Source organism: Fusobacterium perfoetens ATCC 29250 (assembly GCF_000622245.1).
GTDB lineage: Bacteria > Fusobacteriota > Fusobacteriia > Fusobacteriales > Fusobacteriaceae > Fusobacterium_B > Fusobacterium_B perfoetens.
Genome location: NZ_JHXW01000010.1, coordinates 1 through 57,671, shown reverse-complemented (window position 1 = coordinate 57,671; position 57,671 = coordinate 1). Strand labels below are relative to the sequence as shown.

Sequence of the window (57,671 nt, the reverse complement as noted above, 5' to 3'; positions counted from 1 at the left end):
GAAATTAATATTGAAGAATAAATTATTAAAATCCAAGTCATACCAATTCTTTCAACATCAAATCTAGCAAAAATAGCCAAAGCTGTATAAGAAATAATTAGACCAGAAATTTGTTTTCCACCTTCCCAGAAGCCAAACATTTTTCCAATATCTTCACCAGTAGCTAGTAAACGAACAGCTTTTATAGCAACAGACCAATAAGTTAAACAAACAACAGCTCCATAAGCTATATGTATTAATAAAACTATATTATAATTAGGAAAAGTAGAATAAATTAAACCTAAGAGACCTTGTGCTATAAAAGAAAAACAAAGTAGATTTTTAGCTTTGAATTTATCTGCTACCCAACCTCCAGGAAAATAACAAACCATTGAGGCTATACCAAAAGAACTTGTTAAGACACCTAATTGAATATCATCTATTTGTAATGCTTCAATTAAAGCATCATAATAAGAGTATTTTAAATAAGGAATTTTAAATACTAAACCACCAGCTAATGCTAGAATAAGTAATGTTATCCAGTTTTTAGAAAGTTTTTTACTCATTATTTATCACCTCTATTAAAATAATTTATAACAGTTTCTACAGTAACTAATGATAGTGGAAATAAAATACTATCATCAAAATCAAATTGTGGATTATGGTTACTTATTGTATATTTTTTATCTTCATTGTAATAACCAATATAGAAATAAGCTCCTTCTATATTTTTTTGTTTTAAATGTCCAAAATCTTCTGAGCCCATAGAAGCATTTTGGAGAAAAATTACAGAATTTTCCCCTAAAATATTTTTTGCTGAAATTTCTATAATTTTATTTAAACTACTATCATTTTCAACAGCTGGAATATTGGCTAGTATATTTACAGTAGCTTCTCCATCATAGATTTCAGCTATATTTTTAGAAAGTTTCTCTAACATCTCTACAGCTTTTTTTCCAACAGAATTTTTTAAACTTCTTATTGTACCAGAAAGTCTTACACTTTCAGGAACTATATTATCTTTTGTTCCTCCATTAAAAGTACAGAAGTTAATAACTAATGAGTCTAAAGCATCAAATTTATTAATTATCATTCCAGGGACTTTTTGAATTATATCAGTTCCTATAAAAATGGGATTGATATTTTTATGAGGATAAGCTCCATGTCCTCCTACTCCTTTAATTAATATTTCAAATACAGTGGAAGCAGCACACATTTCATTTTCTTTTATTCCTATTTTTCCTTCTGGAATAGGCATAACATGGTATCCTAAAACAGCGTCAACATTTGGATTTGAAAGAACTCCTTCATCAACCCATTCTTTTGCTCCACTACCTAATTCTTCTGAATGTTGGAATAAAAATTTTATATTTCCATTTATCTTATCTTTATTGTCTAAAATAATTTTGATTGCTCCTAATAAAGCTGCTGTATGTCCATCATGTCCACAAGAGTGCATAACATTTTTAGTTTGAGATTTATAAGGACAATTTGTCAATTCCTCCATTGGAAGAGCATCTATATCAGCTCTTATTAAGATAGTTTTACAATTTTCAGAATTATTAGGATTTTTAAATATTCCAACAATTCCTGTTTTATTCTTTCTTTCAACAATTTCTAAACCAAGTTTTTCTAATTCTTCTTTTAATACTTTAGTAGTATTGAATTCAAAATTACTTAATTCAGGATTTTGATGTAAATATCTTCTAAAATTTATAATTTCTTCTTTTAAACCATCTCTAATTTCTAAATCATTAATTTTCATTGGCACCACATCTCTTTACAAAGAATTTAAATATTTCTAAATGGTCATTGTATTTTTCAGTTAAAGCTTCAGGATGCCATTGAACAGCAAAAATATTATTATTTTTATGTTCAATAGCCTCTATTATTTTATCATTAGAAATGGCAGAAATTTTTAAATCTTTTCCTAAATTTCTAACAGCTTGTGTATGGAAAGTATTAACTCCTATTTTATCTTTATTTAATATTTTTTCTAAATAACTATTTTTAACTAAATTAACATCATGATAAAGATAATATTTTTGAGTACTATTTGCCATATGACATTCTACATTTTCAACTTCATTGTAGACATTTAGATAAAGGTCTCCTTTAAAGAAAGTATTTATAAGTTGCATTCCTCTACAAATACCTAATACAGTTTTATTTTGTTCATAAGCCTCTTTTAAAACTTCTAGTTCAACTAAATCCCTTATAGGATTAATTTCTGTGATTTCTCTTGTAGAGTTTCTTCCATATAGATGTGGCTGAATATATTCATTACCACCAGTTAAAATAATTCCATCTAATCTGTTAACTAATTCTTTAATTCCATCTATATTTTCATTTAAAGGAATTAGTACTGGAATACCTCCAGCAAGAATAACAGAATCAGCATATCTTTTATGTACTATAGAGTACATACCTTTTATCCCATCTTTCATTTCATCAAAAGTAGTTATTCCAATTAAAGGTTTCATAAATCCTCCTTAAAAAAATAATTTATAAGAATAAATAAGCAATTTTCATACCAGCATTTAAATAAAAATAATAATTTAAAAATAGAAAATAATGATTTATAAATATACAAAATATTATAAAAAAAAGAAAATAAATAAAAATAAAATAGAAATATTATTATTAAAATTTTATTTATAAAAAAAGAGATTATTACATAATTTATGTAATAATCTCTAATTATTGAAAAATAAAAATAGAATTTTTGTTTTTACTCTTCATTTATTAAATTTAAACCTTTTTCAGTTAAAGAACATCCTTTTCTACCAACTTCTATTTTAATATAATTTTCTTTTGCCAATTCAGATAATATCTGTTTAAATTTATAGATTGTTAGATTATCATTTTTTAAAAAATTAAATATTTTATTTTGTCCTATATTATTTCCAATTATTTTTATATATTTTAAAATTTTTAGTTTAATTTCATCATCAAAATTTTCCTTTTTAAAGTTAAGATATTCTGGAAGTGGGGAATTAGTATCTCTCATAAGTAACCAATATTCAGCTACATTTCTTAATTCTCTTATATTTCCTTTCCAATAATGATTATTAAGAGCGTTTTGAATATTTTCAGGAATTTTTATATTTTTATCTCCTATAAATGTTTTAAAAAGAGGAGTAATATCTTCTATTCTTTTTCTTAAAGGAGGAACACTTAAAGGTAAAACATTTAATCTATAAAATAAATCTATTCTAAATTTATCCTCATTCATTTCTTTAAATAAATTTTTACTAGTAGCTGAAATAAATCTTACATTAATATTAATATTTTCTTTTCCAGCTATTCTCATAATTTGTTTTTCCTCTATAGCCCGTAATAATTTTGCTTGGAATGATATAGGCATATCTCCAATTTCATCTAAAAATACAGTTCCATTATTAGCTTTTTCAAGAAGTCCTTTTTTTCCAGAAGATAAAGCTCCTGTAAAAGCTCCTTTTTCATATCCAAATAATTCACTTTCAAATAAATTTTCAGGTATAGCAGCACAATTAATAGCAATAAATGGGAAATTTTTTCTAGAAGAATTGTTATGAATTGATTGAGCTAATAATTCTTTTCCTGTTCCACTTTCTCCCGTTATCAATATAGTATTATCACTTTTAGAGTAAATCTTAGCTTTTTCAATACATTCTTTCATAAGGTCAGATTTATAAATTATTTTTGAAAAATTATATTTTGCTAGAAAACCATTAGAAATCAATTTTTCTTTTATAATATCTTCCATTTTTTTAATTCAGTAATATCTTTAAGAGATATTAAAAGATATTGATTATTATATAGTTTAATTTGATTAAATAAAATATAATAAAAATTTCCTTTTATTTCAATTATGTCATTTTTTTTATTTTCAAAATTCTCAATATGTAAATTAGATTCTATAATTTTGAAAAAATATTGATTTATTTCTAAAGGGATATTAAGAAAATCACAGGCTCTCTTATTGAAAAATAAAATTTTATTCTTATCATTGATTAAAATAATACCATCACTATTATTAGTTAATAATCCTTCTAACTCTTTATTTTTTAGATATAAATCTCTATAATGTTCTTCAATTCCATTTTTTATAAAAACAATTTCATCAATATATAAAAGTATATTATTGATAATTTTTATATTTTCATTTAATTTTAATTTATTTGCAATAGAAATAATAGTAAATAAATCTAATACTCTAACTCCTAAATCAATTATATTTGTGATTCCCTTAGGAACTTTTTCTTTTATTCCTGGTGTAATAGCATATTTTATATAAGATAAATCCTTTTTTTCTTTTTCATTATAGGAAATTAGTTTTAAATATTTATATTTAGTCCTATATAATAAAGAAGTTAGTTGTAAAGTTGTTTCATAAAAATCATTAACAACTAAAATAGGTTCATCTTTTGGCAAAACTTCTAGTTTTTTTAATACTTCTTTTTTTATAGTTCTAGAAATAATTATAACATTTTCTTTATTTTTTATATGATGGCTATATTTTTCAAATCTATTTTCTAACATAAATAGGATAACATCACCATCAATAATATCATTTTCTTTTATGCTATTTAGATATAGATTTTCAATTATTACATAATTTTCAAAGATTTTTTTTAGTGTATTTTTTAAATCTAAAGAAAGTTCTCCTTTAAAATCGGTTAAAATAATAATTTTTTTCATATTTTCCCTCTCTTCTATTGAAATTATTTTTTTATGATTTTATCAGTTATAGGTAAAATTAAGATATTTAATCAAATATCTCTTTTAGATTATCAGATATAGTTCTAGTTATTGGACGATTTGAAGTTTGAGTAATAAAACCTTTATTTGTTAAAGTTGTTAAATGTTTCTTTAAAGTTAATATAGATTTAAAATCCATATAAGTTAGTAATTCTTTGTCAGATAAAGGATTTTCTTTAGCAAAAATATAACTTTGTATATAGATAATTAAAATAGTTTTTTCAATATCTTCAATATTATTTTGCTTAGCTGTATAAGCAAAAGCAAAATTTAATTTCTCTATTTTATCCTTTAACATTTGGATAATGCTTTCTTGTCCTTTTATAATAAACTTAAGCATACCAGTTATAAAAAAAGTAACTTCTCCATAATTTTTAACATTAGAAGTTTCTAAAAATAAGTCTGAATAAGTTTTTTTGTCACTAAAAATTGCATAAGAAAGAGATAAACCTGTAAAGATATCTATTTTTCTTGCAAGATACATAGAAAAAAGAAGTCTTCCAAATCTACCATTTCCATCATAGAAAGGATGGATATATTCAAAATAATAGTGAACAATAGAAGCTTTTATCAATGAAGGAATCTCTTTTATATTCATAAAATTAATTAAATCATTAAGATGAGAAATTATATTTTCTTCTGTTGTATCTCCTGTATGAATATTTCTAACTCCATTTGAAATATTTATTTTATTTTTTCTAAATAATTTTCCATCTAATTGATTTTCTGGATTTTTTAAAATATCTTCAGAAAAAATATCATCATATATTTTTCTAATCTCTTCTGGTGAATTTATATTAGTAATATTATTATCTATAATTTGTATATATTTATTAATTATTCCAGAATAACGAGTTGTTTTAGTAGAAGCCATACTTTCATAAATCTCTTTTTTAGTAGAATAAACTCCCTCTATACCATTTGTTCTATTAATCTCATTTGTCATTATATCTTTAATACAAGCTTTACGAGCTACTTCTGGAAGTAGTGAAGCTAAAGATAAAATATCTTTACTATTAAAAAAAATTTTTTCTTGCAATAAAGATAATTCATTTATTGGAAGATAAAAAAGAGAAAACTCATTTTTAGTGACTCTTTCTCCTCTTAATATGGGAAATATTTTTAGATTAGTATTATAAGAACAAATATTATTAATTCTTTGTAAATATATTTCTTCTGTATTAAGGCCCTTATAATATAATTTTGTTAAAGGTTCATATATTTTCATAAAAAACCTCCTTTTTATATTTATATTATATAATATCATAAAACAAAATATAAAAAAAGCTATTTTTATATTTTAAATTATAAAAAATAATAATAAAAATATAAAATAGCTTATTATTTACCCTCTTATTATTTTATCAGCTACAAGTAAAGCTTTTTTATGTTCTAGCACATCATGTACTCTTATAATTTCCACACCTTTATCAATACTTAAAATATTAGTAGATATAGTTCCCTCACATCTCTCTTTAGGTGGCACATCTCCAAGTAAAGTACCTATAAATCTTTTACGAGAAGTACCAAGTAGTATAGGAGCAATATCTTTTAACTCTCCTAATCTTCTTAAAACTTCAAGATTAAGAGTGATATCTTTACCAAAACCAATTCCTGGGTCAATAAAGACATTTTCACGAGGAATATTATTATTGTCTATAAGCATAAAACTTTTTTCAAAAAACTTTCTCATAGATAACATAATATCTTCTTTGTACTCTTTAGAATTTTGGTTGTGCATAACCACTAATATTGGTTTGTATTCTCCAACAATTTTAGCCATCTCTCCATTGTCATATTGAAGCCCCCATACATCATTTATAATATGAGCCCCTGCTTTTAAAACTTCCAAAGCTACTTCCCATCTATAAGTATCAACAGAAATTAAACAATCTACCTCTTTTACAAGTCTCTTTACAACAGGTAATACTCTATTAATTTCTTCTTCAACAGATATTTCTTCATGCCCTGGACGAGTAGACATTCCACCTACATCTATAATATCAGCTCCATCTCTTATCATTTTTTTTGCATGATTTATAGCTTTGTCAATATCATAATAATCTCCACCATCAGAAAAAGAATCTGGAGTAATATTAAGTATTCCCATAATCAATGTTCTTTTACCAATTTCTAATTGTTTATCTTTTGTTTTTATAATTTTCATAAACTCTCCAATCTTTTAGTTGATATAGTCAAAAATATTTTTTAATCCTATTATATGTTTTTCTAAAATATGATGAAATTTTTCTATAAAAGTATTTTCATCTATTTCTAAAATAAAAGGTTGTTTCATAAAATCTATAAATCTTAAATAACTTAATATATTATAATTATCTGCAACTGAATTTTCTCCACCCCTTTTTTCTAATATAGTGATTTTATCTTTTAAGTAACTATTAGTTTCATTAAAATTTGTAATCTTTTTTATGAAATCAATACATTGATATTTAGTTAAATGATTCATATATTTGTATTCTAATTTTTTATCTAATATATTATTTAAAGAATTTGAACTTGTAATATATATTGGATTTGAGTAACTACATTGATTTATTCTCAAAAGTATTTCAAAACTAGAATAAAGTTCTTGAGTATTTTCATTAGGATAATATTTATTTAAGAGAAGTTTAAAATTAGTATCATTAATTTTTTTAGAAAATTTTTCATTTGAATAACGATTAGCAACTCCTATTTCTGTTCCTATGAAAAAAACTAGTTTTTTTTCTTTTTCAAAATAACTATCGAAATAAATATTTCCAATATTTTTTTCTCCAATTTTTTTAATAATTATTCTTCTAGTTTTTTTATTATATTCTAAATCAAATTTTTTTTCTAAAATTTTATAGTTTGGAGAAGTAAAATACATATCTATAAAATTAGAGAATTTTTTATTAAGTAAATAATAATCATTATTTTCAAAAGCAAAGGTAAAATCAGATTCTGAAATTTTTTCTGTTTTTGAATAATGACCTAATAACTCCATATAATTTAGAAAATGAAAAACAATTTTATTATTATTGATATTTTTATTAAGATAGTTACAAACTTCTTTAAATGTTTTAAAAATAGTATCTTTTTTTAAAGATAATATTTTTTCTTTGTGATTAACTAGTTGGAATGGGTCTAAGTCCCAAAGCTTAGTTTCTATTCCTATAACTGTATCTAAAAAATTATTTTTAAAAATAAAAATCCAACCATCTAATCTAGCGTCACCTTTATAAAATTTTGTTAAAAGTATATCTTTTATTTTTTCAGCTCCACTATGTTTATTTTCATCAATTTCATCTAATAATTCTTTTGTTTCTTTAGGTAAAATATTTTCTAAATATTTTTTATAATTATTTTCATTTAATTTTTTTATATCTATATCAATATCCAAATTAAGTATACTATTATATTTTGTATCTCCCCAAACTTTTCCTGAAGGATTAAATCCTATCAAAAATTTCTTAGAAGTTTTTGCAATAGTTTCTTTAGAAATATAGGGATTTTGTAAATCAAATGTAATAGTTATATCTTCTGTATAGTTTAAATTTTGATTAGTAAAAAAATTTATAAATTTTATTTGTTCTTGTTTTGAAAGAGAAGAAAGAGTAACAATAAAAGCTCTAGTTAAATTATCTTCTAAATAAGGATTTCCATTATAATTCCAAAATAAATTTAAGTGTTTATCAAAACTTTTATTCATAATTATATACTCCTAAAAATTAAAAGTTATGATTTAATATACCATATTTTAATAAAAAAATATATAATTAATAAAATAAAAATAGTTACTAAAAGAGCAACTATTTTTAAATAAATATAAAAAATTCTAAAATTTTAATATTAATGTATATATACATTAATATTTTTTTATTTTTCCTCTAATAATTTTTTTAATTCCATTATAGAAGCTCTTTTAATAGGGTGGATTACATAAGGTGCTATCTCAAAAAGAGGCTCTAAAACAAACATTCTATCACACATATAAGGGTGAGGAACAGTCAAATTTTCTGTATTTATAATATCATTATCAAATAGTAATATATCTAAATCAATAATTCTAGGTCCCCATTTAATAATTCTTTTTCTACCCATTAAAAGTTCTATTTCTAATAATTTTTCAATTAATTCAGAGGCAGTCAAAAGAGTTTTAACCTCTATACAAGCATTTAAAAACATATCTTGCTCTGTATAACCATAAGGTTCTGTCTCTAAAATTGTACTAACTTTTGTAACTTTAGTATCTTCCAATTTTTTAATATTTTCAATAGCTTCTAAAAGGTTTGCTTTTTTATCTCCCATGTTAGAACCAAGAGAAAGGTAAGCAGTATGCCATTTTCTAGTAATTTCTACAGCCACAAAATCAAAATGTTTTTTGATTGGAGCCCAAGGTTTTTTTATAGTTACTTTTACTTCAGTTATAAGTTTATACTTAGTAAGTATCATTTGGGCAATTTTTTCAGCACAAGTTTCAATTAAATCAAAAGATTCACTAAGAAAAAGTTTTTCAATATCATCAGCTACAAAACCATAGTGAGTAGATGAAGATAAATCTCCAGTCTTTCCAGCTTTTCTAGTGTCAGTAGTCATTTCTACAGAAATTATAAACTTTTGTCCTAAGAATTTTTCCTCTTTGAAAACTCCATGATTAGCTATAAGCTCAAGATTTTCAATAATAATTTTATCCATTTTATATATTCTCCTTAAAAAATATTAATGTATATATACATTAATATAAAAAATTTAATACTTTAATCATTTAATTTTAATAATGTCATAACCTCTAGTTTTTTAGATGAGTTATCTTTAAAAATTCCCTTTTCACAAGATGTAATAATCTTTGTACCAGGTTTTCTAACTCCTCTCATAGTCATACAAAGATGTTCAGCTTCTACTATTACAAAAACTCCCATAGCTCCTAATCCCTCATAAATAACATTAGCAATTTCTTCTGTAAGTCTTTCTTGTAATTGAGGTCTTTTACATAGAATTTCAATAGCTTTTATAATATCTCCAAACCCTATAATTTTTTTATTAGGGATATAAGCAAGAGAAATTTTTCCAAAAAATGGTAAAAAATGATGTTCACACATAGAATAAAAACTTAGATTTTTTTCTATTATTATATTATTATTATCACAATCAAAAGAATTTTTAAAAAAGTCCATTGGATTAACTTTCATTCCTGAAAAGAAATCTCTATAAAATTCCTCTATTCTACTTGGTGTATTTTCAAAAACTTCTTTATTAATATATTTTTTATCACTATCTAATTCTAGCAAAATATTATCAAAAGATTTGCTTATACTCATAAATAATATCCTTTCTAATTTATACTTATTTTTTCTTCTTAATTTTTTCTAAAATATCAAAAGAAATTTTAGAATCATATGTATAATCTTCATAATCTTTAAGAAGTTCACTAGCAAAAGCATTAGCTTCATTTTCCAATATGCTTTTTTTAATAAGTTGTGTACGATTTAATAAAAATGCCATATCTGATATATCATGACAACAACAATGCCCTAACTCGTGGGCACATACTACCATTTTATCAAAATCACTTAGATTTTCATTGATACATATAAGTTTTTTTCTAAGTCTTTTGATAGAATATCCTTTTATCTCGCCTAAATCAGCATAAATAATGATGATTTTTAGATATTCAGCAAGTTTGAAAGGATTAGCCGTTCCCCAAACTTTTATTAATGTTCTAGCCTTTCTTTTTATATTCTTCATAACCATATACCTATTTATTTTTTCTTTTATTTGCTAACTTTATAGTAAAAAATGCTTCTTGTAGAGAGTCAAAAAGTTTTTGCTTATCCTCATCAGAAACCTTTTCATCTTGGAAAAATAAAAGAGCATCTCTCATAAAATCATCATGTTGAAGTCTTTCTCTCTTATTAAGATTTGTAACTCTAGGGTCGTCACTGGATATAACTTCTCTTCCTAAAAAAGCACTATCTAAAATATTTCTCTCCTCTGTTGTAAGGTTTAATACTTTTGCTATTTTTCCAAGGCTTTTTCTACTTCCGTGGCTTTTCCCTGTTTCCATATCTCCAATAGTTCCATTTCCAAGTCCTGTAAGTTCAGCTAACCTCTTTATAGTAAGTCCTCTACTTTCCCGAAGCTCCTTCAAAACAATGGACAATTTTTTTACTGGCATATTCACACTCCTAACTAAAGTTCAATAACTTTTTAGTTCGTCTATTTCGTATCTAGGCACTAATATTATACATTATTTTCTAAAAAAAATAAAATTTTTATTGACAAATACGATTTCAACGAATATAATTAAGAAAAAATGTGAATATTTTTTTTTAAAAATGTTATACGAATATAACGTATAAAAAGGGAGGTATTATGTATAAATATCAATTTCCATTGACATTAAAACAGATGAGGCATATTTTTTATTTATTGGGATTGTTAAGTAAAAAATATGGAAAAACTAAAGAGGAGTTAAAAGAAGAATTAAAAAAAGAGTATTGTAAACTTACCAAAAGAGAGATTTTTTCTTTTAGTCCTTATGAATATAATTCTCTTTCATGGAAAGAAGCAAATATTTTTATTGAATTTTTAAGATTAAAACTTTATGGAGGGTTAAATGGAGGAAAAAAATAGTTTTGAATTTTTAACAGATGAGGAAATTTTAGAAAGAGCTAAACCTAAAAATGAAGTAAATAGATTGATGTTAAAAAATATTTTATTAAAATTTGGGGAGTTAGGAGAATTAACATCTGTAGCTAGATATTTAAAAGTCAGTAGACCTTTTTTATATAAAGCTTTGGAAGAAAGAAAAATTTTATCTGTAAAAATAGGAGTAAAAAGAATGATAGTAATAAGAAGTATATTGAATATTGTAGATTAAAAAATGTATATGAATAATAATAAAATTTTTTGGAATTAAAAATCGAATATTTCGTATAAAGGAGAGGTTATGGACACTAGAACAGTATTGAGAAAAGAGATTAAGGATTTGGTTACTAGAGAGGGAATCAGTAGACAGAATATAAAACTTGATAGTATAGAAGCTTGTAGAGAGGTAATTGAAAAAATATACAGAGATAAGTTTAAGAAAGAATTTCAAATAGAGATTAATAAATTAAAAGATATTATTAGAAAAAAAGATAAAAGAATAGAGGGACTTATTGAATATAATAATTATCAAAATTTGATTATGGAGGATATGGAAAAATATATCCAAGATTTAATAAAAAATACCTATGAAGTATAAAAAATAAATTTACTGTAAATAGGTGTAAACTGGCGATTTAACTTTATAAAAAAATTTTGTTACAATTTATGTACAGAGAAATAAAATAAACAAATACAAAAGGAGTGATGTGAAATGAAAAATTCAGAAGCAAAAATCATAGTTCAGGAGTCTTTAGACAAATTAAAGGAATCAATAAAAAGGGAGGTAAATTACAATAAGGAATTAGCAGATGATAAACTTACTTTAGCTACTTTAGAAAAAATGAAGTTAGATGGAGAGCCACTTCCAGAACCTTGTCCTTATACTTCTTATGATGAATGGATTGAACAAGTAAATAAGGAGATTAAATCTGGAGAAGCTTCTATAGGAAGAATAGGAAAAGAAAAAGCTGAAATAGTAGCTTTTGAGTACTTTATAGCTAATGCTCAAGATGAATAGTTTGTAGATAGGGGATATTAAAACAAAAGGAATATCCCCTTTTCTCTAAAGGGGGTCTTATGATATTAGGAGTATTAAAAAAATTTTTTACTACATCTATAATAGAAAGAGTAGTAGTTGTATTATTAAAAGAATTGGTAAAAAGGACTGATAGTAAAATAGATGATAAAATCTTTAATGAAATTTTTGGACAGATTAAACCTAGTGAAAAATGAATATTGAATTTATAAAATTTATAGCTACAATTTTTCTAGGCATATTCACAGGCTATAAATATATTGAAAGGGAGTTAAATAAAAAAGCTAGTAAAATTGAAGTTCAAAAAAATATTGAGAGTATTTTAAAGGAGGTAGATAAAAAGGTTGATAAGATACTCTATGATAGAGAAATTGAATTTTTAAAGAAAAATATAGAAGAAAATTCCAAAAATCTCTCTAGTAAATTAGAAGAAATGAGAGAAGATATGAAAATTATAAAAGAATATTTGTTAAAAAAGGACTAATTTATATTGGTCCTTTTTTATATTATTACAAGAGAAAAATATTTAATAATAAAGAAATATTGAAATTTGTAAAATAAATATAACAACAAAAATACAAAAGTTATTTTTTTATAAATGTTTAATACTAAAATGAACGGATTTATATTACAATGGTCAAAAAAATGCAATAAACGGATTGCTTTTTTTTTTTTTTTTTTTTGCAGTAAAATTATAATATATTTATATTTTTTATAAAAAAAATTAACATTTTTCGACTTTTTTCAATAAAAAAATAAAAAATTATTTATTTTATAAAAAAAAGTCAAAAAAATAATAAAAATGGAGGAAAAATATGAAGAAAATAGTTATATCTTTTTTTATTTTCTTTATTTTATTAGGACAAAAAACTTTTACAGATGGAAGAATAGATAAAATATTAGAAAGTAAAGAAGTAGTTGTATCTAAGTTTTTGGAATTAAAAGAGGCTGAAAAACAAGTAGAGGTTTTAAAAGGAAGTTATAATGAAAAAGTTCAGAAGAAATTAGATAAGAAATATGAGAAGCTTATAAAAAAATATTCTAAGGAAAAAGAATACACTCTAAAGGAAAAACAAGAAATATTAGAACTTCAGAAAAAAGAGTATGAAAGAATATTTACTGAATTAGAAAAGTTAGAAAATAAATAGTTTTTCTGTGAAAGAAGAGGGATAAATATGATAAATAAGGTGGAAACTGAAAAGGCTTTAAAAAAATATTTAAAGAAAAAAGGAGTATATTCTTTCTCTGTTTTGGTTGGATTTTTAATTACTGGGAATATTGTTTTAGGAGCAGAGTTTTCTCTAAATGAAAGACAAGAATTGTTAAAAACTGAAAAAGAAAAAATTGCTGAAAAAATATTGGAATTAAGAAAAGATTTGTTTGTAATAAAAAATGCACAAGATAAAAGTACTCATATAATAACTTCTGTAGAAGTAGGTAGAAGAAGTGGACATTTATCTGGAAGTAAATCTTATAAAAAAGAGGAACCTAATATTGATATACCTGATATTAGAGATGATATAAAACCTAATGTGCCAGATATAAAAAATCCATTACCTAATGAAGATAGTATAGTAAAAGAACCTGATTTTAAATTTGATAATGTTGGAGAAGTAGCTGTTAATGATAAATTACCAGATATAGATTTGAATCTTGGTGATTTAACAATGCCTGTTGAGAGTATTGAGGATGATAAATTTAATACTTTGACAAATGGAGTATCAACACCAGAAAAGGTAGAAGTTTCAACAAATGTAAATATAGATAATATAAAAGGGCAACCTATAAAAACTGATATAGTAGCTCCTACAATAAATGAAGTTAAGGATTTATCTAATTTTGTGGTAGGAGAAATAAATGTAAATACTCCAAATGTAACTACTCCAGATAGTTTTTCTCTTGATACAGTAAAAATAAAATCAGGAAGTTTAGAACAAAAAGATACAAATCCACATTATATTACTGGAAACGAAAAAGACCTTTATGCTGTAAGAAACTATACTCATTATAAAGCCGATGATAGAGGATTTAATATTTGGGTTTCTGGTGGAGGATTATTTTATGATACTGATAACACTCGTGGAGATAAAAGTTTATTTATTAATGGTACAGAACTTAAGTATGGACAATATGCAGGTGGATATAAAGAAACTAATGGAAAAGCTCCTACAACAACAACTTATATAAGTGATGTAATAGGAAAAGATGTAAGTGTAGAAGGACCATTTACACTTACTTATGAAGGAAATAGAAATGGAACTGATAAAACAGACCTTTATGTAAGGATATTTTTATCTTCTGTTACAAATGGATTAAATCAATCAGACTCAGAAAATACAAAAATAACAGAATTTAGTGGAGAATTAAATTTAGCAACAACAAATTCAAAAGCCCATGCAGGAAGTCCTCTTTATGGAAATTTAATAGGATTAGAACATCAGTTAGGAGATATAAATTCAAGTGATAAAGATTCTATACTTTTAAATTCAGGAACAATTAACATAGGAAATAGATTAAATCCTAATGAAGGTTCTTATGAAGAAAGTGTACAAGAAGTTGTGGATAAAAATATGATAGGTATCATGATAGATTCAGTACAAACTTCTGATAATAAAGGAAATGGGCAAACTATAAATGCTGGTGAAATTAATATAATGAAACCAAAATTATTACCAAATGAAAAAGACTTTACTCCTAGTAATAATATAGGAATATCTTTTGAAGAAAATGAAGCTGGAAATAATAAAGGAGCTACTTTAAAAGATGATGTATATATAGGAAAAATCAATATAGGAGATGGTACTACTCAAAACTATGGATTTAGAATGGGTAATATTTATAGTAAATCTGACATATATTTTGATGAAACTAAAATAATTGGAAATTTAAATAAAGAAGGAAAACAAGGTAATATAACTATAGAAAATGATAATGGAACTAATAAAATAATAGAAAATTATACAAGTGATATAGTTGTAGCTGGTAGTCAAAATGCTGGAATGGTAGTAGGAAAAAGTTTAAGTAATAAATATAGTAATCCTATTGCTAACTTTGAAAACATATCTATTAAAGTAGATGGAGACCAAACTATTGGTTTTGTAAGAGATAAAAATTATTCTGATAATAATAAAAATGATATGGTTATTACTAGCGAAAACCTAAATAATGTAAGATTTGGAGCAAATGCTAAAAACTCAGTATTATTTAGAAGTGAGATGTATGGTATAACTAATAGTAATATTATTGATGTAAGTGGAGCTGGAAAAGATGTAAAAGATGAAAGCTTTTATAATGTAGCTATGCAATCTACTAGACAATCTTGGGATGAAAATGGGGATACTTATATAGATACTAATTCTTCTGGAAGTGTAACTAATAAAGGTAAGATTTCTAATAAAGAAAATTCTACAGTTAATAATATGATAGGTATGATGGCTAGTGGAGAAATTTCCCTTGAAGATGGAGAAAATAATAGTAATTGGCAAAATGGAGATAACCTTAATGAAGGAAAAGCTCTAGCTACTAATAAAGGAACTATCTCTCTTACTGGAGATAATAATATAGGTATGGCTATTATGGACGATAATAAAGGAAATAATAGTGGAACTATAGAAATTTCAGGAAAAGAGGGAGTAGGAGTATATAATACTGGAAACTTTAATAATACTGGAACTATAATTGTAAATGGTGAAAATGGAATAGGAATATATAATAATAATATTTTAAATTTAGGTGGAACTATTAAAGTAATTGATAATTCTAATTCACAAACTGCTGAAGGTAATGTAGGAATATATTCTGAAGGTGGAACTATTAATTTTGCTTCTAAGGGTATGTTTACTACAATAGAGGGAGAAGGAAATTCTGTAGCAGGAATATATACAAAAACAAAGGATACTAATATAACAGGAAATGTTAATATAACAGGAACAAAAGTAGGATTAGTTTCTAATGGTGTTACTACTAATGTAAGTGGAAACTTAGGATATAGTGGAGATGGATTTGCTCTTTATACAAAAGGAGAAAAAGGAAAAATTGAATTTACTCAAGGTTCTATTTTAACTTTAGGTGGAAGTGCTTATGGATTTAATATAGATACTACTAAGAAGAATATAAATGGAAATGACGAAAGAGAAATTATTTTTGATAATTCTAAAATCAATATTACTTCTAGTGGTGTAACTGTATTTAATATTGATGGAAAAGGAAACTATACTATTGATTCTAAAAATGAAAATGGAATGCCAGGATTAGACTCATTAGAAGATTATGTTGGAACAGTAACTATTGGAGATGTTTCAAAAGGAGCAGAAGGGTATAAGATGGCTTCTATTGAAAATGGAACTATTAATTTAAATGGGCAAAATAAAGAATTTTTAGAAAAATATAAATTCCAAAAATCTAAAATAAATATGAGTACAGATACTAATCTTACTTTATCTAATGATGACGCTAACACTTATTTTAGTGGAGAAGTAATTGGAATAGGTATTAGCTCTAATAAAAGTAAAGATGGAGAAAAAGCTACAGAAATAGAAGATACTCAAATTAATATTATTGGTAGTACTCTAACAGCTAATAGAGTGGATAAAGCTCCTGAAATATCTCAAGAAAATAAAAATACTAAATCTACAATAGGTGCTTATATTGATTATGGAATAATTAATATAGGAGAAAAAGATAAGGCAGGTCATATAGTAGTAGAAAATGACCCAAGATTAAAAATAAATGATACTGTAAACGATAATGGAATAGGAATTTTCTCTAAAAATGGTTCTACAGTAGCAGTTAATGAAGGTTCATCTATTACTGTTTATGGAAATAATGGAATAGGTATCTATGGAGAAGCTACTAAAGATGGAAAAGATGATAAAAATAAATTTGGTGGAAAAATTACTCCATTAAATATTGATAATAAAGGAACTATAGATGTTTCTTCAGGAACAGGTGGAGTAGGAATATTTGCTGATGGAGGAACAACTGAAGCTAAAGGAATAGTTACAAACTCTGGTACTATAAAAGTAGGTGGAGGAACAAAAGATGACTCAAGTGTTGGTATCTATGGAATAAATACTGATATTACTAATACAGGAAATATTACTGTGGGTTCTAATACAAATGATGGAAATAGTACAGGAGTAGGAATCTATGCTCAAAATTCTAAAGTTACTACTGGAGGTACTATTACTTTAGGAGATGGAGCTACAGGAATATATTTAGATGGAGATAGTTCTCTTACTTTAAATAAGGATTTAGTATTTAATAGTTTAGACTCTAAAGATTCTGTAAATACTACTGATAGAATAGGAATTTATGCTAAAGGAGAAGAGGGAAAAACTAATAGTGCTATTACTATAAATCAAGATATTAATATGGGTAATGTAATAGGTGGAAAAGCAGTAGTAGTAGATGGTAGAGATGTTACTAATACTAGTGAAATAACAGTTTCAGGAAATAATGGAAGAGGAATAAGAGTATTAGATAAAGGAACTATAACTAATAATGGAACTATAACTATAACTTCTAATGGACAACTTGCTGATAATAATCCATCTTCTATTGGTATGGTAGCAGCTAATACAAACGGAACTATAACTAATAGTGGAATTATCGATATAAATTCTACTAATGGAATAGGAATTTATGTTGATAATACTAATAATACAGAAGAAGATAAAAACTCTATAACTTCAATAGGTAATATTAATTTAAATAATGATAATACAACAGGTATAGTATTAAAAGGAACAGATATTACTTTAGGAGAAAATGGTATAACTTCTGAAAATATTAGTTTTAATGGTATAAAAAATAATAGAATAGGTATCTATGGAGATAGTAGTGAAATTACTATTAATAAAGAGATTTCTAAAACAACTCTTGGAAAAGATAATATAATAATTGCTGGTAAAAATGGAAGCACAATAACTAATAATAATACTATTACTATTACTATAACAAGTAATAATAAAGATAATGAACATAATATAGGAGTTTATTTAGATGAAACTTCTAGTTATACAGGAAGAGGTAAAGTAGTAGCAGAAAATGGAGCTATAGGAATTTATTCAGACAGTAATAAAGCTTTATCTAATGTAAATGTAGAAGTAAATTCTAATGGAGTACAAACTATAGGAGTTGTACTAAATAATGCTGATACATCATCAAAAGTAGATAAAAATATTTCAGGAAATATTACTCTAAAAGGTGCAGGAGAAGGAAAAGCAATAGGTGTTTATGCTAATAATTCTAATGTTATAGTTAAAGAAAATGAATTTTTAACATTACATAATAATGGAAGTAATGGTACAGGAATATATTTAAATAATTCTATATTATCAGGAAGTGGAACAGTTAAAATAACTGGAACAGGAAAAGAAAAAGATGGAAAGATTCCTAATAGTGTAGGTATTTATTATACATCTACTAATCAAGATAGTCCTGTAATATCAGATAATTCTATTAAGGTGGAAATAGATAAATCAAATACTATAGGTGTATATGTTGCTAATGGTAGTACATTAACAAAAAGAAGTACTGGTGGAATAACAATAGGAACATTTGAAGATAATAAAGTAGAAAATGTAACAGGATTAGTAGCAAGTGCAGGTTCTACAATAAATAACAATGGAACTATTACTTTAGGAAATGTTAAAAAAGGTATTGGTATAGCCTCTTTAGGTGGAACTGTTAATAACTCTGGAATTATTACTTTAACAAATAATACAAAGAGTGGAACAGGAATATTCTTAACAGGAAATAGTAAACTAGAAAATACAGGAAATATTATCACTAATGAAAAAGCCGAAACTGATAAAGAAAATCCACAAAATTCTCATTTAGGAATAGGTATCTATACTAAAGGGGAAAATGTAGAGATTGGTTCTACAGGAAACTTTGATATGGCTAGTGGAAATGTGGCTATCTATTCTGATGGAACTAATATTTCTAGTGATATTAAACTTGCTGATAGTAATAACTTAGAAAAAAATAGTGGAACAACAGCTTTAGTAGTAAAATCTGATAAAGATTCAACAGATACTAATGTAAATAAAGGAACTACTATTGGTGGAATTAAAAATGATGAAACTAGAATGAAAATAACTTTAGCTAAAGGTTCTACAGGTATCTATGCACTAGATTCAGGAGTAAGTATTTCTAATATTTCAATAGATGCTATCGCTAATGATGGAAAACCAAGTGAAAATAATAAAGGTTTATTATCTTATGGAATCTATTTAAAATCAGAAGCTAATGGAAATTATAATGTTTCTAATACTGATATTTCTTTAGTTAAAGGTGTAGGAATAGTAGTAGGAACTTCAGAAAACGATAAAAATACTAAACTAACTTTATCAGAAAGTACAATAAATGTAAATTCTTATTCAGAGGGTAATGATCCTAATACAAAAACAGACACAAAAGAGACAGGAATAGGAATTTATACTAATTCTGGAGTAATAGCTTTAACTGGAGGAAATACTATTAATACTTCTTATGGAGTAGGAATTTATGGAGGAAATGGTTCTAATATTACTACTTCAAATGGAGATACTTTAAATCTTCAAGGATATTCAGTAGGAGTATATTCTAAAGGTGGAACTGTAACTTTAGGAAAGGGAACAAATATTTCATTTAATAATTCTATAGAAAATCCAGTAGCTTCAGGAAACTATCAAGGAGTAGGAGCTTATGTAATAGATGGAACTCTTATTTCATCAGCAAATATTACAAATGAAAATTCTAAAAAGGAAGTAGTTTCTGATGGTATAGTAGGACTTTTAGGAAAACAATCAGATAATATTGATAAAGAAGTAAAAATAACAAATAGCGGAAATATTAATTTATCTGGAAATTCAGTAGTAGGAATAGCTGGAATAGGAAATGGTGGAACAAAAAATATTACTGTTACAAATAGTGGAGATATTACTATTTCTGGCACTTATTCTGACCAAGAAAAAAAATCATATCTTGCAACAGGAATTTATGGAAAAGACACTATTATTAATAATACTGGAAATATAACTGTTGGAGATTATGCTACAGGAATTTACTATACAGGTACAAAAGCTAATGATATTACTTCTAACAATATTAAATTAACAGGTATTGATAGTATAGGTGCTATATTAAATGGAAATGCTAATAAAGTAACTATAGGTAATATAGAAGGAGACAAGAATAAGAATAGAAATTTAGGAATATATCTAAATAATTATTCAGCTACATCTACAGAGATAGGAAATATTACTTTAGGAAGTGAAAGTTTAGGATTATATATTAATAATTCTTCTGTTGATTCTATTAAATTAGGAGATATTACTGTTGGTAAAGAAGGAATAGGAGTAGCTTCTGTTGGAACTAAAACTAATAATGCAATAGATGATAATGTAACAATAACTTCTAATAGAAATATTTCTGTAGGAGAAGGTGGAACTGCTGTTTATGTAAAAGATAGTAACTTAACTATGGAATCTTTAAAAGGAATCGCAGTAGAGAAAAATGGAGCTTTATTACATGTAAATAATGGAGTACTTGATTTTACAAATAATAATCTTACATCTTTAGAAGTTAATAATGGTAATATTGGAATGATAATTGAAAATGGTGGAGATATTAAATCTACTAGTGGAGAAAAAATTTCTAATATTACAGTAACAAATGGTGGAACAGGAATACTTATTAAAGGTTCGACTATAAATCGTCCAAATATATTAAAAGAAGATGCAACTATAACTTTAGGTTCTGGAACTAAAGAGGGTTATTCAGTAGGAATGTATTACCAAAATGCTGACAATATAAATTCTAGTAAGATAAATATTAATTATTTACAAGGAACTAAATATGCAATAGGAACCATCTATGATAGAACTTATGGAACAATCAATGATTTTAATATTACTATGGATAATACTACATCTGATAGTATAGGTACTATTATTAGAAGAAATAATTATAAAGACGGAGATAATCAAGGTAGTGTAACTTTAACTTCTGAACAAGGAAAAGATTTAATAAAAGTAGATGGAAATCATAATATTGGAATCTTTGGTCAAAATTCTGTAATAGTAGCTAATGGAGATATAAAAGTTGGATTAGATGAAAGTGTAGAAAATCCTAAGGAAAATAAAAACTCTATAGGTGTATATCTAACAGCTAATGATAAAAACTGGACTCATTCATATACAGGAACTGGAGATATAGAAGTAGGAAGCCATAGTTATGGTATCTATGCTAAAAATTATGATGTAATTCATAATGGAAATATCCAAGCTACAGGAGAAGGAAGTATAGGAATAGCTAATATAATAGAAGATAAAAATAATCAAGCTGACCATCTACATACTGTTACTGTAAATGATGGAACAATAACAGTTTCAGATGGAGCTATTGGAGTATTTGGAAGAGATACTGATATTGAAGTTACAAATGGAAATTTAGTAGTATCAGGAGAAAATACAACAGGAATAGCAAGTCTTCAAAATGGTAATATAACTTATAATGGTACTGCTGATATTTCTGGAAAAGGAACTGCTGGAATTTATAAAAATACTGTAGGAACAAAAGATGGAACTTCTAATACAATAACAGTAGGAAATGGAGATTGGGAAATTAATAATCTAGCTACAGGAATTATGGCTATTTCAAGAACAAAGAATGAAGATGGAGCAATTAAAGATACTGGAAATTCAATTACTATAGATAATGCTTCTAATATGACTCTTGGAGATGGTTCTATAGGAATTTACTCAGCTGGAGCAAATAAAGTAGAAAATACAGGAGATATTACTGTAGGTGGAGCTGTAATGGAAGGAGATAAAACTTATGCTTCTGTAGGAATTTATATGGCTAATGGTGTTGGAGGAACAGGAGAAAGAGCTAAAGGAACAAACTCTGGAGAAATAACAGTAGCTAATAATGGAGGAGCAGGAGTTCAAGTAGCTGGATATGTAGATTTCACTAATAATGGAAAAATAGATGTATCTAATGGTGGAGTTGGAATACATGCTTCTTATGGAGCTATAGCTACTAATGATGGAGAAATTAATGTAACAGGTAAAGGAACTGGAATGATAGCTACAGGTAAAGGTTCTCAAGCTATAAATAATGGAACTATTAATCTTGAAAAAGGTGAATATTCATATGGAAATAATGATAATCTTCCATATAATACTTTATTAATAGGTATGGGAGCTATTAATGGTGGTACTATTACAAATGGAGAAAAAGGTATTATAAATATAAATGATGGAATAGGAATGTATATAGATAGTTCTTCTTTCTTTGAAAATAATGGAACACTTACTGTAAATAATGGTGTTGGAATTATGGGAGTTGGAGAATTAAAGAATACAGGAACTATTAATGTAACTTCTTCTAATGGAATAGGTACTGTAGAACTAGATAAAAACTTATCAGATAAAGGAAGTTTAGTGGTAGATAATGAAAATGGAATACTAGAAGTAAATGACAACTTCTCAAATATTGGTGGAATATTAGAAACTGATTACAATATCAAGTTAAATAACCCTACAATAGATATTACTGCTGGTGGAGCTGGATTTATAGCCCCTGAAATGTCAGGAGATATTAAACTAGATTCTAACTTTGCTTTAGAAGGAGATGGATTATCATATACAGTAGAGGACTTTATCGACCCAAGTGCTGACATCAATATTAATACATCACCTCTATTTGATACAGAATTAGTTGAGGGAGATTTAACTGTCAGCAAAGTAGATTATAAAGATATAAGTGTTGGAGATAGATATGACAACATAGAAGACTCTTTAGATAATATCCTTGCTAATGGTGGAAAAGATAGTGATGTATTGAAAAATCTAAACTATTACTTAGATAGTTTAGGAAATACTACTATATTTAATTATGAATATAATAGAATAATGGGTGAAGTTACAGGACTTAATACATATTCTAACCTTCAATCAAGAATGCAAGACATCAGTAGAGTATATGATAACTCATTTAAAGAGTTAATTGGTTCAGGTACAACAACATATGAAAATTCTAAATTTAATATTATCTATACTGATAACGAATATACAAACAACAATGAAAATATAGCAGGATACAAATATTATACAAAAGGTCTTAACTATATGAAAGAATTTGACGGACTAGATAGATATGGATATACTTTAGGATTTGTAGGAACTGAATTTAAATTTGATGGTTCTGCTACTGAGGAAGATGTTTACTCATTAAGAGGAGGAATCCACAGAATTAAAGAGTATGACAATGGAATTACATTTACTACAAGAGGAGATATTGGTTATAACTATCATAGAATGGATAGAAATATAAATAATAATTCTATAAATAGAAAAGCTCATTATGGTTCTTATCAAATTGGCTTAGATAACCAATTAAGAAAACCTATATTTGTAAAAGACAATAGTAATGTTGGAATTTACACAGGTCTAAATCTTGAATATGGAATCTTTGAACATATTAAAGAAAAAGGAGATATAGGAATAGAAGTTAAATCTAACGACTACTTTAGTAGTAAAGCAATGTTAGGACTTAACGGAAATATTTCTAAAAACTTAGGAGAAAAATGGAGAGTAAGCCTTTTAGGAGATGTTAATTATTCTTATGACTTTGGAACTAACTATGATGAAAATAGAGTAAGAACAATAAATGATTCTACAGGTTACTCATCATTAGAAGCTCTTGAAAAAACTAGAGGAGTTTTAGCTGGAGAAATAGGAGTTAACTTTGATAAAGAAGATTATCTAACAATAGGATTAAAAGGAAGAACAGAAAGAGATTTTGAAAGAGATGAAGATTATTGGTCTGTTGGACTAACTTTCACTTTCAGATTTAATGATTATGGAATTCCTGAAAACTTATTAAATGTAAAATCTTTATTTGGATTTGATAAAGATAAAGCAGATGACAAAGAGTTAGAAAGTGTTAAAGAAGTAGCTCAATATGTAAAAGATAATAAAGTAGATGGAAAAATCTTAATAGAAGGTCATACAGATAGTACAGGAAGAGAAAAATATAATAAAGGCCTTTCAGAAAGAAGAGTAAAATCTATAGAAAAAGAAGTAACTAATATATTAGGAGATTCTTCTAAAGTTGAAACTAGAATAATAGAAACAAAAGCATATGGAGAAACTAAACCAGCTGTATCAAACTCAACTAGAGAAGGAAGAGCACAAAACAGAAGAGTAGAAGTAAGTATAATAGAAAAATAGTTAGTATTTACAAAAACTTTTCAAAATAAAAACTCGGGGGTAAAACCTCGAGTTTTTGTTATATATTTAGAAAATAAAATAACGGTCAAAATCTTAGAGTATAATTTGTAATAGAAAAAATAATAATAATTAAAAATTAATATTAAAATAGAAGTAAAAGTAAAAAAAACAGTATATAAATAACGAAAAACAATTGATTTTTTTAGGAAAATATGTTATTCTAAAATTAGAGAGAGTTTATTTAATAAAGAAAAATATAAAAATTTAGTATGTTAGGTAGAGGGAAATAGGCCTTTTTATTCTAAAGATTTCTATTTAGTAATAAGGAGGATACCCATATGCAACATTATAATGAAACAGAAAAAAATTTAAAAAGATTTCTAAAATCAAAAGTAAAAATTACAATGGCAACAGTAGTAGGATTTTTAATAGCTGGTACTGTTGTTTTTGGTGCAGATAGTGATAAAATAACTTGGGACTCTGCAAAAGGAGTTTATGATAATAAAGCACTAAATGATTTGAAAACAAGTAAGTTTGTTGTTGGAAAAGATGGAAATCTAATAATTAAAACAAAAGGTAGTGCTTATTTATTACTAGAAGATTTAAAAAATGCCAAAAGTTTAATAGATGTAAGAAATGCCTTATCTCAAAGTATAAAGCATAACAAAAATTATGTAGACGAAAATAACCAAGGAAGCTATGTAATAACAGGAGCTTTAGCTGGTCAAGGAAAATATAGTTATGGAGTAAGTAGTCTTCAAAATTTAGGAAAATTAGCAGGAGATAGATTAGGACAAAATTCAAAGAAAATTTTGGAAATTTTAGATAGAACAAATACTAATTGGTTCAGTACAATTAAAGGGTCAACAAATACAGAAATTGGAGATTTAGAAGGAAAAACATCTCCTGTAGTAATAGGTTTAATAGGTGGAGATATGGGAGTAGGAGTAGGAGAAATAAATGTTCCTTTCATACCTACTAAAATAACATCATCTTCTAGAGAAGAAAATTTAAAAATAACAAGAGAAGGAGACTCAGTTGTAACAGTTAATAGTGGAAATTTAATAGGTGGAAGTGTAGGAAGTACAGCTATCTCTTTAGGAAATATAAAAGTAGAAGCCGAGAAAGATGTTTCAATAAGAAGCTTTAAAACAAAAGTTAGTCTTGATTTAGATTTAAATGGAAATGTAACAACTACTATTAATGGAAATACAGAATTAAATCTTAAGGGGACAGCCAATGGAACAGGAATTACAGGAGGAGGTTTATCTACAGCAATTGGTGGACAATCTACTTCAATAGTAACAGGAGATACTAATATTAATATAGATACAATAGTAAATAAAGATACAAAGACAATAGATGGAATTACAGTAGGATTATTTGGTGGAGGAATGTCAGTATCTACTCTTGGTGGAAAAGCTCATTCTGAAACTAATGGAAAAACTAATATAGATATTAAACAAGGAGTTGTAGGAGGAATATTTGGAGGAGGAGCAGCTTTATCTACAGATGTTTCTCAATTTTTAAAAGATAAAACTTTAGGTGGAACATTAAAAGATGATAAATTTACAATAGAAAAATCAGGAATTAAAGTTACTGTTTCTGGATTAAATGATGGGGGAACTTCAACAGTAAACTCTAAAGATACAGATATTAATTTATCTGGAAATACATCAGCAGCTGTTATATTAGGAAGTGGATTAGCAGTATCTCATCAAAATTCTCCTCAAGGAAAAGCTCCTACTGAAAAAGATAAAATATCAACATCAACAGTGGAAGTTGAAAATACAAATATAGTAGTTAATGTAAATAAAAATTTAAGTGAAAATAAAAAAGAAATTCCTAATATAGTTTCAGGTATAAAAGGAATTTCTCAAAAACAAGAATTAGTAAAAAATCTTCAAAAAATTATAGAAAATACAAGAGATAAAGGAATTGTAGTTGGAATAGGTGGAAATGGAATTTCTATAGCTGCAGATAAAGGAGTATCAACAGTTACTGCTAAGAATACAAATATAGATTTAAAACGAGGTTATGTTGTAGGAGTATTAGGAAATGGAATTTCAACAGGTAATGCTTGGACAAATTCAACTACAGAGGTAAAAGAAAAATCTACAATAAATATTAATGGAGCAGAAGTAATAGGAGTTTCAGGAAATGGACTGGCTCTTTATTATGGAAGTGGAAATTATGATGGAAGATTAAATTTTGAAGGAAAAGTAACCACAAAGGTAAAAGATAGTGAAATCAACTTAAATAGTGGTTCTATAGATGGATTATTTGGTGGAGGAATAGCTATAGATGATTCACAATCAAATAAAACTAATGCTGAGGCTATAACTTCAGGAACAAGTACAATAAATATAAAAGGTGGAGAAGTAACAGAGTTTGGTTACAAACACCTAAATGGTTTAATGAAAACAGATAAACCACTAGGAACTCAAGATATAAAAACATACTATAAAGAAGTAGGAGCTTTAGGAGAGGGAGTAGCTATATTTGGTGGAGGAGTAGCCACAGGAAATATGGGTAAAGCCTATGTAGAAAATTCAGTAATTAATATTTTAGGTGGAACAGTAAAAGGAGATATAGTAGCTGGAGGAATAGCCACAGCTGGAGCAATATCAACTGTTAAAAATTCTACTATAAATATTACTGGAGGAAAAATAATAGGAAGTCTTTATGGACAAGGAAAGGCTACAAAGTTAGATGAAAAATCTGGAGTATCTATGGTAGAAAATTCTAATTTAATATTAGATGGATATAGAGGGGATATTAAATCTATTAAAGATTTCCATAATATAGAAGTAAAAGAGGGAACAGAAGTAACAACTGATGAAATTTCAGTTATAGGAAAAGTTAATAAAACAACTGCTCCTATAACTATGGATTCTTCTGAAACAAGAGAAAAAATAGTAAATAGAGGTGTTATTAATATTTCTAATCCTAAAGATGATTCAAGTAGAACATTTATAACTTTAAAAGATTCTGATTTGGAAAACTATGGAACTATAGGAGTTTACTTAAATGATAAGGTTTCAGATGGAAATGGAATAACAACAAACATAGGAAAAATTAAAATTGAAGATAAAACAGCAGAGGAATTAGAAAGTGTAGATGTCTCAACTTTATTTGGAAATGAATTTAATAGTATAGGAATGTTAATAGATAAAGAGGGTAATGTTGCTCTTGATAAAGATGATAAAGTAATCGGAAATAAAGAAATTGAAATAAGTGAAATAAATCAAAATGAGGGAATTTATTTAGCTGGTGGAGTAATAATCAAAGGTGGAGAAAAACCAATAGATTTAAAATCATTAAATATTATTGGAGCAGTAAAAACTGAAGATGAAACAACTATAAATGATACTACTCTTAACTTTGGTAATGGTGGAAATTTAACAGTAACAAATTTAAAAATTTCTTCAGGCTTTATAAATGGAAATGGAGATAATACAGTTGATATTTTATTTAAAGAACAAGCTTCTAAATTAACATTAAATAATAATACAAGAGTTAATGGAAATATAGGGGATAATTCTTCTAATGGACAATTAATATTAGAAAATTCTAGTATATATGGAGATACAAAGGTAAAATCTTTAGAAGCTAGAGGAAATAGTTTATTATCAGGAAATTTAAATATAGAAACTACTGATATTAAAGGGAACTTAACATTAACTTCTAATTCTAAATTAGAGGCTGGAAATACTGTTAATATAGATAAAGATGGAAAACTAATATTACAAGTTGCCAATAGTGATGGAAAAACTAATGCTCTAGGAAATTCTAACGGGGTAATATTAAAAGGAACACCAGAGAATAAAGAAGATTTAGTATTAGATACTACTTATATTTATGGAAAAGATACAGAGATTTCTTTAGGAAGTAATACTTTTACTGATATAGGTGTTGGAATAATTAATAACAACAACGGAGTATATGTTTTAAAGAAAGCTGATTTATCAACTGATGGAAACAAAGAAAGTAAAGTATTAGTAGGATATAATAATGAGTTATTTAAAGGAAATAATATTTTAAATAATATTAATAATGCTGCTGTAAATGTTAGTGATTATTTTGAAGGTAGAGAAATATCTCTAAGAGAAAAACAACTAGATACAATTTATTCTTCTAATATTTATGCTGAAACAGTAAAAGCTTCTTATGAAAATATTAAATTATCAGAAGAAACTTTATTAGGAATGGATAGAACAGCTAAAACAGGAGATTGGGGAGCTTCAGGAAAAGTTCTATATGATAAAAATCAATATGATAGAAGAGGAACATTAGGAAAATCTTATGATTCTACTTTAGAAACTTCTGGATTATTGGCTAATTTAGAATATGGAGTAGATGATGATACATCAATGGGATTTGTTTTCTCTGGTTCAAAACAAAATTTAGATTCTAATGGTGGAACTTCTAAAGGAGATATATTCTATTTAGGAGCTTATTCAAGAAGAAATATTGGAAATTATAACTTTACTGCTGGAGCTGGATATCAATTAGGAAAATATAATACTGATAACCAAGCTGGTAGATTATTCTCAAAAACTTCATATCATACAAATTCCTTATCAGCATATGGACAAGTAAAATATATGTCTAAGTTTGATGAGATATTATTTGAACCAAAATTAAGATTAGGATATACTTATATAGAGCAAGATGATATAAAAGATTCTTACTTTAAATTAAGAGATGCTGATATATCTGTTTTTGATACAACAATTGGAGTAGATATAACAAAAAAAATTGTATTAGATAGAAATACTTTAAGATTTGTAGCAGGGGTAAATTATACAAAATTATTTGGTGATACTGATAAGAAATTTGAAGGAAGCTTTGTAAATGGAGGAAGCTTTAATGTTTTAGGTGCTAATTTAACAGAAAACTCTATAAACTTCACATTAGGTACTGAACTAGAAAATGAATCAGGATTATTCTGTAATTTAGGAACTTCATATACAATAGGAAGTAATAAAACAGAAAATTATGGTGTTAATTTTGGTATAGGATATAGATTTTAATATTAAATAAATCTGAAAATAAAAGGAGCTGTTAACTAACAGCTCCTTTTACTATATTTAGTAATTAATTTTTTTATCTACTATTCCTTTACCTTTTTCATAAGTTGTTATTTCAGTTATATTACTAGGGAATATTTTTTTTATTTTAATTATAGAATCATTTATTTCTACAACTATATATTTATTTCCATTTGAAGTCCAAGTATCTCCAACTTTAATAGGAGATTTTAAAATAATTTCTCCTTTATCAAAATCTAAATCTTTTAAATTTACATTTTTTCCTTCAGTAGTAGAAACTAATTTAACATAATCTTTTTCAAGGATATAGACTTTCTCTACTGTAGTAGCTGTATCAGTGATATTTTCTATTAATAAATTTTTTCCATTGAATGAAACAATATTACTTTTTACATTGTAACCACTATTTTCAAATCCTCCAGAAAAATTAACAGAATTATTATTAAAATAGTCATAACAATTAATATTTTTTACATTGCTATTAGAACAACCTAAAATAGAAGATATTAATAAAGAAATAAAAAATAATTTTTTCATATAACTCCTCCTCATATAATACTTATGAATAAATCTTAATTACTTTTGATAAACATCAAGTTTATTATATGGAATTTCAATATTTTTCTCTCTAAATTTAACAACAATAATTTCCATTAAATCATAAAAAGTATTCCAATAATCTTCTTTTTTAACCCAAGCTCTCAATACAAAATCTAAAGAGCTAGAATTTTGTTTTTTAAGTCTTATTACATAGCCTTTTTCTTTAAGAATATTTTTATGTTCTGTAACTATAGCAGTTAAAGTTTCCTTAACTAAATCAATATCAGAATCATAACTAACACTAATCATAGTATCAATCATTCTTTCAGGACTTCTAGAAACATTTGTAACAGCTGAATTTGCTAGTTCACTATTAGGAATAGTTATTCTAAAATTTTCAACAGTTGAAATAATAGTATAAAGAATATAGATACTCTCAACAGTTCCAGAACCACTACTAGTTATAATATAGTCACCTTTTGAAAAAGGTTTAAAGAATAATATTAAAACTCCTCCAGCTAAATTAGATAAACTTCCTTGTAAAGCCAAACCTACAGCCAAACCTGCAGTACCTAATATAGTAACAAGAGATGTAGCTCTTACTCCTATTCCTCCAATGATTAAAACAAAGAAAGAAATATAAATTAATACATTAATAAAAGATATAATAAAACTTTTTAATAATGGGTCAACTTTGTTTTTATCAAATAAAAGTTTAAAAAACTTTATAATTGATTTACTAACAGGTTTAAAAATTACTAGTAAAAATATAACCCAAACAATTTTCATAGCAATAGAAGGTAACATTTTTAATGCGTCCATTTTAATTTCTTCTAAAAAAATCTGAAATTTTGTCAATTCTTCCATATACTCCTCCTTTAAAAAATATACATACACATTATTATATCATAAAATATAAAATATTCATAGAAAAAATAAAATAACACTTTTGATAGAGAAAGATAAAATATATAAGCACATTTTTTTTTATTATGGTATAATTTTTACAGAGGTGATATATTGAAAATCTGTATAAATAATATAATGATACCAGTGATAAAAAATCAAGATAAAGAAATAGAAAAAGAAATAATAAAAAAAGGAATAAAAAAAGAAAATATAGATAAAATTTTATGGTTAAAAAGGTCAATAGACAGTAGAAAAAAGAATGATATTAAGTTTGTTTACAATTTAGAAGTACATCTAAAAAAAGATATTGATATAAAGAATATGAAAAATGTTACTCTTGTAAAAGAAGATGTTTATATAAAAAGAGAACCTATAAATAAAGAGGAAAAAGTTTTAGTAGTTGGAACAGGACCAGCAGGACTTTTTTCAGCTTTAAGATTAGTAGAATATGGATATAAACCTATTGTGATAGATAGAGGAGAGGATATTGACTCTAGAGATAAATCAGTAGAAAATTTTATTAATACAGGAGTATTAAATGAAAATTCAAATATTCAATTTGGAGAAGGTGGAGCTGGAACTTATTCTGATGGAAAATTAAATACTAGAATAAGAAGTGAATATATTGATAAAGTATTTAAAACTTTTGTAGAATGTGGGGCTCAAGAGGAAATAATGTGGGATTATAAACCTCATATAGGAACTGATGTTTTAAAAGGTATTATAAAAAATCTTAGAGAAAAGATTATTTCTATGGGTGGAAAATTTTATTTCAATAATAAATTAGAAGAAATAATTATTGAAAATAATAAAGTTGTAGGAGCTATAATAAATAACAATAAAAATGAAATAGAAAAGTTAGATGTGGATAAAATAGTTTTAGGAGTAGGTCATTCAGCAAGAGATACTTATAGAATGCTACATAAAAAAGGTGTTAAAATGGAAAGTAAACCTTTTGCTGTAGGAGCTAGAATAGAACATCCAAGAGAAGATATTGATAAAATGCAATATGGAAAGTTTGCTAATCACAAAAATTTAGGAGCAGCTACCTATAATTTTACTTATAATAATTATGAGGAAGAGAGAGGAGTATTTTCTTTTTGTATGTGTCCTGGAGGGGTGATTGTCAATGCTGCTTCTCAAAAGGGAGGTTCTCTAGTTAATGGAATGAGTTATTCTGATAGAAATGGAGAGTTTTCAAATTCAGCTCTTGTAGTTGGAATTAAAGAAAATGAATTTGGAGATGATTTATTTTCAGGAATGGAGTTTCAAGAAGAATTAGAAAAGAAAAGTTATGAAATAGTAAAAGATTATGGAGCTATTTATCAAAGTGTAACTGATTTCTTAGATGGAAAAATAACAGATAGAGATATAAAAACAAGTTATTTAATGAAAAAGACTCCATATGATTTAAATAAGTTTTTTCCAGATGTAATAACAAGAAATATGAAAATGGCTTTAAGATATTGGGGAAAAAATAATCCATTATTTGTTAGTGAAAGGGCTAACTTAATAGCTCCAGAAACAAGAACTTCAGCTCCAATAAGAATATTAAGAGATGAAAATGGAGAGTCTATTAATATCAAAGGTCTTTATCCTATAGGAGAAGGAGCTGGATATGCTGGTGGAATAGTTAGTGCTGGTGTAGATGGTCTTAAAATTATAGATAAATCTTTTAGTAAAGTAGTAGAATAGAAAGGAAGAAAATGCAAAACACACCAAACTCAAATAGAGTAAATATTGTAATAGTAGGAGCAGTTAATTCGGGGAAATCTTCTTTATTAAATAGTATAGTAGAACAAAATATTGCTATTGTATCATCAGAAGAGGGGACTACAACAGACTCTGTAAAAAAAGCAATGGAGTTAATTCCATTTGGACCTGTGTTATTTATAGATACAGCAGGGTTTAATGATAATAGTAAATTGGGAAATCTAAGAATTGAAAAAACTATCAATGAAATAAAAAAATCTGATTTTGCAATATATGTTATTGATGGAAATAATTTTATTGAAAGTGAATATCAAGAAAATATTTCAATTTTAAAAAAATATTCATTACCTTATTTAATCGTTGTAAATAAAGAAGAGTTACTAAGTGAAGAAAAGAAAAATGAAATAAAATCTAAAATAAATAATTGCTTATTTATTTCAACTAAAAACAGAGATTCTATATTAAATTTCAAAAAATCTTTAATAGAAAAGTTAAATATTTTAGAAGAAGAACCTAGCTTGTTAAAAGGTATAGTGGAATATGGAGATAAAATTGTATTGGTAGTACCTATAGATTCAGAAGCTCCAAAAGGAAGACTTATATTACCACAGGTTCAAATTTTGAGAGATGCTTTAGATAATGGAATAAAATCAATAGTTTGTAGAGATACAGAATTAGAAGAAGTTTTAAAAGAGGAAAAAAATATAAAGCTAGTTATAACAGATTCTCAAGCTTTTAAAAATGTAGATAAAATAGTGGATAATAGATATCCTCTTACAAGTTTTTCTATCTTGTTTGCTAGACAAAAAGGAGAGATAAGCAAATTAATAGAAGGAATAGAAGTTATTAAAACTTTAAAAGAAAATAGTAATGTTTTAATAGCTGAAACTTGTACTCATAATACTTCCCATGAAGATATTGGAAGAGTAAAAATTCCAACTCTTTTACAGAAAAAATTAAATAAGAAAATAAACTTTACCTTTTCAGCAGGAAAAGATTTTCCAGAAGATTTATCAAAATATGATTTAGTTATCCATTGTGGTGGTTGTATGATAACTAGAAAAAATATGGAAAATAGAATAAAATTTTGTAATGAGAAAAATTTAAAAGTCACAAATTATGGTTTAGTCTTAGCTTATTTAACTGGAATATTAGAAAAAGCTATAGAACCTTTAAAATAATTTTAATAAAGTTTAGGAGGAGTAAAAATGAATATATCTAAAATTACAACTTTTTATTTTAGTCCAACTCACTCAACTAAAAAAGTTGTAGAGAATATTGCTAAAGGGACAGGAAAAGAAATAGAAAATATAGATATTACTTTTTCTTGGAAAGATTTAAAAGAATATACTTTTAAAGAAGATGAATTAGTTATAGTAGGTTCTCCTGTATATGCTGGAAGAGTTCCTAAAGTTATAAGAGAAGCTTTAAGAAAAATAAAAGGAAATAATACTCCTGTTGTTTTAGTTGGAGTTTATGGAAATAGAGCTTTTGAAGATTATTTTGTAGAAATGCAAGATATATTTGAAGAAAATAATTTTGTAGTTATAGGAGCTGGAGCATTTTTAGGTACACACTCTTATACAACAAAGGTAGCAGCAGGTCGTCCAACTGTTGAAGATTTAGAAAAAGCATTTAACTTTGGAAAAGAAATAATAAAGAAACTAGACACTAAATCAAGAGATTTAAGAATAGAGTTACCTGGAAATAGACCTTATAAAGCAGATGGACCAAGTAGAGGAGTAGCTCCAGAGCCAAATGAAAATTGTAAAGACTGTGGAGAATGTATTAAAGTATGTCCAACAGAGGCTATATCAAAAGAAAATCATAGAGAAATTGATGTTACAAAATGTATTTTATGCCATGCTTGTGTGAGATTCTGTAAATTTAATGGAAGAGAAGTTAAAGGAGATGCTATAAAACCATTTATCGATTTCTTAGAAGGAAAATGTAGTGATTATAAAGAGATAGAATTATTTATCTAAGAAATTTTAATAAACTTATTTCATTAAAGAATGATGTTAAATAATAAGTTATCTATTTTAATAAGTTTATTTTTTATTATATTTAATTATTAATTAATAAGGATTAATTTCTATAATTTTAGAGGTTAATCCTTTTATTTTCATTTTTTTAAATATTATTTATTCATAATTTTATATTTTATTAAAGGATTTTAATGGAACTACTATACTTTAAAAATTATTAGTAATAAATAAAATCTTTATAAAAATATTTTTCAAGAAAATAATATATTGACAATTAAAAAAATTTTTCCTACAATTTAGTTAACTAGTTAACTAAAAAAGAGGAGGTTTTTTATGATAGAAATAAGTATGAAAATATCTGATGAGGATAAAGTTTGGGATTTTATAAGAAAAAATGAAAACCCTTTAATGATGAGTGGACATATTGGAACTCATATTGATGTTTACAATAAAACCTTTATACCTGAAAAATATATAGAAAGAAGAACAATAACTATAGATTGTAGAAATTATGACTTAAATAGAGAAATAGGTATAGAAATATTAGAAAATTATAAAATAATAGAAGGAGATTTTGTAATATTTTTCACTGATATTCAAAAAAATAATGGATATGGAAGTGAAATATATATTAAAAATCATTATCAACTAAGTTGGGAGCTTATAGAGGAGCTTTTAAAAAGAAAAGTTAGCTTTATAGGAATAGATTGTGCTGGAATTAGAAGAGGAGAAGAGCATATTGTTGTTGATAAAAAATGTGAGGATAATCAAGCTTATGTTATAGAAAATTTAGATTCTAATGCTTTAAAAGATATGAATAAGCTAGAAGAAACTTTAATAATTTGGTATAGAACACCATTAATGACAGGATTACCAGTTAGAATATTTAAAAAGGAAAAATAAAATGGAAAATAAAAAATTATTAAATAATTTAATATCAGTATTTCAATTAATAGAAGAATTTAACAAAAAAGATTTTTCTAAAAATTATTCAGAATTAAATATAAGTGATGTTCATAGCATAGATTTTATTGGAAAAACTCAAAATCCTAATATTACAAGTTTAAGTAAATATATGAATTTTACCAAAAGTGGAGCTTTAAAGATAATAAGAAAGCTTTTAGAAAAAGGATATATAGAGCAGTTTCAAAGTATTGATAATAAAAAAGAAAAATATTTTACTCTTACAGAAAAAGGAAAAGAAATATTTAAGAAACATAAAATTTTACATAAAGAAGCTGAAAAAAGAGATAGCAAAATATTTCAGAATTTTTCTGATACCGAAAAGGAAATTATTTCAAAATTTTTAAAACTTTTAGAAATAGATGTAAAAGAAAAGTTATCAAAATATTAAGATAGAATTTAAAATATATTTTAATTATTTTTTATACATAAAAAATTATAAATTGCTTTTTAATAAAAAGCTAGTAAATAAAAAATTAGAGATAAAAGAAATAAAAAACAAAATTAAGAAAAAATTAACAAAAAAGAGAACTGAATAAAACATCTTTTTAATGTTACTCAGCTTTTTTTATAAAAAAACTATCTTCTTAAAAATATATCTAATTATATAAAAAATAAAGTTATTTACATAATTATAATAAAGAAATATATAAGTAAAAATATTTTCTATTTATTTTATTTATATCACTAAAAATGATAAAATTATTTAGACTTAAATAATGTCATTTTTTAATATTTAACTTATTTCACAAATTACAAAAAATATTTTTTAATTTTAAAAATTTTTTATATCATTAATTTAGAAAACATAATAATTTATAAAGTGTAAAATCATTAAATAATAACTTTACATAACCTAGCTTTCTAATTTATTTTTAAAGAAAAATTATTATTTTTTACTGTTTATTGTAGAATAAAGAACAGCACAAATTATAATAACCCCTCCAAAAAGAGTTTTTATACTAGGGATTTCGTGTAATATAATAGCAGCAGCAATTATTGAATATAGTGGTTCTAAACAAAAAATAATACTAGAAGTTTTAGCTTTGACATATTTTAAAGAGCTGATTACAAGTGTATGGGCTAGAGCAGTAAAAACAATTCCCAAAAGAGCCATTAAAAATATATCTTTTGCCATTACATTTTCCCTAGTTACAAGATATACAGGAATTAATGTAAACATAACCACTAATTGTTCATAAAAAGAGATTAAAGGACCAGAATATTTTTGAGTAACAGCTCTATTTCCTAAAGAAAAAATAGCATATAAAATACCAGAAATAATTCCCCATAAAGCTCCTATTGTCATCTCATTTCCAAAATCAAAAGAGGGAACTACAAAAGATATTCCTATAAAGGCTATAATAGCTACAATTATATCAGAGAAATATAATTTTTCTTTAAATATAATTGGTTCTAAAAAAGTTACAAAGAAAGGAAAAGTTGAAAAAGTTAAGAGACCTATTGCTACAGTTGAAAGATTTATTGAGTGAAAAAAAGTAATCCAATGAAGAGATAAAAAAATTCCAAGTATGATTAAATAAAAATATTCTTTTGTTTTTTCCAATTTTAAACTTGCTTTCTGGTATTTTAATAATGAAAATAAAGCAAAAGATGAGAAAAATGTTCTACCTAAAATAAGAGTAAAAATTGATGTTGAAACCAAACGTCCAAATAAACCAGAAAAACCTAAAAGAAAAACAGCTATATGAATTTGAAGTAGATTTTTTGTTTTAATATTCATAATATCTTCCCCTTTGTAAAATAATTTATTTAAATTTTAATTTATGTTTATATCAAAGTCAAGAAATAAAATTTATATTTCAAATAAAAAATATAAAGAATATTTTTATTTATTTAGTTGACAATTATAAAAAGAAAGTGATATAATAAAATGCTAAAAAATGCACGTCAATTATTTCTAAACTCGGTGCCAAATGGTTGTTTAGTTTTGAGATTGACGGAGGGCATAACCAAAAGATAAAATTAGGAGGAAAAAATGGCAGTAGTAACTATGAAACAATTACTTGAGTCTGGAGTACACTTTGGACATCAAGCAAAAAGATGGAATCCAAAAATGGCAAAATATATCTTCACAGAGAGAAATGGAATCCATGTAATCGATTTACACAAATCTTTAAAGAAAATTGAAGAGGCTTACGAAGTAGTAAGAGAAATATCAGCAAATGGAGGAAACTTCTTATTTGTTGGAACTAAAAAACAAGCTCAAGAAGCTATGAAAGAACAAGCAGAAAGATCTGGAATGTTCTATGTAAACAATAGATGGTTAGGTGGAATGTTAACAAACTTCCAAACTATCAAAGGAAGAATAGCTAGACTTAAAGAATTAACTAGAATGGACCAAGATGGAACTTTAGATACAGCTTACACTAAAAAAGAAGCAGCTAACTTAAGAAAAGAATTAGAAAAATTAAATAAAAACTTAGCAGGAATTCAAGATATGCCTGGAGTACCAGCAGCATTATTCGTAGTAGACGTTAAAAAAGAAGCTTTAGCAGTAGCAGAAGCAGCTAACTTAGGAATTCCAGTAATCGCTATGATAGATACTAACGTAGATCCAGATTTAATTACTTATCCAATCCCAGCTAACGATGACGCTATAAGATCAGTAAAATTAATGTCTACATTAGTTGCAAACGCAATAATCGAAGGAAGACAAGGAACTGAAGAGAAAGTAGAAGAAGTTTCTACAGAAACTGAAGCAGTTGAAGAAGTTTTAGAAAACGGATCAGCAGAATAAGAGAATTTTATATAAATTTTTCAAGGAGGATTTAGTATGGCAATCACAGCTCAAGCAGTAAAAGAATTAAGAGAAATGACTGGTGCTGGAATGATGGATTGTAAAAAAGCACTTACAGAAACTAACGGAGATATGGATAAAGCTATAGACTACTTAAGAGAAAAAGGTATGGCTAAAGCAGTTAAAAAAGCAGGAAGAATAGCAGCTGAAGGATTAATTTTTGATGGTGTAACACCTGATCATAAAACAGCAGTTGTTATAGAATTTAATGCTGAAACAGATTTCGTTGCTAAAAATGATGAATTTAAAAACTTTGGAAAAACTTTAGTAGAAATCGCATTAAATACTTCAGCTATGACAGTTGAAGAATTAAAAGCTCAAACTTTAGTAGATGGAAGAACAGTAGAGCAAGCTCTAGTTGAACTAATTGCTAAAATTGGAGAAAATATGAATATCAGAAGAATGGAAAAAGTTGTAGCAGAAGGATTTGTAACAACATATAACCATCTTGGAGGAAAATTAGGAGTAATTGTTGAATTATCAGCTGAAATGACTCCAGAAAGATTAGAAAGAGCAAAAGGAATAGCAATGCATATAGCAGCTATGAATCCTTCTTTCTTAAATGCTTCTCAAGTTACAACAGAAACTTTAGAGCATGAAAAAGAAATTGCTAGAAAACAATTAGAAGCAGAAGGAAAACCAGCTAAAATTATAGAAAATATATTAGTTGGAAAAATGAAAAAATTCTATGAAGAAAATTGTTTAGTAAATCAAGTATATGTAAGAGCAGAAAATAAAGAAACTGTAGAACAATTTGCTGGAGATATGACAGTTGTTTCTTTCACTAGATATAAAGTAGGAGAAGGAATTGAGAAAAAAGTAGAAGACTTCGCAGCAGAAGTTGCAGCTCAAATTAAAGGATAGTACTTCTTAAGAAAAGCAATTAGGGGATGCAATTTGCATCCCTATTTTTTTAAATAAAAACTAGGAGGAAATATGGAACCTGTATACAAAAGAATATTATTAAAGCTTAGTGGAGAAGCTTTAATGGGTGAACAAGAATTCGGGATAGATTCAAAAGTAATATCTTCTTATGCAAAACAAATTAAAGATGTAGTTAATTTAGGAGTAGAAGTTGCTGTAGTAATTGGTGGTGGAAATATATTTAGAGGACTTTCAGGAGAGGAAATTGGAATAGATAGAGTAACTGGAGATCATATGGGGATGTTAGCTACTATGATAAACTCTCTAGCACTTCAAAATGCTATAGAAAAATTAGGAATTCCAACAAGAGTACAAAGCGGAATAGAGATGCCTAAAGTTGCTGAGCCGTTTATAAAAAGAAGAGCACAAAGACATTTAGAAAAAGGAAGAGTTGTAATATTTGGAGCTGGAACAGGAAATCCTTATTTTACAACTGATACAGCAGCTGTGTTAAGAGCTGTGGAAATAAATGCTGATGTAGTCATAAAAGCTACTAAAGTTGATGGAATTTATGATAAAGACCCAGTAAAATATCCAGATGCAAAAAAATATGAAACAATTACATATACAGAAGTTTTAAATAAAAATTTAAAAGTAATGGATGCAGCAGCAATTTCACTTTGTAGAGATAATAAACTTCCTTTAATAGTTTTTAACTCTTTAATAGAAGGAAATATTGAAAAAGTAGTATTAGGAGAAAAAATAGGTACAGTAGTAGTATAAATAAATTAGGAGGAAAATTATATGAGTAAAGACTTATTAATGAAAGAATGTAAAGAAAAAATGGAAAAAACAATAGAGGCAACAAAACATAAATTTGCTGGAATTAGAGCTGGAAGAGCTAGCGTGGCTATGTTAGACGGAATAAAAGTAGAACAATATGGTTCTCTTATGCCTTTAAATCAAATAGGAACAGTATCAGCTCCAGAAGCTAGATTATTAGTAATAGATCCTTGGGATAAGTCAGTAATCCCTGTTATTGAAAAAGCAATAATGTCAGCTAATATTGGATTAACACCAAATAATGATGGAAGAGTTATAAGATTAATGGTTCCAGAGTTAACAGCAGATAGAAGAAAAGAATATGTAAAATTAGCAAAAAAAGAAGCTGAAGAAAGTAAAGTAGGAGCAAGAAATATCAGAAAAGATATAAATAATGGACTTAGAAGATTACAAAAAGCTGAAGAATTAACAGATGATGAATTAAAGGCAGCGGAAGAAGAAGTACAAAAATTAACAGATAAAACAATAAAAGAAATAGATAATTTATTAACATTAAAAGAAAAAGAAATAACAACAGTATAAAAAAATCTTGCATATATTTTTAGTTAAGGGTATAATAAAGATGTTCCTTATATGATTTTTTTATCTAATAAAGAACTGAAAATAAAATTTTGGAGGGTTTTGATGCTAAAAGGAAAAGTTAAATGGTTTAACAAAGAAAAAGGATTTGGATTTATTACTTCAGAAGAAGGAAAGGATTATTTTGTACATTTTTCAGGAATTTTAGGAGAAGGATTTAAAAATCTTGAGGAAAATCAAACAGTTAGCTTTGAAGTTGAAGAAGGAGCTAAAGGGCCAATAGCTATTAAAGTATCAGTTATTGACTAATAAATAGATGGAAAAACTATCTTATTAAAAAATAAGATAGTTTTTTTTATTTGCTTTTTTTGAAATAAATGATATACTATACTATCAAAAAAAATCGAGGAGGAAAAAATGAAAAGTATTATAACTGTATTAGGAAAAGATAAAGTTGGTATCATAGCAAAAGTATGTACATATTTATCAGAAAAAAATATAAATATATTAGATATTTCTCAAACAATAGTAAATGGATACTTTAATATGATGATGATTGTAGATACAGAAAAATCAACTACAAGTATGGAAAATCTAATAGATGAATTAGCTGAAATTGGAAAAGAACTAGAAGTTATAATAAATATGCAACACGAAGATATATTTAATTGTATGCACCGTATTTAATAAATAAAGGAGTAAGTATATGATATCTAAAATAGAAATTCAAGAAACGAATGCGATGATAGATCAAGCTAATTTGGATGTTCGTACAATAACTATGGGAATTAGTTTAATGGATTGTGCAGATTCAAACATAGATAGATTCAATGAAAAAATTTATAAAAAAATAACAACTTATGCTAAAGATTTAGTAAAAGTTGGAGATGAAATAGCAAAACAATTTGGAATTCCAGTTGTGAATAAAAGAATATCAGTAACTCCTATAGCTATAGCTGCTGCAGGATGTGAAACAGATTCTTATGTTAGTATAGCTAAAACATTAGATAGAGCAGCTAAAGATTGTGGTGTAAATTTTATAGGTGGATTTTCTGCTCTTGTCCATAAAGGATATACAAAAGCTGATGAAATACTTATAAATTCTATTCCACAAGCATTAACAGAAACTGAAAGAGTTTGTTCCTCAGTGAATGTCGGAACTTCAAGAAATGGTATAAATATGGATGCAGTAAAAAGAATGGGAGAAATAATAAAAGAAACTGCTGAATTAACAAAAGATAGAGAATGTATAGGCTGTGCAAAGTTTGTTGTATTTTGTAATGCTGTTGAAGACAATCCGTTTATGGCAGGAGCTTTCCATGGAGTAGGAGAAGCTGATTGCGTTATAAATGTTGGAGTTAGTGGTCCAGGAGTTGTAAAAAAAGCATTAGAATCAGTTAAAGAAGCAGATTTTGAAACTTTATGTGAAGTAGTAAAGAGAACAGCTTTTAAAATAACAAGAGTTGGACAATTGGTAGCTCAAGAGGCAGCTAAAAGATTAGGAGTTCCTTTTGGAATAATAGATTTATCATTAGCTCCAACTCCAGCTGTAGGAGATAGTATTGGAGAAATTTTTCAAGAAATGGGATTAGAACAACCAGGAGCTCCAGGAACTACAGCAGCATTAGCAATTTTAAATGATAATGTAAAAAAAGGTGGAGTAATGGCATCTTCATATGTTGGAGGATTAAGTGGAGCTTTCATTCCTGTAAGCGAAGATCATGCTATGATTCATGCAGCAGAGATAGGAGCTTTATCATTAGAAAAGTTAGAGGCTATGACTTGTGTATGTTCTGTAGGGCTTGATATGATAGCTATTCCAGGAGATGTATCATCAGCTACTATTTCAGGAATAATAGCTGATGAAGCTGCTATTGGAATGGTAAATAATAAAACTACAGCAGCTAGACTTATACCTGTTATTGGAAAAAAAGTAGGGGAAAGTGTTCAATTTGGAGGATTACTAGGATATGCTCCAATAATGGATGTAAATAAATTTAAATGTGAAGATTTTATAAAAAGAGGTGGAAGAATACCTGCCCCTATTCATAGTTTTAAAAACTAGAAAGGAGAAAGAATGTTAGTATTAGGAATAGAAACTTCGTGTGATGAAACTTCTATAGCGATAGTTAGAGATGGAAAAGAAGTATTGTCTAACTATATATCTTCTCAAATAGAAATTCATAAAGAGTACGGAGGAGTTGTTCCAGAAATTGCTTCAAGACATCATATAAAAAATATAGCTACAATATTAGAAGAAAGTTTAGAACAAGCTAAAGTTAAATTAGAAGATATTGATTATATTGCTGTTACTTATGCTCCAGGATTAATAGGAGCATTATTAGTAGGTGTTTCTTTTGCTAAAGGATTATCATATGGGAAAAAAATACCTTTAATACCAGTACATCACATTAGAGGACATATATATGCTAATTTTATAGAAAATGATGTAGAACTTCCATGTATTTCTTTAGTAGTTTCTGGAGGACATACAAATATAATTTATATAGATAAAGAACATAATTTTATAAACTTAGGTGGAACCTTAGATGATGCTGTTGGAGAAAGCTATGATAAAGTAGCAAGAGTATTAGGGATTGGATATCCTGGAGGACCTGTTATTGATAAGATGTATTATAAAGGAAATCCTAATTTTTTACATATTCCAGAACCTAAAGTAGGAGGTTATGACTTTAGTTTTTCAGGAATAAAAACTTCTGTTATAAATTATGTAAATAAAATGAAAATGAAAAATGAAACTTTTATACCAGAAGATTTAGCAGCTTCTTTCCAAAAAGAAGTAGTTGATATTCTATGTAAAAAAGTTCTTAAAGCATGTGAAGAAAAGAATGTAAAACAGGTTATAATAGCAGGTGGAGTAGCAGCTAATTCTCTTTTAAGAAATGAATTAAAGAGAAGAGGAGAAGAAAAAAATATAAAAGTTTCTTATCCAAGTATGAAATATTGTACAGATAATGGAGCTATGATTGCCGCAGCAGCTTATTATAAAGTTGAAAGAGGATATGTTCCTAATGAGAATTTAAACTTAAATGGAGTAGCTAGTTTATCTATAGAAAATGAATAAATAAAAAAAGGATTGATTATCTATGTAATTTTATAGAAATTAATCCTTTTTTTACTTTTATAATATAAATATTATAAAAGATTTAAAATATATTATTCAAAATCTTCTTTTTTTATCATTCCTAAAAATTCTTTTCTGGTTTTTAAAAATCTTAATTCTCTTTTTAAACCTCTTTCATTGAAAGTTCTCATTATTGGTAATAAAAAGCTAGCTACAATACCAGCAGAAAATCCATTGTTGTACAAATTAAGGCCACCATGAAGAGTTCCTATATTAGTTACAACTGTAAGATGCAACCAACCAGCTATAATTCCCCAGAAAGGACCAAATATTCCTGCAATAGGAGCTAAAGATGTACCAAAAAGTCCAGATAAAACAATGGTAAAAATATCATTATGAATAGTTGTAACTCCTGACAATATAATTCCTATTAATACAGGAGCAGTATTAAATGGAGTTTTACCATGAGCAGCAAATCCAACTACAGTAAAAATACCAGCTAAAATAGGACCATTTAGACTTTGATTAAGAGTAAGTGAAAACAACATTGCAAGAAATCCCATTAATCCCATATTAATAAATGTTAATCCATAACCAAACATTGGAATAAAATCACTTTCTAATCCTTTTGCTTTAACTAACTCTTTATATCCAGAAAAGGAATTATCATTAATATAAAAACCGACAATAATAAAAATCATAAAAATGACAGTACAACAGATTTGTAGAATGTGATTATATTGAGTTGATAATATTTTTCTTGAAGCAACTTCAAAATGATAAGCTTTTAAAATACAATTAAGCACTAATCCTAAAATTCCTGCTGTAAATCCTAAATTATATAAATTATATCCTTCGTGAAAACTTTTCATTTTTTTAGCTAAAGGAGCAATTATAAAGCCTATAATTATGCCTAAAATAATTCCATTGATATATGAAAATTCAAATGTATTTGTTCTAAAAGCAACTTCACTAATAAAAGGAGCTAAAGCAGTAGCAAAGGAAACTGGAAGAAAAATATCTTTAAATTTAATATGTTCATACATACTATAAAAAATTCCTCCAATGTATATAGGCAAAATATTTAATATATTTTTTCCAAAAAAAGAAAAGCCAAAACTAGTAAACAAAGAAGCTAGAGCCATACCTTTTAATTCAATATTCAAGTATTTTATAATAAAATAATTAAAAAGTAAAATAAGGAGAGAATTTAAAAAACCAGCAGTTAAGCCTCCAACCATTAAAAAATCTGTAATTAATCCAGCTTGAGATGTAAGAATATTAGAAAAACCTATAAAAATATTTTCTTTTAATATAATCTTTCCGTAAAATAATAAAGAAATAATAAATAAAAATATTAATAAAATACCAAGTTCAAAAGCATGAAGTTTACGTTTTTCTTGAAGATTATCCAAAATTTCCTCCTTAAAATTATATAGTTTTATTAAATAAAATTGATATAATATTGTTGATAACTTATAAAAATTTTAATACTTATATATATTCTATATAATTATATAATATTTTATTGATAAAATACAGTATTTTTTATATAAAAAGGAGAAAAATGAAAGAAGAAAAATGGTACATATATATGTTAAGATGTCAAGATAATTCAATTTATACAGGAATTACTAAAAATATTGAGAGAAGATATAAACAACATGTAGAAGGAAAAGGAGCGAAATATACCAAAATTCATAAATGTAAAAAAATTGAAATTGTTTTTGAAGAAAAAAGTAGGAGTGAAGCTCTAAAATTAGAATATTTTTTAAAACAAAAAAGTAAATTAGAAAAAGAAAAAATAATAAAATTAAAAAAAATAAACCCTTGAAAATAAAAGAAAAATTAAAAAAACTTTTTTTTATTAAAAAAATCTGTTGACATAATTTATAAAATATGGTATTATTATTCTTGTCTTAAGGGAGCGGAAATGAAAATGATAAATTAAGAAGCCTGGATGGCGGAACAGGTAGACGCACAGGACTTAAAATCCTGTGGTATCTTGATACCGTGCCGGTTCGATTCCGGCTCTAGGCACCATATCGCGGGGTAGAGCAGTTGGCAGCTCGTCGGGCTCATAACCCGAAGGTCAGAGGTTCAAATCCTTTCCCCGCCACCAAATAAATATTCAGTGTTACAGTTTTATGCGGGAATAGCTCAGTTGGTAGAGCGTCAGCCTTCCAAGCTGAATGTCGCGAGTTCGAACCTCGTTTCCCGCTCCAGGTAAGCGTCATTAGCTCAGTAGGTAGAGCACACGACTTTTAATCGTGTTGTCACTGGTTCAAATCCAGTATGACGCACCATAAACCATTTAGATGTGTCTGTAGCTCAGCTGGATAGAGCAACGCCCTTCTAAGGCGTGGGTCAGGGGTTCGAATCCCTTCAGACACGCCATAAAAAATAATAATTAGTACATATGGATCTATAGCTCAGCTGGTTAGAGCACTCGGCTCATAACCGAGTGGTCATTGGTTCGATTCCAATTAGATCCACCATTTTAACAAAATGCCCCGTTCGTTCAACGGTTAGGACATCAGATTTTCACTCTGGAAACAGGGGTTCGATTCCCCTACGGGGTACCATATGTGCTGGAGAGCTATCCTAATTGGTAAGGAATCGGTCTTGAAAACCGACGCCGTAAGGCTTCAGAGTTCGAGTCTCTGGTTCTCCGCCATTTTTTTTTAGAAAGAAATATTTTATTTGGCCAGATAGCTCAGTCGGTAGAGCAGGGGACTGAAAATCCCCGTGTCGGTGGTTCGATTCCGCCTCTGGCCACCACTTATGGTCGCATAGCTCAGTTGGGAGAGCACCTGCCTTACAAGCAGGGGGTCATAGGTTCAAGTCCTATTGTGACCACCATTAAAATGGGGGTGTAGCTCAGTTGGTTAGAGCACTAGCCTGTCACGTTAGGGGTCGCGAGTTCGAGTCTCGTCACTCCCGCCATTTAAAAGATTTTAAAGAGATGCAAAGCATCTCTTTTTTTTATGATTTTAAAATGAAATTATAAAAAAATAAAATTTATATAAAAAAGTTCAATATTTGAGTAAGGATATAACTAAAATAGATGAAAAAATAACCTTTAAGAAAATTGACAAAAATAAAAAATTTGTTTAAAATTAGGATGTTAAATATATATTGGTTATGTTTGTAATAAAATTTTTAATAAATTATAGAGGTGATTTTGTGAAAAAAACAAAAATAGTATGTACTATTGGACCAAAAAGCGAATCAAAAGAAATGTTAACAAAATTATTAAAAGCTGGAATGAATGTAATGAGATTAAACTTTTCTCATGGAAGTCATGAAGAACATGCAGCTAGAATAGCAGCTTTAAGAGAAGTTAAAGAAGAAACAGGATTAAAAGCAGCTATATTATTGGATACAAAAGGACCTGAAATTAGAACTATAAAATTAGAAAATGGAGAAGATGTAAAATTAGTTGCTGGTCAAGACTTTACAATAACAACAGATAAAACTGTTATAGGAAATAGTAAAATAGTGGCAGTTACTTATGATGATTTTGCAAAAGATTTATCTGTAGGAAATACAGTATTAATAGATGATGGATTAATAGAGTTAACTGTAAAAGAAATAGTTGGAAATGAAGTTAAATGTGTTGTAGAAAATAATGGAATGTTAGGTGAAAATAAAGGAGTTAACTTACCAAATGTAAAAGTTAATTTACCAGCCTTAGCTAAAAAAGATATAGCTGACTTAAAATTTGGATGTCAACAAGGAATAGACTTTGTAGCAGCATCATTTATAAGAAAAGGTGACGACGTAAGAGAAGTTAGAAGAGTATTAACTGAAAATGGTGGAGCAGATATAAAAATAATTTCTAAAATAGAAAATAAAGAAGGATTAGATAACTTTGATGAAATATTGGAGCTTTCTGACGGAATAATGGTAGCTAGAGGAGATTTAGGAGTAGAAATACCAGTAGAAGAAGTTCCATTTGCTCAAAAAATGATGATAGAAAAATGTAATCAAGCTGGAAAACCAGTTATTACTGCTACTCAAATGTTAGATTCTATGATTAATAACCCTAGACCAACAAGAGCAGAAGCTAATGACGTTGCTAATGCTATATTAGATGGAACAGACGCAGTAATGTTATCTGGTGAAAGTGCAAAAGGAAAATATCCAGTTGAAGCAGTAGAAGTTATGACAAGAATAGCTGAAAAGACAGACCCATTATTATATAGTAATGTAGATTATGATAAAAAAGAAGAAATAGGAATTACAGAAGCAGTAGCAAAAGGATGTGTTGATGCTGCAGAAGTATTAGGAGCTAAATTAATAGTAGTAGGAACTGGATCAGGAAGAGCTGCTAGAAGTTTAAGAAAATATTTCCCTAGTGCAATGATTTTAGCAGTGACAAATAGTCAAAAATCTTTCAATCAATTATTATTAAGTAAAGGAGTTATTCCTTATTTAAGTGGAGATTTTAAAAACTTAAATGACTTTATGGAAAATGCTGAAAAAGCTGCAGTAGGATTAGGATTAGTAAAATCTGGAGATATAATAGCAGCTACATGTGGTGAAGAAGTATTTATGCCAGGAACAACAAATACAGTAAAAATTATTAGAGTAAAATAAAACTGAGAGATATAAAATAAAAAATAGGAGGAAAAAATGACAAGAATAATTGATGTAGTAGCAAGAGAAATACTTGATTCAAGAGGAAATCCTACAGTAGAAGTAGATGTAGTATTAGAATGTGGGGCAAAAGGAAGAGCTGCTGTTCCATCAGGAGCTTCTACAGGAGCTTATGAGGCAGTAGAATTAAGAGATGGAGATAAATCTAGATATTTAGGAAAAGGAGTATTAACAGCAGTAAACAATGTTAATACAGAAATTAAAGAATTAATTTTAGGAATGGATGCTTTAGACCAAGTTAAAATTGACAAAGCTATGATTGCTTTAGATGGAACACCTAACAAAGGAAGATTAGGAGCAAATGCTATACTAGGTGTATCTTTAGCAGTAGCTAAAGCAGCAGCTGAAGCTTTAGGAATGCCTTTATATAAATATTTAGGTGGAGTAAATGCAAAAGAATTACCTTTACCTATGATGAATATTTTAAATGGAGGATCACATGCTGATTCAGCAGTAGATGTTCAAGAGTTCATGATTCAACCAGTTGGAGCTGCAAACTTTAATGAAGCTATGAGAATGGGTTGTGAAGTATTCCATCACTTAGGAAAATTATTAAAAGCTAATGGAGATTCTACTAATGTAGGAAATGAAGGTGGATATGCACCTGCTAAAATTAACGGAACAGAAGGGGCTTTAGATTTAATAATGGAAGCTATAAAAGCAGCAGGATATGAGCCAGGAAAAGATATTACTTTTGCTATGGACGCTGCTTCAAGTGAATTCTGTAAAGAAGTAGATGGAAAATTTGAATATCATTTCAAAAGAGAAGGAGGAGTTGTAAGAACTTCTGAAGAAATGGTAGAATGGTATGCAAGTTTAGTTGAAAAATATCCAATTAAATCTATAGAAGATGGATTAGGAGAAGATGACTGGGCAGGATGGCAATTATTAACTGCTAAATTAGGAGACAAAGTTCAATTAGTTGGAGACGACTTATTTGTAACAAATACTGAAAGATTAAAAAGAGGAATTGAATTAAAAGCTGGAAATGCTATATTAATAAAACTTAACCAAATTGGAACATTAACTGAAACTTTAGATGCTATTGAAATGGCAAAAAGAGCAGGAATGACAGCTGTAGTTTCTCATAGATCTGGAGAAACAGAAGATGCTACAATAGCTGATATAGCTGTAGCAACAAACGCTGGACAAATTAAAACTGGTTCAACTTCAAGAACTGACAGAATGGCTAAATATAACCAATTATTAAGAATAGAAGAAGAGTTAGGAGATATGGCTCAATATAACGGAATGGATGTATTTTACAATATCTCTAAATAACAATTAAAAATAAATAATATTTTTAAAAAGGATTAACTATTTATAGTTAATCCTTTTTTTGTTGAAAAATAATTGTTGTATTAAAACTTATCTAATAGTTATTTTTTAATTTTAAACTTTTTTTATTTTTCAAAAAAGTTTTTCCATTCATCAACTTTAAAACCGATTAATATACCTTTGTCACATACGATTAAAGGTCTTTTAACTAACATTCCATTAGAAGAAAGAAGATTAATAGCTTCGTCTTCAGTCATAGTAGGAATTTTGTCTTTTAGATTAAGTTGTCTATAAAAAATCCCACTAGTATTAAAAAATTTCTTAAGAGGTAGATTACTTAGTTTAATAAAAGATTTTAATTCTTCTGCAGTAGGTTTTTCTTCGACTATGTGTCTACTTGTAAAATCAATTTTATTTTCTTCTAGCCATTTTCTAGCTTTAACACATGTAGAACATTTAGGATAATTAAAAAATAATACAGTCATAGTTCCTCCTTAAAATAATTGAATTGTCATATAAATTATAATATATAATTTATAAAAAAGAAATAATAATTACAATAAAAAAATTATTGATTGTAATAAAGTTAATGTGGTATACTTAATTATAAGAATGTCTAAAGGGAAATAGAAGAGTGAAATAGGAGGGAAAAATGGGGAAAGTTCTAGTAATTACTTCCGGTAAAGGAGGAGTAGGAAAAACAACAACAACAGCTAATATTGGAAGTGGTTTAGCACTAGAGGGAAAAAGTGTACTTCTTATAGATACAGATATAGGACTTAGAAATTTAGATGTTGTTATGGGCTTAGAAAATAGAATAGTTTATGATTTAGTTGATCTCATTGAAGGACGTTGTAAGATAAAACAAGCAGTTATAAGAGATAAAAGAAATAAAAATTTATATCTTATTCCAGCAGCTCAAACAAGAGATAAAAATGATGTAACACCAGAACAAATGAAAGAATTGATAGAAGCTATAAAAGGAGATTTTGATTATATACTTATAGACTGTCCAGCAGGAATAGAACAAGGATTTAAAAATGCTATAGTAGCTGCAGATGAGGCTATTGTAGTGGTAACACCAGAAGTTTCTGCTGTAAGAGATGCTGATAGAATAATAGGATTACTTTTAGCAAGTGAAATAAATGAAATAAAACTTTTAGTTAATAGATTAAGAATAGATATGGTAAAACAAGGAAATATGTTAAGTGTTCAAGATGTAGTGGATATTTTAGCTCAAGATGTAATAGGTGTAGTTCCTGATGATGAGAGTATTGTTATTTCTACTAATAAAGGAGAACCTTTAGTATTTAAAGGAAATTCATTAGCATACAAGGCGTATAAAAATATAGTTCAGAGATTATTAGGAAAAGAGGTCCCTTTCTTAAAGTTAGACATAAAAAAAGGATTTTTCAAAAGAATTTTTGGATAAAAAATCATTGAAAATAAAAGAAAAAATAAAAAAATGAAGAAAAAAAATAAAAAAATGTTGACAAAAAATATATTATAAGATATAATAACTCTTGTGTGTGACGCCGCTTTAGCTCATCTGGTAGAGCAACTGACTTGTAATCAGTAGGTGACTGGTTCGATTCCGGTAAGCGGCACCAGATAAATGCCCCGTTCGTTCAACGGTTAGGACATCAGATTTTCACTCTGGAAACAGGGGTTCGATTCCCCTACGGGGTACCAATTATTATATAAATATGGTGAGGTTCCCGAGTGGCCAAAGGGAGCAGACTGTAAATCTGCCAGCTACGCTTTCGATGGTTCGAATCCATCTCTCACCACCACTTACGGTCGCATAGCTCAGTTGGGAGAGCACCTGCCTTACAAGCAGGGGGTCATAGGTTCAAGTCCTATTGTGACCACCATTAAAATGGGGGTGTAGCTCAGTTGGTTAGAGCACTAGCCTGTCACGTTAGGGGTCGCGAGTTCGAGTCTCGTCACTCCCGCCATTTATAAAAGTATTTAAGAGATGTATGACATCTCTTTTTTTTATTTTCTATATCAAATTCTTATAAAATAATTAAATATTTCAAGAATTATTATAGGATTTTTTACTAGAAAAAAAAAAGAAACTATGATAAAATTGTTTGTAGAATAAGTAAGGGGGAATTAAATTGGAAAAAATTTGTGATGTTCTAAGAGAAAGAGGACAGTTAAAACAATTTACAGATTATAGATATTGTAGCTTCTTTTATGTAAATATAAAATAGAGAAAATTTTAGGAGGATTATAATGAATAATGTTTATGATGTATTAAAAGAACGTGGATATTTAAAACAATTTACAGATGAAGAAGCAATAAAAAAATTATTAGGAGAAGAAAAAGTAACATTTTATATAGGGTTTGACCCAACAGCAGATAGTTTACATGTAGGGCATTTTATAGCTATGATGTTTATGGCTCATATGCAAAAATTTGGACATAGACCAATAGCTTTAATTGGTGGCGGAACAGCTATGATAGGGGACCCTAGTGGAAGAACAGATATGAGACAAATGATGACTAAAGAAACAATAGCTCATAATGTGTCTTGTATAAAAAAACAAATGGAAAAATTTATAGACTTTACTGATGGAAAAGCTATTCTAGCTAATAATGGAGATTGGTTATTAGACCTTAATTATATAGAATTTATAAGAGATATAGGTTCTCTTTTTTCAGTTAATAGAATGTTATCAGCTGAATGTTTTAAAACAAGAATGGAAAATGGGGGACTTTCTTTCTTAGAATTTAACTATATGTTGATGCAAGGATATGATTTTTATGTATTGAATCAAAAATATAATTGTAAAATGCAATTAGGTGGAGATGACCAATGGTCAAATATCATAGCAGGAATTAACATTATTAGAAAGAAAAAGCAAGAAGAAGCATATGGAATGACTTGTACATTACTTACTAATAGTGAAGGTAAGAAGATGGGAAAAACTGCAAAAGGAGCTTTGTGGCTTGACCCTAAAAAAACAACACCATATGAATTTTATCAATATTGGAGAAATGTTGATGACGCTGATGTAGAAAAATGTTTATCTTTATTAACATTTATTCCTATGGATGAAGTAAAAAGATTAAGTTCTTTAAAAGATGCTGAAATAAATAAAGCTAAAGTTGTATTGGCTTATGAAATAACTAAGATGATTCATGGAGAAGATGAAGCTGAAAAAGCAAAATTAGCTTCAGAAGCTTTATTTGGTTCTGGAAATAACATGGAAAATGTACCAACAAAAGAAATTACAGAAAAGCAATTAGGAGTAGAGTTAACAGAATTTTTATCAGTTAATAAAGTATTAAAAAATAAAAGTGAAGGAAGAAGATTAATAGAACAAAATGGAATGTCTGTTAATGATGAAAAAATAACAGATGTGAAATTTATGATTACAAAGGATTTATTTGAAGAAAAAGAATATATTATTGTAAAAATGGGTAAAAAAAGATTTTTAAAAATAGTTTTAAAGTAGAAAGGTGATATATTGATATTTCTTAGAAAAACAAAAGAAAGTGATATAGAAAATATTTATAATAATATTCATTTAAATTATATAAAAAAATATTATATTTCTACTGAAAGACAGCAATGGGAAAATCATAAAAGATGGTATAAATTTTTAATAAAATCCTCTGCTTATTTATTATATACAGTAACTAATGAAGATGAAGAATTTTTAGGGTATATAAAATTTGAGCTTGATGGAGAAATAGCTATTATAAATATTTATTTGATTGAAAAAATACGACAGAAAAATTATAGTTTTGATATAATTAAAATGAGTTTAGAAAATCTTTTAAAAGAAAGAAAAGAAATATCAATAGTATTAGCTTATATTTTAGAAGAAAATATAGCTTCGATAAAAACTTTTAAGAAAAATGGCTTTGTATTCGATTCGATAGATGAATATAAAGGTGTGGAGCATATGTTATTTATAAAAACTTTAATAAAATAGACGGTTTTAGCCGTCTATTTTTTAAAAGTGAAAGAGAGTGATTATGAATAAAAAAGAAAAAGTAAAATATATTCTAAAAACTTTAGAAGAAAAATTCGGAAAACCAAAATGTGCATTAAATTATGAAAGTCCTTTTGAACTTTTAGTAGCAGTTATTCTATCAGCTCAATGTACAGATAAAAGAGTAAATATTGTAACTGAAGAAATGTTTAAAAAATATAATACTCCTGAAGATTTTGCTAGTTTAGAAATAGAAGAAATAGAAGAATTGATAAAAAGCACAGGCTTTTATAGAAATAAAGCAAAAAATATAAAAAAAGCAAGTCAACAACTTATAGAAAAATATAATAGTGAATTACCTAAAGAGATGGAAAAATTACTAGAATTAGGAGGAGTAGGAAGAAAAACAGCTAATGTAGTAAGAGGAGAAATATGGGGATTAGCTGATGGAATAACAGTCGATACTCATGTAAAAAGGATTACTAATTTATTAGGTCTTACAAAAGAAAAAACTCCTGAAAAAATAGAGCAAGATTTAATGAAAATTGTTCCTAAAAAAAGTTGGATAGATTTTTCACATTATATAATTTTACAAGGAAGAGATAAATGTATAGCTAGACGACCTAAATGTCAAGAGTGTGAAATAAAAGAAGTTTGTGATTATTTTAAAAAATAAAAAATCTTGAATATAATTCTTGACAAAAATGCTAAGGAATGATATAAATATATATGGATAGGAAATTAGTCTATGACATATAGGAGATGAAAATAAATGAAAATATATTTAGATAATAATGCAACAACTAGATTAGATGATGAAGTATTTGAAAGCATGATACCTTTTTTTAAAGAAGAATATGGAAATGCTTTTAGTTTACATTTATTTGGGCAAGAAACAGGAAAAGCAGTTGCTGAAGCTAGAAAAAAAGTTGCTGATATATTAGGAGTTCTTCCAGAAGAAATTATTTTTACAGGTTCTGGAACAGAATCAGATAACCTAGCTATAAGAGGAATAGCAAGAGCTTATAAAAATAGAGGAAAACATATAATTGTAAGTGCTATAGAACATCCAGGAGTAAGAAATACTTGTAAAGACTTAGAAAGTGAAGGATATGAGGTAACTGTTATAGGGGTAAATAAAGACGGAGTTGTAGACCCTGAGGAGATTAGAAAAGCAATAAAAGATGAAACTATCTTAATAACAGTAATGCATGCTAATAATGAAACTGGGGCAATTCAACCGATAGAAGAAATAGCTAAAATAGCAAAAGAAAACAAAATTTTATTCCATGTAGATGCAGTTCAATCTATGGGAAAATATGATATAAAACCAAAAGAAATTGGAATAGATACTTTAGCTTTTACAGCACATAAATTCTATGGTCCTAAAGGGATAGGAGCTTTATATGTGAGAAATGGAGTTAGACTTGGAAAAGTTATAACAGGTGGAGACCAAGAAAGAAAAATGAGACCTGGAACAACAAATACTCCATTAATAATAGGATTAGCTAATGCTTTAGAAAAACAATTTAAAAATAAAGATGAAGAAAATAAAAGAATATCAGAATTAAGAGATTATTTTGAAGAAGAATTATTAAAAAAATTACCAGAAATTGTAATAAATTCAAAAAATACTAAAAGATTATCTGGAACATCTAGTGTAACATTTAAATATGTAGAAGGAGAATCTATACTTTTACATCTTAGTATGAAAGGAATTGCAGTAAGTTCTGGTTCAGCTTGTTCATCAAATGATTTACAAGCTTCACATGTACTTTTAGCTATGGGAATTCCAGAAGAATTTGCCCATGGAACAATTAGATTTAGTTTAGGGAAATATAATACTAAAGAGGAGATTGACTATACTTTAAATGTTGTTATAGAAACAATAGAAAAGTTAAGAACTTTATCACCTCTATGGAATGAATATATAAATAGAAAATAAGGAGAGAATTATGCAATATACAGAAAAAGTAATGGAACATTTTATGAATCCTAAACATGTAGGAGTAATGGAAAATCCAGATGGATATGGTAAAATAGGAAATCCATCTTGTGGAGATATAATGGAGATATTTTTAAGAATAGAAAATGATATAATAACAGATGTAAAATTTAGAACGTTTGGATGTGCTTCTGCAATAGCTTCGTCTTCAGTATCAACTGAAATGGTATTAGGAAAATCAATAGAAGAGGCTTTGAAATTAACAAATAAAGCAGTAGTAGAAGAATTAGGAGGATTACCACCAGCAAAAATGCATTGTTCAGTACTAGCTGAAGAAGCTATAAAAGCTGCTATTGAAGATTATCTTTCTAAAAAACAAAAATAGTATAATTAAAGAGAGAATTATTATGAAGTGAAAATAATTTCTCTCTTTTTTTTATTATGAAAAGATGATATAATTTTAGAAAAAAATAAGGAGCAAATTCTTTGAAAAAAATAATAATATGTTTTTTAATAATATTTAATTTTATATATTCTAATGAAAATAATACAAAAAATTATAGAAGTTATTTGTTAGGTGATCAAGTAGGAAATATTTATATAAAGGAGAATGAAAAACAATTATATCCTTTAGCTTCTGTTACTAAAATAATGACTTTACTTGTAACTTATGATGCTATAAAAAATAAAGAAATTAGTTTAAAAGATAAAGTTGTAATAGATAATGAAATATTAAAAATAAATGGAAGTAAGGTTTGGATGTATGAAGGACAAAGAATTACAGTGGAAGATTTAATAAAAGCTACTGCTATACATTCAGCAAATAATGCGGCTTATGCTTTAGCAAAATATATAGGGAAAGGAAATGTTGATACTTTTATAAAGAGAATGAAAAATAAGAGCATAGAACTTGGAATCGAAAATGAAGTAAAATTTTTTACTCCAACAGGATTACCAACATCAATGACAGGAAAACCTATGGATATAGGAAGTACTTTAGGAATTTATAAATTATCTTTAAAAGCATTAGAATATGAATCATTAATAAATTTATCTTCCAAAAAAGAAGTAACTATTTATAATGGAAAACAAAAATTAAAAAATAGAAATAATATTCTTGGACAACAAGGAATATATGGTTTAAAAACAGGGCATCATTCTCAAGCTGGATATAATATGAGTGTTCTTTCTAAAAAAGATGGAATGAATATAATATATGTTGTTCTTGGGGGGAAAAATGAAAAAGAACGTGATTATAAAATATTAAAAGATATAACAAAATTTTTTGATAAATATAAAAATCAAATATTTTTAAATAAAGATATAGTTTTAGATAATATTGAAATAAAAAATGGTAATAAAAAAAATATAGATATTTATCCAGAAAAAGATTTTTCTAAAATAATAAAAAAAGAAAGTACAGTAAAATTTTTAATAGAATATTATCCAATTGATTTACCTTTAGAAGAAAAAGATAGAGTAGGTTACTATAAAATATTAGTAAATGAAGAAATATTAGATGAAGGAAATTTAATTATTAAAGAAGAAGTGCTTGAAAATAAAGGAAAATTTAAAAAATATAAAAATATTTAAAAAATATGTTGACATATTTTAATTTCTAAGGTATAATTAATCTTGTCCGTGAGATACGGAACTAAGGACATTAACAACAGAATAGAGATATATGACAAGCAAACAACCATATTTTGGTGTTTAATAACGGTAAGTGTTAATAATTGACCTAGTCAATAAATATAAAGTTTTAATGAAGAGTTTGATCCTGGCTCAGGATGAACGCTGACAGAATGCTTAACACATGCAAGTCTACTTGAATTCACTTCGGTGATAGTAAGGTGGCGGACGGGTGAGTAACACGTAAAGAACTTGCCTTGTAGTCTGGGACAACTATTGGAAACGATAGCTA

Annotated in this window: 49 protein-coding genes, 16 tRNA genes and 1 rRNA gene (1 of these 66 running past the window's edge); 49 read left to right on the top strand and 17 right to left on the bottom strand. The window is 26.8% G+C overall.

Annotated features, from left to right (window positions below; all coding sequences use genetic code 11):
• From T364_RS0104645 to T364_RS0104595, 12 genes are all read right to left on the bottom strand, one after another.
• Positions 1-545 carry the beginning of an MFS transporter gene (locus T364_RS0104645; protein ID WP_027128538.1) on the bottom strand. It extends 679 nt beyond the left edge of the window, so the window shows 545 of its 1,224 coding nt (coding positions 1-545); its start codon is at positions 543-545; the stop codon falls past the left edge of the window.
• On the bottom strand, positions 545-1,744 hold the full coding sequence (locus T364_RS0104640; RefSeq protein ID WP_027128537.1) for a M20 metallopeptidase family protein: 1,200 nt from the start codon (positions 1,742-1,744) through the stop codon (positions 545-547). The genes T364_RS0104645 and T364_RS0104640 overlap by 1 nt, the downstream gene beginning before the upstream one ends.
• A complete protein-coding gene (locus T364_RS0104635) occupies positions 1,734-2,462 on the bottom strand; it encodes a gamma-glutamyl-gamma-aminobutyrate hydrolase family protein (RefSeq protein ID WP_027128536.1) in 729 nt (242 codons plus the stop codon). The genes T364_RS0104640 and T364_RS0104635 overlap by 11 nt, the downstream gene beginning before the upstream one ends.
• A gap of 248 nt (positions 2,463-2,710) precedes the next feature.
• On the bottom strand, positions 2,711-3,727 hold the full coding sequence (locus T364_RS11050) for a sigma-54 interaction domain-containing protein (RefSeq protein ID WP_081775671.1): 1,017 nt from the start codon (positions 3,725-3,727) through the stop codon (positions 2,711-2,713).
• Entirely contained in the window at positions 3,712-4,662 is a 951-nt protein-coding gene (locus tag T364_RS11045) for a PAS domain-containing protein (RefSeq protein WP_081775670.1), read from the bottom strand. Before T364_RS11045 ends, T364_RS11050 begins: the two co-directional genes overlap by 16 nt.
• 67 nt (positions 4,663-4,729) lie before the next feature.
• On the bottom strand, positions 4,730-5,950 hold the full coding sequence (locus tag T364_RS0104625) for a Fic family protein (protein WP_027128535.1): 1,221 nt from the start codon (positions 5,948-5,950) through the stop codon (positions 4,730-4,732).
• Positions 5,951-6,067: 117 nt separating this feature from the next.
• Positions 6,068-6,889, bottom strand: a complete 822-nt coding sequence (gene folP, locus T364_RS0104620; RefSeq protein WP_027128534.1) for a dihydropteroate synthase — start codon at positions 6,887-6,889, stop codon at positions 6,068-6,070.
• A gap of 15 nt (positions 6,890-6,904) precedes the next feature.
• The gene (locus tag T364_RS0104615) at positions 6,905-8,413 is read right to left on the bottom strand and encodes a hypothetical protein (RefSeq protein WP_027128533.1); all 1,509 of its coding nucleotides are present in this window, start codon (positions 8,411-8,413) and stop codon (positions 6,905-6,907) included.
• Between the two features lie 167 nt (positions 8,414-8,580).
• Positions 8,581-9,399, bottom strand: a complete 819-nt coding sequence (gene folK, locus T364_RS0104610) for a 2-amino-4-hydroxy-6-hydroxymethyldihydropteridine diphosphokinase (protein WP_027128532.1) — start codon at positions 9,397-9,399, stop codon at positions 8,581-8,583.
• Positions 9,400-9,461: 62 nt separating this feature from the next.
• On the bottom strand, positions 9,462-10,022 hold the full coding sequence (folE, locus tag T364_RS0104605; RefSeq protein ID WP_027128531.1) for a GTP cyclohydrolase I FolE: 561 nt from the start codon (positions 10,020-10,022) through the stop codon (positions 9,462-9,464).
• 25 nt (positions 10,023-10,047) lie between these two features.
• A complete protein-coding gene (locus T364_RS0104600) occupies positions 10,048-10,449 on the bottom strand; it encodes an ImmA/IrrE family metallo-endopeptidase (protein WP_027128530.1) in 402 nt (133 codons plus the stop codon).
• Between the two features lie 10 nt (positions 10,450-10,459).
• The gene (locus T364_RS0104595) at positions 10,460-10,879 is read right to left on the bottom strand and encodes a helix-turn-helix domain-containing protein (protein WP_035945367.1); all 420 of its coding nucleotides are present in this window, start codon (positions 10,877-10,879) and stop codon (positions 10,460-10,462) included.
• A gap of 197 nt (positions 10,880-11,076) precedes the next feature.
• Here T364_RS0104595 and T364_RS0104590 point away from each other — a divergent pair, with 197 nt between their 5' ends.
• The 9 genes from T364_RS0104590 to T364_RS0104550 all read left to right on the top strand — a co-directional run bounded on the left by T364_RS0104590 (position 11,077) and on the right by T364_RS0104550 (position 29,648).
• Complete coding sequence (locus T364_RS0104590; protein ID WP_027128528.1) at positions 11,077-11,337, top strand: hypothetical protein; 261 nt, start codon at positions 11,077-11,079, stop codon at positions 11,335-11,337.
• The gene (locus T364_RS0104585; RefSeq protein ID WP_027128527.1) at positions 11,321-11,584 is read left to right on the top strand and encodes a helix-turn-helix domain-containing protein; all 264 of its coding nucleotides are present in this window, start codon (positions 11,321-11,323) and stop codon (positions 11,582-11,584) included. Before T364_RS0104590 ends, T364_RS0104585 begins: the two co-directional genes overlap by 17 nt.
• Before the next feature lie 69 nt (positions 11,585-11,653).
• Positions 11,654-11,950: a hypothetical protein gene (locus T364_RS0104580; RefSeq protein WP_027128526.1), complete on the top strand. Its 297-nt coding sequence runs from the start codon at positions 11,654-11,656 to the stop codon at positions 11,948-11,950.
• A 114-nt stretch (positions 11,951-12,064) separates the two neighbouring features.
• Positions 12,065-12,370, top strand: a complete 306-nt coding sequence (locus tag T364_RS0104575) for a hypothetical protein (RefSeq protein ID WP_027128525.1) — start codon at positions 12,065-12,067, stop codon at positions 12,368-12,370.
• A 59-nt stretch (positions 12,371-12,429) separates the two neighbouring features.
• Positions 12,430-12,585, top strand: coding sequence for a hypothetical protein (locus tag T364_RS11185; RefSeq protein ID WP_169733516.1), 156 nt, complete (start codon positions 12,430-12,432; stop codon positions 12,583-12,585).
• The gene (locus T364_RS0104565; protein WP_027128524.1) at positions 12,582-12,872 is read left to right on the top strand and encodes a hypothetical protein; all 291 of its coding nucleotides are present in this window, start codon (positions 12,582-12,584) and stop codon (positions 12,870-12,872) included. Before T364_RS11185 ends, T364_RS0104565 begins: the two co-directional genes overlap by 4 nt.
• A 331-nt stretch (positions 12,873-13,203) precedes the next feature.
• Entirely contained in the window at positions 13,204-13,536 is a 333-nt protein-coding gene (locus tag T364_RS0104560; protein ID WP_027128523.1) for a hypothetical protein, read from the top strand.
• Between the two features lie 27 nt (positions 13,537-13,563).
• A complete protein-coding gene (locus T364_RS10495) occupies positions 13,564-24,612 on the top strand; it encodes an OmpA family protein (protein ID WP_035945365.1) in 11,049 nt (3,682 codons plus the stop codon).
• 338 nt (positions 24,613-24,950) lie between these two features.
• Entirely contained in the window at positions 24,951-29,648 is a 4,698-nt protein-coding gene (locus tag T364_RS0104550) for an autotransporter outer membrane beta-barrel domain-containing protein (RefSeq protein WP_027128522.1), read from the top strand.
• 57 nt (positions 29,649-29,705) lie between these two features.
• Here the strand turns inward: T364_RS0104550 and T364_RS0104545 are convergent, their stop codons facing one another.
• Positions 29,706-30,203 carry a hypothetical protein gene (locus T364_RS0104545; protein WP_027128521.1) on the bottom strand — a complete coding sequence of 166 codons (498 nt, stop codon included), beginning with the start codon at positions 30,201-30,203 and terminating at the stop codon, positions 29,706-29,708.
• A 39-nt stretch (positions 30,204-30,242) separates the two neighbouring features.
• Complete coding sequence (locus tag T364_RS0104540) at positions 30,243-31,073, bottom strand: mechanosensitive ion channel family protein (RefSeq protein ID WP_035945363.1); 831 nt, start codon at positions 31,071-31,073, stop codon at positions 30,243-30,245.
• A 153-nt stretch (positions 31,074-31,226) separates the two neighbouring features.
• Between T364_RS0104540 and T364_RS0104535 the strand changes: the two genes are divergently transcribed.
• The 5 genes from T364_RS0104535 to T364_RS10490 all read left to right on the top strand — a co-directional run bounded on the left by T364_RS0104535 (position 31,227) and on the right by T364_RS10490 (position 36,170).
• A complete protein-coding gene (locus tag T364_RS0104535) occupies positions 31,227-32,810 on the top strand; it encodes an NAD(P)/FAD-dependent oxidoreductase (RefSeq protein WP_027128519.1) in 1,584 nt (527 codons plus the stop codon).
• Positions 32,811-32,821: 11 nt separating this feature from the next.
• A complete protein-coding gene (hydF, locus tag T364_RS0104530) occupies positions 32,822-34,009 on the top strand; it encodes a [FeFe] hydrogenase H-cluster maturation GTPase HydF (protein WP_027128518.1) in 1,188 nt (395 codons plus the stop codon).
• A gap of 27 nt (positions 34,010-34,036) precedes the next feature.
• A complete protein-coding gene (locus T364_RS0104525) occupies positions 34,037-34,813 on the top strand; it encodes a flavodoxin family protein (RefSeq protein ID WP_027128517.1) in 777 nt (258 codons plus the stop codon).
• Positions 34,814-35,149: 336 nt separating this feature from the next.
• Positions 35,150-35,719, top strand: coding sequence for a cyclase family protein (locus T364_RS0104520; protein WP_027128516.1), 570 nt, complete (start codon positions 35,150-35,152; stop codon positions 35,717-35,719).
• A gap of 1 nt (position 35,720) precedes the next feature.
• Complete coding sequence (locus tag T364_RS10490; RefSeq protein ID WP_051532646.1) at positions 35,721-36,170, top strand: winged helix DNA-binding protein; 450 nt, start codon at positions 35,721-35,723, stop codon at positions 36,168-36,170.
• Positions 36,171-36,668: 498 nt separating this feature from the next.
• On the opposite strand, the gene T364_RS0104510 is transcribed toward T364_RS10490, so the two are convergent.
• A complete protein-coding gene (locus T364_RS0104510) occupies positions 36,669-37,523 on the bottom strand; it encodes a DMT family transporter (RefSeq protein WP_027128515.1) in 855 nt (284 codons plus the stop codon).
• A gap of 255 nt (positions 37,524-37,778) precedes the next feature.
• Between T364_RS0104510 and rpsB the strand changes: the two genes are divergently transcribed.
• The 8 genes from rpsB to tsaD all read left to right on the top strand — a co-directional run bounded on the left by rpsB (position 37,779) and on the right by tsaD (position 43,911).
• Positions 37,779-38,540: a 30S ribosomal protein S2 gene (gene rpsB / locus T364_RS0104505; RefSeq protein WP_027128514.1), complete on the top strand. Its 762-nt coding sequence runs from the start codon at positions 37,779-37,781 to the stop codon at positions 38,538-38,540.
• A gap of 36 nt (positions 38,541-38,576) precedes the next feature.
• The gene (tsf, locus tag T364_RS0104500) at positions 38,577-39,464 is read left to right on the top strand and encodes a translation elongation factor Ts (protein WP_027128513.1); all 888 of its coding nucleotides are present in this window, start codon (positions 38,577-38,579) and stop codon (positions 39,462-39,464) included.
• A 72-nt stretch (positions 39,465-39,536) separates the two neighbouring features.
• On the top strand, positions 39,537-40,247 hold the full coding sequence (gene pyrH / locus T364_RS0104495; RefSeq protein ID WP_027128512.1) for a UMP kinase: 711 nt from the start codon (positions 39,537-39,539) through the stop codon (positions 40,245-40,247).
• Between the two features lie 21 nt (positions 40,248-40,268).
• Positions 40,269-40,829: a ribosome recycling factor gene (gene frr, locus T364_RS0104490; RefSeq protein WP_027128511.1), complete on the top strand. Its 561-nt coding sequence runs from the start codon at positions 40,269-40,271 to the stop codon at positions 40,827-40,829.
• Between the two features lie 102 nt (positions 40,830-40,931).
• On the top strand, positions 40,932-41,135 hold the full coding sequence (locus T364_RS0104485; RefSeq protein ID WP_027128510.1) for a cold-shock protein: 204 nt from the start codon (positions 40,932-40,934) through the stop codon (positions 41,133-41,135).
• Positions 41,136-41,243: 108 nt separating this feature from the next.
• Entirely contained in the window at positions 41,244-41,513 is a 270-nt protein-coding gene (locus T364_RS0104480; protein WP_027128509.1) for an ACT domain-containing protein, read from the top strand.
• 19 nt (positions 41,514-41,532) lie between these two features.
• Positions 41,533-42,891, top strand: coding sequence for a PFL family protein (locus T364_RS0104475; protein ID WP_027128508.1), 1,359 nt, complete (start codon positions 41,533-41,535; stop codon positions 42,889-42,891).
• Positions 42,892-42,903: 12 nt separating this feature from the next.
• Positions 42,904-43,911, top strand: coding sequence for a tRNA (adenosine(37)-N6)-threonylcarbamoyltransferase complex transferase subunit TsaD (tsaD, locus tag T364_RS0104470; RefSeq protein ID WP_027128507.1), 1,008 nt, complete (start codon positions 42,904-42,906; stop codon positions 43,909-43,911).
• Positions 43,912-44,003: 92 nt separating this feature from the next.
• Here tsaD and T364_RS0104465 read toward each other — a convergent pair whose 3' ends face one another.
• The gene (locus T364_RS0104465) at positions 44,004-45,326 is read right to left on the bottom strand and encodes a DUF1576 domain-containing protein (protein WP_027128506.1); all 1,323 of its coding nucleotides are present in this window, start codon (positions 45,324-45,326) and stop codon (positions 44,004-44,006) included.
• Between the two features lie 152 nt (positions 45,327-45,478).
• On the opposite strand from T364_RS0104465, the gene T364_RS10485 reads away from it, so the two are divergent.
• The 14 genes from T364_RS10485 (at position 45,479) to eno (ending at position 49,854) form a co-directional block, all read left to right on the top strand.
• Positions 45,479-45,745 carry a GIY-YIG nuclease family protein gene (locus T364_RS10485; RefSeq protein ID WP_051532644.1) on the top strand — a complete coding sequence of 89 codons (267 nt, stop codon included), beginning with the start codon at positions 45,479-45,481 and terminating at the stop codon, positions 45,743-45,745.
• Positions 45,746-45,865: 120 nt separating this feature from the next.
• Positions 45,866-45,954: transfer RNA gene (locus T364_RS0104455), tRNA-Leu, on the top strand.
• A gap of 3 nt (positions 45,955-45,957) precedes the next feature.
• A tRNA-Met gene (locus T364_RS0104450) sits at positions 45,958-46,033 on the top strand.
• Positions 46,034-46,060: 27 nt separating this feature from the next.
• Positions 46,061-46,136: transfer RNA gene (locus tag T364_RS0104445), tRNA-Gly, on the top strand.
• 5 nt (positions 46,137-46,141) lie between these two features.
• Positions 46,142-46,217 (top strand) — tRNA-Lys (locus tag T364_RS0104440).
• 14 nt (positions 46,218-46,231) lie between these two features.
• Positions 46,232-46,308: transfer RNA gene (locus T364_RS0104435), tRNA-Arg, on the top strand.
• A gap of 24 nt (positions 46,309-46,332) precedes the next feature.
• A tRNA-Ile gene (locus tag T364_RS0104430) sits at positions 46,333-46,409 on the top strand.
• Positions 46,410-46,421: 12 nt separating this feature from the next.
• Positions 46,422-46,496: transfer RNA gene (locus tag T364_RS0104425), tRNA-Glu, on the top strand.
• A gap of 8 nt (positions 46,497-46,504) precedes the next feature.
• Positions 46,505-46,588: transfer RNA gene (locus T364_RS0104420), tRNA-Ser, on the top strand.
• Between the two features lie 28 nt (positions 46,589-46,616).
• Positions 46,617-46,692: transfer RNA gene (locus T364_RS0104415), tRNA-Phe, on the top strand.
• A 5-nt stretch (positions 46,693-46,697) separates the two neighbouring features.
• Positions 46,698-46,773: transfer RNA gene (locus T364_RS0104410), tRNA-Val, on the top strand.
• 7 nt (positions 46,774-46,780) lie between these two features.
• A tRNA-Asp gene (locus T364_RS0104405) sits at positions 46,781-46,857 on the top strand.
• A 240-nt stretch (positions 46,858-47,097) separates the two neighbouring features.
• Positions 47,098-48,513 (top strand): pyruvate kinase PykF, encoded by a 1,416-nt coding sequence (gene pykF / locus T364_RS0104400; protein ID WP_027128505.1) that lies wholly within the window; start codon positions 47,098-47,100, stop codon positions 48,511-48,513.
• 36 nt (positions 48,514-48,549) lie between these two features.
• Positions 48,550-49,854 carry a phosphopyruvate hydratase gene (gene eno / locus T364_RS0104395; protein WP_027128504.1) on the top strand — a complete coding sequence of 435 codons (1,305 nt, stop codon included), beginning with the start codon at positions 48,550-48,552 and terminating at the stop codon, positions 49,852-49,854.
• Between the two features lie 122 nt (positions 49,855-49,976).
• Here eno and T364_RS0104390 read toward each other — a convergent pair whose 3' ends face one another.
• Complete coding sequence (locus T364_RS0104390; RefSeq protein WP_027128503.1) at positions 49,977-50,336, bottom strand: arsenate reductase family protein; 360 nt, start codon at positions 50,334-50,336, stop codon at positions 49,977-49,979.
• Positions 50,337-50,503: 167 nt separating this feature from the next.
• Here T364_RS0104390 and minD point away from each other — a divergent pair, with 167 nt between their 5' ends.
• The 13 genes from minD to T364_RS0104320 all read left to right on the top strand — a co-directional run.
• Positions 50,504-51,283, top strand: a complete 780-nt coding sequence (gene minD / locus T364_RS0104385; protein WP_027128502.1) for a septum site-determining protein MinD — start codon at positions 50,504-50,506, stop codon at positions 51,281-51,283.
• A gap of 102 nt (positions 51,284-51,385) precedes the next feature.
• A tRNA-Thr gene (locus tag T364_RS0104380) sits at positions 51,386-51,461 on the top strand.
• Between the two features lie 7 nt (positions 51,462-51,468).
• A tRNA-Glu gene (locus tag T364_RS0104375) sits at positions 51,469-51,543 on the top strand.
• Positions 51,544-51,559: 16 nt separating this feature from the next.
• Positions 51,560-51,644: transfer RNA gene (locus T364_RS0104370), tRNA-Tyr, on the top strand.
• A 5-nt stretch (positions 51,645-51,649) separates the two neighbouring features.
• Positions 51,650-51,725: transfer RNA gene (locus T364_RS0104365), tRNA-Val, on the top strand.
• 7 nt (positions 51,726-51,732) lie between these two features.
• Positions 51,733-51,809: transfer RNA gene (locus T364_RS0104360), tRNA-Asp, on the top strand.
• Positions 51,810-52,092: 283 nt separating this feature from the next.
• Positions 52,093-53,319, top strand: a complete 1,227-nt coding sequence (tyrS, locus tag T364_RS0104350) for a tyrosine--tRNA ligase (RefSeq protein WP_027128501.1) — start codon at positions 52,093-52,095, stop codon at positions 53,317-53,319.
• A gap of 12 nt (positions 53,320-53,331) precedes the next feature.
• Positions 53,332-53,802, top strand: coding sequence for a GNAT family N-acetyltransferase (locus T364_RS0104345; RefSeq protein ID WP_245596614.1), 471 nt, complete (start codon positions 53,332-53,334; stop codon positions 53,800-53,802).
• A 43-nt stretch (positions 53,803-53,845) separates the two neighbouring features.
• The gene (gene nth, locus T364_RS0104340; protein WP_027128499.1) at positions 53,846-54,478 is read left to right on the top strand and encodes an endonuclease III; all 633 of its coding nucleotides are present in this window, start codon (positions 53,846-53,848) and stop codon (positions 54,476-54,478) included.
• A 96-nt stretch (positions 54,479-54,574) separates the two neighbouring features.
• Positions 54,575-55,747: a cysteine desulfurase family protein gene (locus T364_RS0104335; protein ID WP_027128498.1), complete on the top strand. Its 1,173-nt coding sequence runs from the start codon at positions 54,575-54,577 to the stop codon at positions 55,745-55,747.
• Between the two features lie 10 nt (positions 55,748-55,757).
• Positions 55,758-56,132, top strand: a complete 375-nt coding sequence (gene nifU, locus T364_RS0104330) for a Fe-S cluster assembly scaffold protein NifU (protein WP_027128497.1) — start codon at positions 55,758-55,760, stop codon at positions 56,130-56,132.
• Positions 56,133-56,233: 101 nt separating this feature from the next.
• On the top strand, positions 56,234-57,340 hold the full coding sequence (locus T364_RS10480) for a D-alanyl-D-alanine carboxypeptidase family protein (protein ID WP_051532643.1): 1,107 nt from the start codon (positions 56,234-56,236) through the stop codon (positions 57,338-57,340).
• 169 nt (positions 57,341-57,509) lie between these two features.
• A 16S ribosomal RNA gene (locus tag T364_RS0104320) occupies positions 57,510-57,671 on the top strand; the annotation flags it as partial.

Bases quoted from the DNA above. Each gene is read 5' to 3' on its own strand.
- T364_RS0104640 (WP_027128537.1), bottom strand. From the start codon at position 1,744: ATGAAAATTAATGATTTAGAAATTAGAGATGGTTTAAAAGAAGAAATT.
- T364_RS0104635 (WP_027128536.1), bottom strand. From the start codon at position 2,462: ATGAAACCTTTAATTGGAATAACTACTTTTGATGAAATGAAAGATGGG.
- T364_RS11050 (WP_081775671.1), bottom strand. From the start codon at position 3,727: ATGGAAGATATTATAAAAGAAAAATTGATTTCTAATGGTTTTCTAGCA.
- T364_RS11045 (WP_081775670.1), bottom strand. From the start codon at position 4,662: ATGAAAAAAATTATTATTTTAACCGATTTTAAAGGAGAACTTTCTTTA.
- T364_RS0104625 (WP_027128535.1), bottom strand. From the start codon at position 5,950: ATGAAAATATATGAACCTTTAACAAAATTATATTATAAGGGCCTTAAT.
- folP (WP_027128534.1), bottom strand. From the start codon at position 6,889: ATGAAAATTATAAAAACAAAAGATAAACAATTAGAAATTGGTAAAAGA.
- T364_RS0104615 (WP_027128533.1), bottom strand. From the start codon at position 8,413: ATGAATAAAAGTTTTGATAAACACTTAAATTTATTTTGGAATTATAAT.
- folK (WP_027128532.1), bottom strand. From the start codon at position 9,399: ATGGATAAAATTATTATTGAAAATCTTGAGCTTATAGCTAATCATGGA.
- folE (WP_027128531.1), bottom strand. From the start codon at position 10,022: ATGAGTATAAGCAAATCTTTTGATAATATTTTGCTAGAATTAGATAGT.
- T364_RS0104600 (WP_027128530.1), bottom strand. From the start codon at position 10,449: ATGAAGAATATAAAAAGAAAGGCTAGAACATTAATAAAAGTTTGGGGA.
- T364_RS0104595 (WP_035945367.1), bottom strand. From the start codon at position 10,879: ATGCCAGTAAAAAAATTGTCCATTGTTTTGAAGGAGCTTCGGGAAAGT.
- T364_RS0104590 (WP_027128528.1), top strand. From the start codon at position 11,077: ATGTATAAATATCAATTTCCATTGACATTAAAACAGATGAGGCATATT.
- T364_RS0104585 (WP_027128527.1), top strand. From the start codon at position 11,321: ATGGAGGAAAAAAATAGTTTTGAATTTTTAACAGATGAGGAAATTTTA.
- T364_RS0104580 (WP_027128526.1), top strand. From the start codon at position 11,654: ATGGACACTAGAACAGTATTGAGAAAAGAGATTAAGGATTTGGTTACT.
- T364_RS0104575 (WP_027128525.1), top strand. From the start codon at position 12,065: ATGAAAAATTCAGAAGCAAAAATCATAGTTCAGGAGTCTTTAGACAAA.
- T364_RS11185 (WP_169733516.1), top strand. From the start codon at position 12,430: ATGATATTAGGAGTATTAAAAAAATTTTTTACTACATCTATAATAGAA.
- T364_RS0104565 (WP_027128524.1), top strand. From the start codon at position 12,582: ATGAATATTGAATTTATAAAATTTATAGCTACAATTTTTCTAGGCATA.
- T364_RS0104560 (WP_027128523.1), top strand. From the start codon at position 13,204: ATGAAGAAAATAGTTATATCTTTTTTTATTTTCTTTATTTTATTAGGA.
- T364_RS10495 (WP_035945365.1), top strand. From the start codon at position 13,564: ATGATAAATAAGGTGGAAACTGAAAAGGCTTTAAAAAAATATTTAAAG.
- T364_RS0104550 (WP_027128522.1), top strand. From the start codon at position 24,951: ATGCAACATTATAATGAAACAGAAAAAAATTTAAAAAGATTTCTAAAA.
- T364_RS0104545 (WP_027128521.1), bottom strand. From the start codon at position 30,203: ATGAAAAAATTATTTTTTATTTCTTTATTAATATCTTCTATTTTAGGT.
- T364_RS0104540 (WP_035945363.1), bottom strand. From the start codon at position 31,073: ATGGAAGAATTGACAAAATTTCAGATTTTTTTAGAAGAAATTAAAATG.
- hydF (WP_027128518.1), top strand. From the start codon at position 32,822: ATGCAAAACACACCAAACTCAAATAGAGTAAATATTGTAATAGTAGGA.
- T364_RS0104525 (WP_027128517.1), top strand. From the start codon at position 34,037: ATGAATATATCTAAAATTACAACTTTTTATTTTAGTCCAACTCACTCA.
- T364_RS0104520 (WP_027128516.1), top strand. From the start codon at position 35,150: ATGATAGAAATAAGTATGAAAATATCTGATGAGGATAAAGTTTGGGAT.
- T364_RS10490 (WP_051532646.1), top strand. From the start codon at position 35,721: ATGGAAAATAAAAAATTATTAAATAATTTAATATCAGTATTTCAATTA.
- T364_RS0104510 (WP_027128515.1), bottom strand. From the start codon at position 37,523: ATGAATATTAAAACAAAAAATCTACTTCAAATTCATATAGCTGTTTTT.
- rpsB (WP_027128514.1), top strand. From the start codon at position 37,779: ATGGCAGTAGTAACTATGAAACAATTACTTGAGTCTGGAGTACACTTT.
- tsf (WP_027128513.1), top strand. From the start codon at position 38,577: ATGGCAATCACAGCTCAAGCAGTAAAAGAATTAAGAGAAATGACTGGT.
- pyrH (WP_027128512.1), top strand. From the start codon at position 39,537: ATGGAACCTGTATACAAAAGAATATTATTAAAGCTTAGTGGAGAAGCT.
- frr (WP_027128511.1), top strand. From the start codon at position 40,269: ATGAGTAAAGACTTATTAATGAAAGAATGTAAAGAAAAAATGGAAAAA.
- T364_RS0104485 (WP_027128510.1), top strand. From the start codon at position 40,932: ATGCTAAAAGGAAAAGTTAAATGGTTTAACAAAGAAAAAGGATTTGGA.
- T364_RS0104480 (WP_027128509.1), top strand. From the start codon at position 41,244: ATGAAAAGTATTATAACTGTATTAGGAAAAGATAAAGTTGGTATCATA.
- T364_RS0104475 (WP_027128508.1), top strand. From the start codon at position 41,533: ATGATATCTAAAATAGAAATTCAAGAAACGAATGCGATGATAGATCAA.
- tsaD (WP_027128507.1), top strand. From the start codon at position 42,904: ATGTTAGTATTAGGAATAGAAACTTCGTGTGATGAAACTTCTATAGCG.
- T364_RS10485 (WP_051532644.1), top strand. From the start codon at position 45,479: ATGAAAGAAGAAAAATGGTACATATATATGTTAAGATGTCAAGATAAT.
- eno (WP_027128504.1), top strand. From the start codon at position 48,550: ATGACAAGAATAATTGATGTAGTAGCAAGAGAAATACTTGATTCAAGA.
- T364_RS0104390 (WP_027128503.1), bottom strand. From the start codon at position 50,336: ATGACTGTATTATTTTTTAATTATCCTAAATGTTCTACATGTGTTAAA.
- minD (WP_027128502.1), top strand. From the start codon at position 50,504: ATGGGGAAAGTTCTAGTAATTACTTCCGGTAAAGGAGGAGTAGGAAAA.
- tyrS (WP_027128501.1), top strand. From the start codon at position 52,093: ATGAATAATGTTTATGATGTATTAAAAGAACGTGGATATTTAAAACAA.
- nth (WP_027128499.1), top strand. From the start codon at position 53,846: ATGAATAAAAAAGAAAAAGTAAAATATATTCTAAAAACTTTAGAAGAA.
- T364_RS0104335 (WP_027128498.1), top strand. From the start codon at position 54,575: ATGAAAATATATTTAGATAATAATGCAACAACTAGATTAGATGATGAA.
- nifU (WP_027128497.1), top strand. From the start codon at position 55,758: ATGCAATATACAGAAAAAGTAATGGAACATTTTATGAATCCTAAACAT.